At 64.9% G+C, this 41,656-nt stretch carries 35 protein-coding genes and 2 riboswitches (1 of these 37 cut by a window edge); of the genes, 17 read left to right on the top strand and 18 right to left on the bottom strand.

Annotation, left to right across the window (positions count from 1 at the left end; genetic code table 11):
* Nucleotides 1-110: 110 nt before the first annotated feature.
* The 7 genes from QMG52_RS00460 to QMG52_RS00430 form a co-directional block, all read right to left on the bottom strand.
* Nucleotides 111-3,134 carry an alpha-mannosidase gene (locus QMG52_RS00460; protein WP_283558473.1) on the bottom strand — a complete coding sequence of 1,008 codons (3,024 nt, stop codon included), beginning with the start codon at nucleotides 3,132-3,134 and terminating at the stop codon, nucleotides 111-113.
* Nucleotides 3,135-3,220: 86 nt separating this feature from the next.
* The gene (gene fdhD, locus QMG52_RS00455) at nucleotides 3,221-4,147 is read right to left on the bottom strand and encodes a formate dehydrogenase accessory sulfurtransferase FdhD (protein ID WP_283558472.1); all 927 of its coding nucleotides are present in this window, start codon (nucleotides 4,145-4,147) and stop codon (nucleotides 3,221-3,223) included.
* Between the two features lie 175 nt (nucleotides 4,148-4,322).
* Nucleotides 4,323-5,675, bottom strand: a complete 1,353-nt coding sequence (locus QMG52_RS00450; RefSeq protein ID WP_502920413.1) for a molybdopterin molybdotransferase MoeA — start codon at nucleotides 5,673-5,675, stop codon at nucleotides 4,323-4,325.
* On the bottom strand, nucleotides 5,675-5,953 hold the full coding sequence (locus QMG52_RS00445) for a DUF6457 domain-containing protein (RefSeq protein ID WP_283558471.1): 279 nt from the start codon (nucleotides 5,951-5,953) through the stop codon (nucleotides 5,675-5,677). The genes QMG52_RS00450 and QMG52_RS00445 overlap by 1 nt, the downstream gene beginning before the upstream one ends.
* 86 nt (nucleotides 5,954-6,039) lie before the next feature.
* A complete protein-coding gene (gene mobA / locus QMG52_RS00440; protein WP_283558470.1) occupies nucleotides 6,040-6,843 on the bottom strand; it encodes a molybdenum cofactor guanylyltransferase in 804 nt (267 codons plus the stop codon).
* Entirely contained in the window at nucleotides 6,836-7,246 is a 411-nt protein-coding gene (locus QMG52_RS00435; protein ID WP_283558469.1) for a VOC family protein, read from the bottom strand. The genes mobA and QMG52_RS00435 overlap by 8 nt, the downstream gene beginning before the upstream one ends.
* A gap of 30 nt (nucleotides 7,247-7,276) precedes the next feature.
* Complete coding sequence (locus tag QMG52_RS00430) at nucleotides 7,277-7,777, bottom strand: HNH endonuclease (RefSeq protein WP_283558468.1); 501 nt, start codon at nucleotides 7,775-7,777, stop codon at nucleotides 7,277-7,279.
* Nucleotides 7,778-7,876: 99 nt separating this feature from the next.
* On the opposite strand from QMG52_RS00430, the gene QMG52_RS00425 reads away from it, so the two are divergent.
* Nucleotides 7,877-8,014, top strand: a complete 138-nt coding sequence (locus tag QMG52_RS00425; protein ID WP_283558467.1) for a hypothetical protein — start codon at nucleotides 7,877-7,879, stop codon at nucleotides 8,012-8,014.
* An 89-nt stretch (nucleotides 8,015-8,103) separates the two neighbouring features.
* On the opposite strand, the gene QMG52_RS00420 is transcribed toward QMG52_RS00425, so the two are convergent.
* The 4 genes from QMG52_RS00420 to QMG52_RS00405 all read right to left on the bottom strand — a co-directional run bounded on the left by QMG52_RS00420 (nucleotide 8,104) and on the right by QMG52_RS00405 (nucleotide 12,116).
* The gene (locus QMG52_RS00420; RefSeq protein WP_283558466.1) at nucleotides 8,104-8,961 is read right to left on the bottom strand and encodes an NlpC/P60 family protein; all 858 of its coding nucleotides are present in this window, start codon (nucleotides 8,959-8,961) and stop codon (nucleotides 8,104-8,106) included.
* Between the two features lie 105 nt (nucleotides 8,962-9,066).
* Entirely contained in the window at nucleotides 9,067-9,864 is a 798-nt protein-coding gene (locus QMG52_RS00415; RefSeq protein WP_283558465.1) for a C40 family peptidase, read from the bottom strand.
* Between the two features lie 4 nt (nucleotides 9,865-9,868).
* Nucleotides 9,869-10,053, bottom strand: a riboswitch (cyclic di-AMP (ydaO/yuaA leader).
* Nucleotides 10,054-10,189: 136 nt separating this feature from the next.
* Nucleotides 10,190-10,813 carry a M23 family metallopeptidase gene (locus tag QMG52_RS00410; RefSeq protein ID WP_283558464.1) on the bottom strand — a complete coding sequence of 208 codons (624 nt, stop codon included), beginning with the start codon at nucleotides 10,811-10,813 and terminating at the stop codon, nucleotides 10,190-10,192.
* A 183-nt stretch (nucleotides 10,814-10,996) separates the two neighbouring features.
* A riboswitch (cyclic di-AMP (ydaO/yuaA leader) is annotated at nucleotides 10,997-11,241 on the bottom strand.
* 179 nt (nucleotides 11,242-11,420) lie between these two features.
* The gene (locus QMG52_RS00405; protein WP_283558463.1) at nucleotides 11,421-12,116 is read right to left on the bottom strand and encodes an iron-dependent transcriptional repressor DtxR; all 696 of its coding nucleotides are present in this window, start codon (nucleotides 12,114-12,116) and stop codon (nucleotides 11,421-11,423) included.
* Nucleotides 12,117-12,399: 283 nt separating this feature from the next.
* Between QMG52_RS00405 and serC the strand changes: the two genes are divergently transcribed.
* Nucleotides 12,400-13,527: a phosphoserine transaminase gene (gene serC, locus QMG52_RS00400; RefSeq protein WP_283558462.1), complete on the top strand. Its 1,128-nt coding sequence runs from the start codon at nucleotides 12,400-12,402 to the stop codon at nucleotides 13,525-13,527.
* A 101-nt stretch (nucleotides 13,528-13,628) separates the two neighbouring features.
* Here serC and QMG52_RS00395 read toward each other — a convergent pair whose 3' ends face one another.
* Nucleotides 13,629-14,285 carry a DUF3027 domain-containing protein gene (locus tag QMG52_RS00395; RefSeq protein ID WP_502920420.1) on the bottom strand — a complete coding sequence of 219 codons (657 nt, stop codon included), beginning with the start codon at nucleotides 14,283-14,285 and terminating at the stop codon, nucleotides 13,629-13,631.
* Entirely contained in the window at nucleotides 14,285-14,665 is a 381-nt protein-coding gene (locus QMG52_RS00390) for a cold-shock protein (RefSeq protein ID WP_283558460.1), read from the bottom strand. Before QMG52_RS00390 ends, QMG52_RS00395 begins: the two co-directional genes overlap by 1 nt.
* A 178-nt stretch (nucleotides 14,666-14,843) precedes the next feature.
* Here QMG52_RS00390 and QMG52_RS00385 point away from each other — a divergent pair, with 178 nt between their 5' ends.
* The 4 genes from QMG52_RS00385 to QMG52_RS00370 all read left to right on the top strand — a co-directional run bounded on the left by QMG52_RS00385 (nucleotide 14,844) and on the right by QMG52_RS00370 (nucleotide 20,409).
* On the top strand, nucleotides 14,844-15,083 hold the full coding sequence (locus QMG52_RS00385) for a hypothetical protein (RefSeq protein ID WP_283558459.1): 240 nt from the start codon (nucleotides 14,844-14,846) through the stop codon (nucleotides 15,081-15,083).
* Nucleotides 15,084-15,275: 192 nt separating this feature from the next.
* The gene (locus QMG52_RS00380; RefSeq protein ID WP_349361634.1) at nucleotides 15,276-17,804 is read left to right on the top strand and encodes a helicase-associated domain-containing protein; all 2,529 of its coding nucleotides are present in this window, start codon (nucleotides 15,276-15,278) and stop codon (nucleotides 17,802-17,804) included.
* On the top strand, nucleotides 17,801-19,447 hold the full coding sequence (locus QMG52_RS00375) for a DNA repair helicase XPB (protein WP_283558457.1): 1,647 nt from the start codon (nucleotides 17,801-17,803) through the stop codon (nucleotides 19,445-19,447). The genes QMG52_RS00380 and QMG52_RS00375 overlap by 4 nt, the downstream gene beginning before the upstream one ends.
* A 134-nt stretch (nucleotides 19,448-19,581) precedes the next feature.
* Nucleotides 19,582-20,409 (top strand): class I SAM-dependent methyltransferase, encoded by an 828-nt coding sequence (locus QMG52_RS00370; RefSeq protein ID WP_283558456.1) that lies wholly within the window; start codon nucleotides 19,582-19,584, stop codon nucleotides 20,407-20,409.
* A 49-nt stretch (nucleotides 20,410-20,458) separates the two neighbouring features.
* Here the strand turns inward: QMG52_RS00370 and QMG52_RS00365 are convergent, their stop codons facing one another.
* The gene (locus tag QMG52_RS00365) at nucleotides 20,459-21,328 is read right to left on the bottom strand and encodes a sugar phosphate isomerase/epimerase family protein (RefSeq protein WP_283558455.1); all 870 of its coding nucleotides are present in this window, start codon (nucleotides 21,326-21,328) and stop codon (nucleotides 20,459-20,461) included.
* Between the two features lie 181 nt (nucleotides 21,329-21,509).
* On the opposite strand from QMG52_RS00365, the gene QMG52_RS00360 reads away from it, so the two are divergent.
* Both QMG52_RS00360 and QMG52_RS00355 read left to right on the top strand, forming a co-directional pair.
* Entirely contained in the window at nucleotides 21,510-23,003 is a 1,494-nt protein-coding gene (locus QMG52_RS00360) for a sulfatase-like hydrolase/transferase (protein ID WP_283558454.1), read from the top strand.
* A 130-nt stretch (nucleotides 23,004-23,133) separates the two neighbouring features.
* Nucleotides 23,134-24,189 (top strand): formylglycine-generating enzyme family protein, encoded by a 1,056-nt coding sequence (locus QMG52_RS00355; RefSeq protein WP_502920412.1) that lies wholly within the window; start codon nucleotides 23,134-23,136, stop codon nucleotides 24,187-24,189.
* A gap of 35 nt (nucleotides 24,190-24,224) precedes the next feature.
* On the opposite strand, the gene QMG52_RS00350 is transcribed toward QMG52_RS00355, so the two are convergent.
* Nucleotides 24,225-25,424: an ROK family protein gene (locus QMG52_RS00350; protein WP_283558453.1), complete on the bottom strand. Its 1,200-nt coding sequence runs from the start codon at nucleotides 25,422-25,424 to the stop codon at nucleotides 24,225-24,227.
* Between the two features lie 173 nt (nucleotides 25,425-25,597).
* On the opposite strand from QMG52_RS00350, the gene QMG52_RS00345 reads away from it, so the two are divergent.
* The 5 genes from QMG52_RS00345 (at nucleotide 25,598) to QMG52_RS00325 (ending at nucleotide 32,407) form a co-directional block, all read left to right on the top strand.
* Nucleotides 25,598-26,332, top strand: coding sequence for an ABC transporter permease (locus QMG52_RS00345; RefSeq protein ID WP_283558452.1), 735 nt, complete (start codon nucleotides 25,598-25,600; stop codon nucleotides 26,330-26,332).
* 19 nt (nucleotides 26,333-26,351) lie between these two features.
* Nucleotides 26,352-27,176, top strand: a complete 825-nt coding sequence (locus QMG52_RS00340; protein WP_283558451.1) for an ABC transporter ATP-binding protein — start codon at nucleotides 26,352-26,354, stop codon at nucleotides 27,174-27,176.
* A gap of 74 nt (nucleotides 27,177-27,250) precedes the next feature.
* Nucleotides 27,251-28,270 carry an aliphatic sulfonate ABC transporter substrate-binding protein gene (locus QMG52_RS00335; protein WP_283558450.1) on the top strand — a complete coding sequence of 340 codons (1,020 nt, stop codon included), beginning with the start codon at nucleotides 27,251-27,253 and terminating at the stop codon, nucleotides 28,268-28,270.
* Between the two features lie 8 nt (nucleotides 28,271-28,278).
* Entirely contained in the window at nucleotides 28,279-29,880 is a 1,602-nt protein-coding gene (locus QMG52_RS00330; RefSeq protein WP_283558449.1) for a sulfatase family protein, read from the top strand.
* A 151-nt stretch (nucleotides 29,881-30,031) separates the two neighbouring features.
* Nucleotides 30,032-32,407, top strand: coding sequence for a polysaccharide lyase 8 family protein (locus QMG52_RS00325; RefSeq protein ID WP_283558448.1), 2,376 nt, complete (start codon nucleotides 30,032-30,034; stop codon nucleotides 32,405-32,407).
* 82 nt (nucleotides 32,408-32,489) lie between these two features.
* On the opposite strand, the gene QMG52_RS00320 is transcribed toward QMG52_RS00325, so the two are convergent.
* The 3 genes from QMG52_RS00320 to QMG52_RS00310 are packed head-to-tail and all read right to left on the bottom strand — an operon-like array spanning nucleotide 32,490 to nucleotide 36,836.
* Nucleotides 32,490-34,628 (bottom strand): DUF2264 domain-containing protein, encoded by a 2,139-nt coding sequence (locus QMG52_RS00320; RefSeq protein ID WP_283558447.1) that lies wholly within the window; start codon nucleotides 34,626-34,628, stop codon nucleotides 32,490-32,492.
* A 31-nt stretch (nucleotides 34,629-34,659) separates the two neighbouring features.
* Entirely contained in the window at nucleotides 34,660-35,679 is a 1,020-nt protein-coding gene (locus tag QMG52_RS00315; protein ID WP_283558446.1) for a Gfo/Idh/MocA family protein, read from the bottom strand.
* On the bottom strand, nucleotides 35,670-36,836 hold the full coding sequence (locus tag QMG52_RS00310; RefSeq protein ID WP_283558445.1) for a GntR family transcriptional regulator: 1,167 nt from the start codon (nucleotides 36,834-36,836) through the stop codon (nucleotides 35,670-35,672). The genes QMG52_RS00315 and QMG52_RS00310 overlap by 10 nt, the downstream gene beginning before the upstream one ends.
* 277 nt (nucleotides 36,837-37,113) lie before the next feature.
* Here QMG52_RS00310 and QMG52_RS00305 point away from each other — a divergent pair, with 277 nt between their 5' ends.
* The 4 genes in view from QMG52_RS00305 to QMG52_RS00290 are tightly spaced (at most 8 nt apart) and all read left to right on the top strand, a layout consistent with a single transcriptional unit that may run on beyond the window.
* On the top strand, nucleotides 37,114-38,430 hold the full coding sequence (locus tag QMG52_RS00305) for an ABC transporter substrate-binding protein (protein WP_283558444.1): 1,317 nt from the start codon (nucleotides 37,114-37,116) through the stop codon (nucleotides 38,428-38,430).
* Nucleotides 38,430-39,410, top strand: coding sequence for a carbohydrate ABC transporter permease (locus tag QMG52_RS00300; RefSeq protein WP_283558443.1), 981 nt, complete (start codon nucleotides 38,430-38,432; stop codon nucleotides 39,408-39,410). The genes QMG52_RS00305 and QMG52_RS00300 overlap by 1 nt, the downstream gene beginning before the upstream one ends.
* An 8-nt stretch (nucleotides 39,411-39,418) precedes the next feature.
* Nucleotides 39,419-40,384, top strand: a complete 966-nt coding sequence (locus QMG52_RS00295; protein WP_283558442.1) for a carbohydrate ABC transporter permease — start codon at nucleotides 39,419-39,421, stop codon at nucleotides 40,382-40,384.
* Nucleotides 40,381-41,656, top strand: partial view of a sulfatase family protein gene (locus QMG52_RS00290; protein ID WP_283558441.1) — the 5' portion only. 143 nt of this gene lie beyond the right edge of the window; the window shows 1,276 of its 1,419 coding nt (coding positions 1-1,276); it begins with the start codon at nucleotides 40,381-40,383; its stop codon lies beyond the right edge, outside the window. Before QMG52_RS00295 ends, QMG52_RS00290 begins: the two co-directional genes overlap by 4 nt.

Raw genomic sequence — 41,656 nt, 5'->3', positions numbered from 1 at the left:
AATTCTAGCCTTCCAAACTGAGTCCAACTTATGGCACCCAAACCGGGTTTTGAGGGCCATAAGTGCGACTCAGTTGGGACGGGTGCGGAGAGTTGGCGGCGGAGGATTGGTCAGCGGCGGAAGCGGAGGGTGACCAGCTGGAACGGGCGCAGCGTCAGCTCGGCACCGCCCGGGCCCGGCACGACGCCCGCCGGAGCCGCCACCGCTTCCTCGAGCAGGTCCGTCACCTCCACGCTCCGGACCGGGAAGTGAGCGGTGACCAGCCCGGTGCTGCGTTGCCCGAGGGACTCGTAAAGCCGGACGACGACGTCCCCGGACCCGTCCTCGGCCAATTTCACCGCCTCGATCACCAGGGCCCGGTTGTACACCGTGAACAGCGGCTGCACCGGCGCGGCCCCACGGACGTGCAACGCTTCCAAATTTGTCCGGTAGCCCTCCTCCACCGCGTCCGCAATAGCGGCACCGGGCCGGACGGTGACCCAGAACCCGTGCGGTCCCTGATCGGTAAAGGGATCCGGGCTCCTGGGGGCGCGCAGCAGCGAAAGCCGCACCGTCGTCGTCGTGCCCTGGTCGGAAGAGCGGACCGCGCGGGTCACGTCATGGCCGTAGCTGTTGCTGTTGCTCACCGCCACCCCGTAGCCCGGCTCCGCCACATGGATCCAGCGGTGCGCGCAGATCTCGAACTTCGCCGCTTCCCACGACGTGTTGGTGTGAGTGGGCCGGTAAACGTGGCCGAACTGCGTCTCCGCCGCGGAACGGTCGGCGCGTACGTCGAAGGGAAACCCGAGCTTGAGCAGCTTCTCACTTTCCTGCCAGTCCACCAGCGTCTGGATCGAGAGCGACGGCGAGCCGGCGGCCAGCCGGATGCGCTGGGTCACCGGGGAACTGCCCACGAGCCTTTCGATCACGACGACGGGCTCCCGCCCCATCCGCTCCAGCGTCACCGACCTCGCCGCGGCGCAGCTGGTGACGTTGTGCCGGTAGAACTCGTCGATGTCCCAGGCGTCCCAGGCATTGGGCGTATCCCGATGCAGCTCCAGGTGGTTGCCGAAGCTTCCGGGCGCAATCGCCTCCCGGCCGGTGGCATAATCCAGCAGCGACGTCAGCAGGCCATTGGCGTCGACGGCCGCGCGGATGATGCCATTAGCCAGCACATAGCCGCCGTCCGCTTCGGTGATCCGCACCGGTTCATCCGGCAGTACCATTGGTCCAATGCCCAGGGCAGGGACGCCGGCGCGCTCATGCGGGGCGGCGTTGACCAGAAGCGGTTCGTCGCCGGCTCCGGCCAGGGCCTGCACCGTTTCCCGGATCAGCGGGTACAGTTCACCGGCGATCGCGTCGTAATTGCGCTCCGCATCCCGGTGCACCCAGGCGATGGAGCTGCCGGGCAGGATGTCGTGAAACTGCTGCAACAGCACCAGCTGCCAGAGGCGCTTGAGCTGTCCGGCCGGGTACTCCATTCCAAGTCGGACGGCGGCAGTCGCCGCCCACAGCTCCGCCTCGCGGAGCAGGTGTTCGCTGCGGCGGTTACCCAGCTTGGTGTTGGCCTGGCTGGTGTACGTTCCGCGGTGCAGTTCCAGGTACATTTCCCCCAGCCAGACCGGCGGATCCGGATACTCCGCTGCGGCCTGCGCGAAGAACTGGGCCGGCGATCCGATGGATACCGTGGGGGATCCTTCCAAGTCGGCGGCGCGGTAGGCAGCGGCGATCATTTCCCGGGTCGGCCCACCGCCGCCGTCGCCGTAGCCGAAGGGCACCAAGGAGAGCGTGCCACGGCCATGTTCCCGGTAGTTGCGCTGGGCGTGGGCCAATTCGGCCGCGCTGAGCTCCGAGCTGTAGGTGTCAACCGGCGGGAAGTGCGTGAAGATCCGGCTACCGTCGATCCCCTCCCAGAGAAACGTATGGTGCGGCATCCTGTTGACCTGATTCCACGAAATCTTCTGCGTGAGGAACCATTCCATGCCGGCGGCCCGGGCAATCTGCGGCAATGCGCCGGAGTAGCCAAAGGAATCCGGCAGCCAGGTTTCCCTGCACTCGACGCCGAATTCACGCCGAAAAAAACTCTTCCCCTCCACGAATTGCCGGGCCATCGCCTCGCCACCGGGCATGTTGGTATCGGCTTCGACCCACATACCTCCGACCGGCACAAATTGGCCGGTGGCGACCTTGGCCTTGATCCGCACGAACAGATCCGGATAAAACTCCTTTATCCAGGCCAGCTGCTGCGCCGAGGAACAGGAGAAGACAAAGTCCGGGTGGTCGTTCATGAGGGCCAGTACATTGGCGAAGGTGCGGGCGCATTTGCGGATGGTCTCCCGCACCGGCCACAACCAGGCCGAATCGATGTGCGCATGCCCGGTGGCGACGACGTTATGCGCGGATGCGTATGCGGGGCGGCTTAGCACCTCGGCCAGCGCGGCCCGGCCGGCCACTGCGGTGCCGGACACGTCGGTCGGATCCATCACGTCCATCATCGTTTCCAACGCCCGGAGAATCTCGGACCGGCGGGGCAGATCCACCGGCAAAACGTGCATCAGCCCGTTCAGCGAGCCGACGTCCTGGCACAGTTCCCAGACCTGCAGGTCCCGCTCGGCCAGCACAATCGGGCCCAGCCGGTACTGCGGCAGCGCGCCCGCTGTGGCCTTGTCACCCAGCGGCGTAGGAGCAAAGACGAAGCCCCGGGCCACATCCGGGTTGGCAGCGGCCTCCACCAGAAACTCGATACCATCCCCGGAGCCAAGCAGATCCACCGAGACGTGCTGATTACGCGGCGAGATGGCCTTGGCGATGGTCCCGTCCAGGCGCCAGGCAATTCCTTCGCATTGGAAGCCCGGAATTTCGATGGTGAAACCCAGATCGACGACGGCTTCCAGGGTCCGGCCTTCCCCGCCCCAGCCCGCTGGCACGGTTCCGCTGATGCGGAGCCATTTGGTGGACCATGGAGCACCCCACGGCTCCCCGCCGACGACGGGAACATAGTCCTGATCCACCGCTTCGGCAAAGGACACGGGCTCATCGGGTACATTCCAGCCGGTGACGGTCAGCGGCAGGGCACGGGCGTAAACCGCCGGTAGCAGGCGATCGGCGACAAAGCGGTTCAGCCGGGCCTCGGTCAGCAGACGGTCATCATGCACTGGGCACTCCTCATAGATGTGAAGACTCGGACCGTTCGCCGTGCTGTCCACCCTAGTAAGGGAGCCACCGATGGACAACGCAGCAATCAGGAAACGAGGACCCGCTCCGGATGGGCGTACACATTCAGGCTGCCGCCGCGGCTGAAGCCGACAAGAGTCAGTCCCGAGCTTTCGGCCAGTTCAACGGCCAACGACGACGGCGCGCTCACCGCCGCGAGGACAGGGACGCCGGCGAGGGCAGCCTTCTGTACAAGCTCGAAGGACGCCCTCCCGGATACCTGGAGCACCGTCGAGCGCAACGGCAGCCGGCCCTCCCGCAGCGCCCAGCCCACCACTTTGTCCACGGCATTGTGCCGCCCCACATCTTCGCGCAGGCACAGCAGTTCGCCGGTGCTGTCGAACAGGCCGGCGGCATGCACGCCCCCGGTCCGCTCGAACAGCTTCTGCTGCCGCCGCAGCCTGTCCGGGAGCGACGCCAGCACCTCCATGGTCAGCAGAGGAAATCCCTGCACCGCCGCAGCCGACGCAAAGTGGGAGGACTTCCGGACGGCCTCGATGGAGGCGGTCCCGCAGATTCCGCAGGAGCTGGTGGTGTAGACATGGCGCTGCAGTCCGGTATCCGGCAGCGCGACATCGGGACGAAGCTGCGCCTGCACCACGTTGAAGGTCTGCCGGCCGTTTTCATCTTCGCCTGCGCAAAAGCGCAGCGACACCAGTTGCCCGGGCTCCCAGATGACACCCTCGGAGACCAGGAAGCCGGCAACCAGGTCAAAGTCATCACCGGGCGTCCGCATGGTCACGCTGAAAGGATCGTCCCCCAGTCGGATTTCCAGCGGCTCTTCGACGGCCAACGTGTCCTCGATCTGGTGCACCGTCGCCGCCGGCGCAGCAACACCATCGCGGCCCGCGGCAGCACTGTGGCTGGCGGAAACACTGTCGCCCGCGGCAACACTGTGGCTGGCGGCAGTCAGCCTGACCTTGGCCATCCTGACCCGTTGTGTAAGCCGTCCCATGCGTCCTCCTGCGGTGCTCAAAGTTTTTGTATTGTGTCGGATTTGTGGCCGTGGCTGCTTTGTGAACTGAGGCTGCTTTATGCTCAGTCAGGCCTACGCTCGGAGTCGGGCTTCAGCCAATCAGCCCGACAACAGGCAACCGTGCCGGTCCTGAACGGCGCCGGGGCCCTTGGCTTCACCAGGGCAGCGGAATCGTACTCAGGGCTTCACCCATTTTGGCCCCGTGCGGCGGCACAAGCATCACTCCGTCCGCGGCGGCCAGGCCGCGCAACATGCCGGAATCGGCAAATTTTGCCGGCGATGCGAGTCCGTAAACCAGCCGATAGGGCAACAACCGGGTGCGGCCCGGGCTCTCAGGAATCGGGGTACCGCAGAAGACTTCCCCGGTTCCCGGCCGGTCGCAGCTGCCCAGTCCCGCGAGCAGCGGCGCGGCGACGGTCAACAGTCCCATCATGGCCGCCAGCGGATTTCCGGGCAGGCCCACCAACAGGCGTCCGTCCGGGAACTCTGCGAGTAAAGTCGGATGTCCAGGGCGCATGGCGATGCCATCAACGATCATCGTCCCACCCAAGTGCGCGATGGCCGCCCGCAGGAAATCAGCGCTGGACCGGCCGGTCGCACCGGTTGTGATCACAACATCGGCCGGGTTGCCCGCGGGGTCGTCGAGTGCGTCTAGCATGGCTGCCAGACTGTCGGCAGCGCGCTGCTGGGCCACCACCGACGCGCCCAACATGCGGACCACCGCCGCCAGCTGGGGCGAAAAGGTATCCCGGACCTGTCCAGGCTCCGGCAAGCCGGCGGGAATCACCTCATCGCCGGTAAAAACGAGTTTCACCGCGGGCCGGCCGAGCACGTGGACCTCATCGAGTCCGGCCAATGCTGCAAGCGCGATATGAGCCGGGTTGAGGGTCTGGCCGGCCAGCACGAGCCTGTCGCCGACGGCAGCTTCCTCGGCCTGCCTACGGATGTGCTGGCCGCCCTTGGGCTCCCCCGGCCTGGCCCTTTCGCTGAGCACCAGCACCGGCAGCCCGTCGTCGTCTGTGCTCAGTTCGCCTGATTCACTGCGCAACACGGCCTTGGCGCCGACAGGGATGAGGCCACCCGTGACCACCGGGCTGGCCTGACCCGGGGACAGCCGTCGGCCGGGCTCGGCCAGGATCCACGGCGGACTGCCGGTGACGGCCCAACCGTCCATGGCCGACGACGCATAGTGCGGCATGTCCTGCAGCGCGAGGATGTCCCGGGCCAGGATCCGTCCGATTCCCTGCTGGAGCGGGACCGGGTGCGCGGGCAACGGTGCGGCGCAGTCGTAGGCCCGCGCCCTTGCCTCCTCCCAGCTGTGCGGCAAACGCAACGCGGGTGCCGGCTCGGTGGCCGGGCCTACGGCAGACTCAACGCCCGCGCGACCGTCTGGGGCACCGGCGGTGGGATCTTGTGCGACGGGTCCGTCACCGAAGTTCCCGGCTGCTGCCGCAGCACCCGACGGTTCCGCCGCCATGAGGGCCGGCGCCGGGTTGGCGCGGCCCACTAATCCTCCCCGCCGGCTTCGGCAACCGCTAAATTCCCGGCCAGTTCCAGCGCCGCCCGCATGGCTGCAGCTTCGGCTGCCTGACCTGAACCGGCAGCCAGCCCGGCTGCGAGTCCGGCGATAAACGTCGTCAGTGGAGCGGCCGGGCGCACCACAGCGTGCGCGGCCTCGCCGGCAACCTTGAGAACGGCATTGGTATCAATCGTCAGGTCGGCAATCTCAAAGGCCTGCAGCAGCGTGTGGACCCAATCCTCCAGCACTTCTTCCTGGCTCTTCATGACTGTTCCTCCGTGCATATCGGTCTGGATCGCTGGCTGCGACAGGCTTTGGTTACGATTCTGGCTCATGCGTGTTAAAGCCGGCGTCACTCATCGTCGGCGGCATCGGGTGGGCTGAGCCCCGGAATGCCGTCAATTCCCAGAGCCGCCGCATCACCCCAACTGTCAACGTCCGCAGTGCTGCCGGCAGGAACGTCCACACGAACCAAGTCCAGACTAGCAATCAGGCGGAACACCGAGGCATTCTTTAGCGAGCCGGACGCTCGTGCCAGTTCAACGGCACGAAGGAGCGGCGCCATCCGGTAAACCGCGGCCAACGGCTGATCACGTCCTTGATCTGAAGCCAGCCAGCCCTCCACACCCTGTGGTAGGTGCTCCGCTGCTGCGGTTTCGAGCCGGCGAAGCAACGAGGAGACGACTGTGGAGACGTGGGGCATGTCGCAGGCGAGCACCAAAACGCATTCGCCACCGGCACCCGTATCGGGTGCGGCGCCGGCAGTGGCAGTGCCCGTGAGCAGGGCCAAGCCGGCTGCCATTGCGGCAGCGGGCCCCGAATATGGCGGGTCCTCACGGACCAGCAACACCTCCGGCGCCGGTATGGTCGATGGAACGGAGGCCTCCGGCGAGGATTCGCCGCCGGCTCCCGACGGTCCCAGCAGACTCAGCAGCTGCTGCACCGGACCGACCACGACGATGGAAGGTCGACGGACCTGGCTGCGTTCACCGGCGTGCAGTGCTCCTCGTGCGGCATCGACAGTACCGGAAAGCAGGCTCACTCCGCCGACCAGCAGCGCCGCTTTCGCGATTCCGCCCAGACGCGATGACCGCCCGCCGGCGAGGATTATCGCCCCGACAATGGCGAACCGGGCTGAACCGGCCAACTCAGGCAAAGCCCAGACGTTCCTCACTACCGCCGTCGTCCGCGCTTTCGGCGGCAGCCGGCTGCATCTCGTGCAGGCCGATCAGGACACCAGCGGGGTCCACAACGTAACAGGCGCCACCAGCCGCACCTTTGTTGAAGCGCGGATACACAATGGCGCCCCCGTTGCTGACAACAGCGGCCATTGCGGCCTCCAGATCGGGAACGGCGATGACAGGCGTGGCGTGCGGATCGCCGTCTTGGGAAGCCATCAGTCCGGTGTCAACGCCGGACGCGCTACCGTGCTCCGTCATCAGATACTCCGGCGTGCCGAAGGGCTGCGGGTCCCAGCCAAAGGTGGCCTGCATAAAGGTACGTGTCGCAGCCATATCGGGACTGTGAATCTCCACAAACGTGACCGGCTGCATCATCATGGCGTCCTAACCTCGGCGTATGGGTACAGCTTACGCCGCCGACTCCTGCCGAAGGAACGGTACCCACTCCGGCACCGGCTTATCCAGCTCCTTGATCTGCCAAAAACCGCTGCGCGGAGGCTGCGGGGTGGTATGCAGTTTCCACCCCATCTGCGCGGGTGTGTGGTCCCCCTTGAGTCCGTTGCAGCGCAGGCAGCACGCCACCAGGTTCTCCCAGCTGTCGATCCCGCCCCTGGACCGGGGTTCGACGTGGTCCACTGTGCTCGCGGTCTTGCCGCAATAGGCGCACCGGTGATCATCGCGGCGCAGCACGCCGCGCCGGGTAACGGGGGCCGGACGGTTATACGGAAGCCGCACATATCGCGTCAGCAGGATCACGGACGGCCTACCCAGAATCCCGCTCGGGCCCACCACGGGGTCGTCGGTTTCGGCGATGACGCTCGCCTTCCCGGTGAGGACAAGGACCAGCGCCCGGCGGAAAGTCACAACTGCCAGGGGCTCATATCCAGCATTCAGAATGAGAGTGCGCATGCACAAGCTTCTTCCGGCAAGTTCCGGGACCGTTGCCGGAGAGCCGGCTGCCCTCCGCGTGCCCGAACCGTGGATCGTCAGGATAAGACTAAACACTCGATGCCCGATTCGCCCAATCCGGTGATGGACTGCCTCAGTCACCAACCAGGCATTGCCGCAGTCACCAACCGGGCGCTGCCGCCGTCGTCCGTCCCGGCGCTGGCGGCGCTTAACTCTCGTTCCTGCGTCCTCGCCTAACCCGACGCTGCACGCGTTTAAGCAGCAAAAGGTCCCCGCAATCCGCGGGGACCTTTTGAAAGCTGCTTCAGCCGTTGACGCAGATTATGCTAGTGGCCGATCGCAATGAAGACCGGGCCGGAACCCAGGTACGCGGTGAACAGCTCAGTGTTACCACCGTTGAATCCGCCGTGGATTGCCTGGCCATTGCCGACATAGACGGCGATGTGGGGCACACCGGCGCCTGCGTTGTCGTAGTAGATCAGATCGCCAGGCTGGGCTTCAGCGGCGGAGACCGTACGTCCCAGGGACATGTAGCCGGCCGGCCAGCCGTGGTAGAAGATGCCCGCGGCGGCAAGGGCGTTGCTGGCGAGTGCGGTGCAGTCCTGGTGGACTCCGAGCTGCGAGTAGGCGGCTGCGGCGATAGTGGCGCCGACTCCGCTGGCGGCAGCAGGGGCTGCGGCGGGAGCAGGGGCTGCGGCGGGAGCAGGGGCTGCGGCGGGAGCAGGGGCTGCGGCGGGAGCAGGGGCTGCGGCCGGAGCAGCCGCTACAGGGGCAGCCGCTGCAGGGGCAGCGTTGTTCGTGTTCGCGACGGCTTCCTGGACGACCGGTGCGATCTGGTCGGCCTGCGCCTCAACGGGAGCTACCGGCGCAGGCGGCGGGGCCGGAATCGACGTCACAGTCGGCTTGACGAACGACACCGCGGCGGTCGCGTCGGCGGTAATGGCCTGCAGCGCTGCCGCTTTGACGTTAAGGGTCGAGGATGCGTCGGACACCCGCGTCATCGAGGGCTCAGCGGCGTTAGCGGCGATACCGCTAGTCAGGACCAGACCGGATGCGGCTGCAATGACTGCGGCCTGGCGGCCTACGCCGCCCGCATTCGAAGTTACGGCTTTTGCAATAACTGAAATCGATTTGGTCTTTGACACCACGGCGCGGTGCCGTGCAATAGGTGCACGAGAGGTCATGTGGTACTCACTTTCAATGTCTTCAAGCTGAAGGGGCAGCTTCCGGGCAAGGGCCTCGGCGGATTTTTTTCGCGGGCCATCGGCCCGCTTGGAATGTGCTGGCGGTTACGGAAGGGTGTAGAAGACGGAGGTTCCGGTAGCGGTGGCCGGCAGCAGTACTGTGCCGACGCTCGGGTTCAGCGCACTGATGACCATCCCGTTACCCACGTAGATGCCGACGTGGACTCCGCCGTTCTGTACAACCAGATCGCCGGGCTGCGGGTTGGATGTCTGAACCATTCCGCTCCACTGGTTGGTCCGCGGAACGGAAATTCCTGCTTGGGCGTACGCCCACTGCACAAATCCTGAACAGTCCCAGCCCGAGGTGCTGGTGCCGCCCCAGACATAGGGATGTCCGATTCCTGCATAGGCGGCCGCTGCGACGCCCGCATGCCCACTGCCCACGACAGGAGCGGCAACGGCCTCGGTCTTTGCGACGGTTTCGGCTGCGGTGTTCTGAGCAGCAGTCACCTGGTCGGTTGCTTCGGCGAGCGGTGCAACTGCAGCGATCGGTGCTGCTGCGGCGATCGGTGCTGCTGCGGCAATCGGTGCTGCTGCGGCGACTACAGGAGCCGGCGTGGAGCTGACAGCGGGACGGTCGAAGGACACCGCGGCGGTGGCCGGTGCCGTGATCGACAGCGGAGCAACCTGAACGGCTGCGGACGCATCGGTGGTGACGCGACCGGTTTCTGACGCCTGCGCCGGAAGTCCGATGCTTAGGATCAGGCCCGAAGCCGCGGCGATGACCGCTGCCTGCCGGCCCACGGTCCCCGCATTGGAGGATACGGCCTTCGAAATGGCCGAAAGCGGGTTTTTACTGACCGTGGCCACTCTATGGCGACCAAGGGTATTGACTGATGACACGGCTGAAGCCTCTCCCAATGCCTGCGAGGTAAGCTGTCGGATTCGGATGGGAGTCACCCGGCCGCTCCACATTCTGCGGAATTTCTTCCGATGAACGCTTCGCGGCTTCACCCCAAGGACTTCTGACGAAGTCCGTTATTGGTTCCCCCGCCCCTGCCAGACGATTGTTGCGAACGGACCGTGAGCGGTGGCAGAGCTAGGCAATCCACTCATGGGCGCCAACTTCTGTACAACTTGGCGCGAGTAAGACGCTACAACAGATTCAACGCAATGTCACATTCTGGTCACGGTGAGCTGTGGATGGCGCTGTGAAAAAGTGCTGGCGTCAGAGCCAGCCGAGGGGGTCAACAAGGGTGCCGTTGACCACTACCTCGAAGTGCAGATGGCAGCCCGTCGAGGAGCCAGTGGTGCCGCTGAGAGAGATCCGTGCCCCGCGCTCCAGCGTCTGGCCGACGGTCACGCCGATCTGTGAGAGGTGGTTGTACGTGGTCGACAGGCCGTTGCCGTGATCGATCACAATACGGTTTCCGCCGCCGTAGGGATGCCACCGGGCGAAGGTCACGGTGCCGCCGGCCGCACCATGAACGGCACTGCCGCAAGCCACACCGTAGTCTTGGCCGGTATGGACCTCCCCCATCTCTCCGGTCAACGGGTTGATGCGGCTACCGAAGCCCGAGGTCTGCTGTAGGGTATCCAGCGGCGCACTCAGGACACCTTTGGCTGCGGCAGCAGTGACCTCGGCGGCGGACACGGCGAGAGTCTGATGCAGCTTGCCGTCCGCGTCGGGCCGGCTGCTCACCTGGGGACGATCAAATGCCATCGGCACGCCCGGATCCGCCGTAATGACGGCATCTTCGGCCGCTGCACGCCCGGCTGCACCGACGGACAGAGTCGCCGCCGTCGTCGGCATGGTCACGGCCAGTGCCAGGCCGGTCGCCGCCAATGCCATGCCCGCTGTCTGGCTAATCCCGGCGGAAACGGCCCCACGGAACAGCCCCCGCACCGAGGGGTGCCGGCGATTGCTCCGCCGTTCGCGGTGGATGGTGTTGCGTCGGCAGATTGGGGCAGCGGGTGACGCGGGAGCCACAGGTAACCCGCGTCTGCGGCCATGCCGGTGAATCGTGGACAAGGTTGAGCCTCTCTCGTACGCCTGCGGAGTCAGCTGTCGGATTCGAGTCTGGGGAATGATCTGCAGCTCGGCCCGGAGGGCACGGCACGGCCCCGTCGTATCCGAATGGAATAGCCGCCTCAGCCGTCTCATGCCCGGACGGACTTCACCCCAAGGCAGCGTGTCTTCAGCTGCCGTTGAGTGGGTCCCCCGCCCTTGCCATGCGGTTTTTCCTATGTTCCGCTGGCAAGGTTCGGCGACGGAAAGGTAACGCTTTGGTATCAGCGCCAGGTAGCTACTATACGGTAGAAACTTTTCCCCGTAACGGATTCGTTATAATTCCTATGGACAACTCATCCGTCGTCCCACCTTCACTAGGTTTGGCGGTGGCTGCTAGGTGCTACAGTACAGGCGACAAACGCGAGACCGGGTTCCGCGCAGAGCGTAATCAGCTCACGGAGACAAACACATGGGCAGCAACCTCGGGCGGAAGCTCCAATGCGCCGTCGATATCGGGCACCCGCACGGAGATGTAGTCGCCCACCAGGGCCAGCGAAATCCGCGCGCCCGGGCGCAATCCGCCCTCGTCGAGCTGGGTCAGCAATTCCGGATCCACTTGAATCCGCTCGGACAGCCGGCAGATCTCCACCCTTGACGATGCGGTGTACAGCGGCATGGCGTCCAACAGATTGATGACCCCGTCGGTGAAAGCCTTCGACGAGCGTCCGCCCAAAGCCTCAAGGCCCGGAATGGGGTTACCGTAGGGCGACTCCTCCGGATGGCCCAGCAGCTCGTAGATCCGTTTCTCCACCCGCTCGCTCATGACGTGTTCCCAGCGGCAGGCCTCGTCGTGGACGTAAGCCCAATCCAATCCGATCACGTCGGAGAGCAGCCGCTCCGCCAAGCGGTGCTTGCGCATCACCAGGGTTGCCTTATGCCGGCCCGTCTCGGTCAGCTCCAGATGCCGGTCCCCGGAAACGACCACCAGGCCGTCGCGCTCCATCCGGCCGATGGTCTGCGAGACAGTAGGCCCCGAGTGGTGCAGGCGCTCGGCAATCCGAGCCCGCAGCGCCACGATGTTTTCCTCTTGCAGCTCCAGGATGGTTCTCAAATACATTTCTGTCGTGTCGATCAAGTCGGACAAGTCAACACCTTCCTGGCGCTTCGATAGGAAACCTGCGCGCACGATTTTCATGATGCGGGCCAGCAACGGAACCTGCGACTTTTTCGTGCCGGCCCTTGCACTCTCTGCTCTAGGTTAGCTTGCTTGTCAGATGGCGGAAAATTATTCCACTGAAGCCGCCGGACCACAGCGAGGCTGAACTTTACGTCGTGCGACACGGACCGGTTAACGCTGAGGTGCCACGCCACGGCAGAATTATGACCAACCAATAACGCCCCGCCGTTCAATCCTCTTGGAGCTACCCGTGAGCCAATCCACTGCCCTGACCATCCCGGCACCGCTGCTGCCCCTGGACGGACGCTTTGGCGCCGGACCTTCGAAGGTACGGCCGGAGCAAGTGGCGGCGCTGGCTGGCGCCGGGCACAACCTGCTGGGCACATCACACCGTCAGGCGCCGGTGAAAAACCTGGTTGGCGAAGTACGCGCCGGGCTGAGCCGGTTCTTCAGGGCACCGGACGGGTACGAGGTGATCCTCGGCGTCGGCGGGTCCACGGCGTTCTGGGACATTGCCGCCTTCGGCCTGGTGGAGCGGAAGGCCCAGCACCTGAGCTTCGGCGAGTTCGGTTCCAAATTCGCCGCGGCCACCAACAAGGCTCCTTTCCTGGACGCCTCTTCCATCATCACGTCCGGGCCCGGTACCCGGCCGGCGGCCCAAGCCGAGGCCGGCGTGGACGTTTATGCCTGGCCGCAGAATGAGACCTCCACCGGCGTGGCCGCGCCGGTGCAGCGCGTTTCCGGGGCCGACGAGGGCGCTCTGATGGTCATTGACGCCACGTCGGCGGCCGGCGGCCTCGACGTCGACATCGCCCAGGCCGATGTGTACTACTTTGCGCCGCAGAAGAATTTTGCGTCCGACGGCGGCCTGTGGCTTGGTCTGTTCTCTCCGGCCGCGCTGGAGCGCGCAGCAAAGATCCAAGCCGGCGACCGCTGGATTCCGGACTTCCTGAACCTGCAGACAGCGGTCGATAACTCCCGATTGAACCAGACGTACAACACCCCGGCGCTGTCCACGCTGGTGACACTCAATGAGCAGATCAAGTGGCTCAACGCCAGTGGCGGCCTGGACTTCGCGTCCGCCCGCACTGCCGACTCGGCCGGCCGCCTGTACGCCTGGGCCGAGCAGTCCCCGGTCGCCACCCCCTACGTGAGCGACCCGGCTGACCGTTCCAACGTCATCGTCACCATCGACTTTGATGATTCCGTGGACGCGGCGGCGGTGGCCAAAATCCTACGCTCCAACGGAATTGTCGACGTCGAGCCGTACCGCAAGCTCGGCCGCAATCAGCTCCGGGTGGCCACGTTCGTCGCGATCGAGCCCGACGACGTGACCGCGCTGACCAAGTGCATCGACTACGTCATCGGGAACCTCTAGCCCCAGTCACCGAATCGACAACGCAGTTGAGGCGCATGTTTTGGGGAACATGCGCCTCAACTGCGTCCCGGATGAAGGGGTCAATCGCTAAATGTAACGGGTCAGTTGTGGGTGTCTGCCTCGGCGTCGGCAGCATCCTGCCCCAGTGCCTCTTCCTGTTCCAGCAGCGCCGTGGCCAACGCGGCTGCGTTCTCGGGCAGACCGTTCTCGGGCGCACCGGACGTCTCCGGCAGGAGGAGGCCAGCCAGCTCTGCCGCCTCCTCGTCATCCCCCGGCCGGACCCGGTCCGCCCACGGCACCCAGTCCGGCGCGAGCACCGAGTTTTCTGATGGCAGCAGCCCCACCTCATTAACCGTCGCGGTTTTGGACCGGGACACCCGCGCCAGCACGGCAAACCACTGCCAGCCCACGTACCCGCTCATCCTGCACTCAAAAAGGTGCGTTGCGACGCGCTCGCCCTCGCTGCGGACTCCGAGGTGCGCGCCGATCTGCCGTTCGTCAGCGATCCCCAGCACGCCCTGTCTGGCAACGTCGACGGCGGCCGCCAGCACGGCGTCGGGCTTCCCGGTGCGCCACAGCGGCACGCCGGGCCGGCCCTTCGGCCGCTTTCCCGCACCGGGCTGGGCGGGCACGGCGGGCACCGTGGACCCGGCGGGTACGGCGGGCACCGTGGATCCGGCGGGCACCGTGGACCCGGCGGGCACCGTGGATCCGGTGGACCCGGCGGGCACCGCTGCGGGAGTTAAGGAATCGGCCATCACGCGTCGAAGTTTTCGGCGACCTTGCGCAGCGCAGCCGCAATCCTGCCGGCGTCGCCGTCCGGGTATTTGCCGTTGGTCAGACCCCCGACGGATTTCTCCAGCATGCTCACCAGATCCTGCACAATCGGCGCCAGTTCCATGGGCGGCATCCGCTTGGCCTTCGCGACCGACGGCGCCTTGTCGAGAATCCGCGCGGCCATCGCCTGGGCACCCTTGCGCCCGTCGGCGACCCCGAATTCCATCCGCATGCCCACCTTGACCTCGGAAACACCGTCCGGCAGCGCATTGGCGTGCAGGAACACTTCCTTGCCGTCATCGGTGGTCAGGAAGCCGAAGCCCTTTTCGTTGTCATACCACTTGACTTTCCCGGTTGGCACTTCGTTTACCTCGTTCATCGTCTTGCTCGGGTCCCCCGCGGCTGCACGTAAACCTCAAAGGAAAGCCTTCAATTGGGCGCGACGGCGTTGGGCGTGTTGGTCTGCTCCCTCTAGGTTAGCGTGTCGTCCCCGGCGCCGCGGCTTTGCCGCCAAGGTGTCCGCTGTTAGCGTTAACGGCATGACTGAGAACGGCCGTGCCATGCCTGACTCCGGCCGCAGCGGGCTGGTCTTCAATGTAGCTGCTGCGGTACTCGCCGTTGTCTGTGTGGCGTCGCTGGCGAGCGTACTGCTGGTCAAGGTCGCCGGCGGTAGGCCCTGGATCGCGTTGGACTGGATCGCCATGATTGGGTTGCCGCTGGCATTCGTCCTGATGGGGATCGGCGTGTTGCGCGCCATCGCCCGCCGCCGTCGGCTCTGACCGGCCTGCCCAAAGGGCGACTGCCACGGCCCGTTGGACTGCGGAAAATCGCCCCTTCGGGCGCGGCTGCGGCCCGCTATCAGGGACACCGTCACGTGTTCAGATTAGGCTGCCCACGGTACCGTTAGAGCGATGTCCTCTATTCGGATTTTGACGGCGGAACTGGCGGCGCGAAGTGACAATGCTTTGCGCATGCTCTTCGATGCACGCCCGGACCTGATCTCCCCGGCCGTTCCCGATTTTGCCGCCCTCGCGGCCCGAGCCTGCGCCAGAGTCAGTGTCGCCCGGGCCCTGGACAAGCTCAATCAGCCGCAGAGCCAGGTGCTCGAGGTGCTGCATCTGACCACCAACGAGGATTTGGGACTCAGCGCCACGGCATCGATGCTCAAGCCGTTGATGGCCGGCAGCACGGTGTCAACCCTCGACGCCATCCTCAGAGACCTGCACGCCCGGGCCTTGCTGTACCGTGATCCGGCCCAGTTCGGACAGCCAGTCAAATCGCGGGCATACCTGCCGGTCAGCAGTCTCAAGGACGTCATCGGCCTGCACCCGGCGGGACTGGGCCGGAGATACGTGGAGCTGGTCCGCACCCAACCGTCGGTCGGGGTGCGGCTGCTGCAGACCCTGAAGGCGCTGCAGCAGTCCGGAGCGGGGGTGAAGGATGCTTCAACGCCGATGGAAGCGGCACTGGCGATGCATGCCTGGGTTGACGCCCCCGGGACGCTGGAGCGACTGCTGTCCGGCGCCCCGGAGAATACGCAGGGCATGTTGGACCGGTTCAGCGCCGGTGCCATGGGCGCCATCCCCAACGCTCAGCGGATAGCCGGCCCCGGGATCAACGACGCCTCGCCGGTGGATTGGCTGCTGGCGCGCGGGCTGCTGGTTCCGCTGAACAACGAGCACGTGGAGTTGCCCTCCGACGTGGCGATGGTGCTTCGCGGCCGCGTCATTGTCCGCGATTTCAGCGTGGCACCCCCGGCACCGCAATTAAGAGCCACCAGCTCCTCGCTGGTGAGCAATGCCGCGCTGGGATCCATTGCCGAGGTGCTGCGGCTGGAGACCGAGCTGCTGGCGCAGGTCCAGAACACGCCACTGGCAACGCTGCGCGCCGGGGGCGTCGGCGTGCGTGAGGTCCGTCGGCTGGCCGACGCGTTGCGCATCGATACGGAAATGACGACACTGCTGCTGGAGCTGGCCGCGCTGGCCTCTTTGCTGGTACTGGACGTGGATACGTCCCGCTGGCGTGTGGCGCAGACGCATTGGCAGCAACTGCCCCGGGAGCAGCAATGGCTCTGGCTTGCCACGTCCTGGCTCAAGGCGGACCGGGCGCCCGCCCTGGTAGGTCAGCCATCCTCCCGGGACGGCTCGGGCGGCGGCAACGCTTCCGGTTCGGCAGGATCCGGCACCGGCTCCAAGACCGCGGGGACGGGGCTCATCAACGCACTGGGGGCGGAGGCATATCGGCCCGATGCACCCGTGTTGAGGAAGCAAACACTCGCCATCATGCTCGAGCTCAGCGACGAAGCGGCTGCGGCAAGCACGGATGCGGGTGACACGGGCACATCACCGTCAGCCGCGAGTGCGCCGGGCATGGTGCCCGTGCTCGACGGCGCCGCCATCCTGGCGCGCTTCCAGTGGCGGCAGCCGCGGCTGGCACGGCGGCTCCCGCGCCTGCTGCCGGGGTTTCTGCACGAAGCCGAGCTGCTCGGGCTGACAGGATCCGGCTCGCTCACCGTGATGGGCTCCGCCGTCGCCTCCGGTAAGCCCGAGGAGGCACTCGCCGCGCTGCACGCGGCGCTGCCACGACCGCTGGCCCATGTGCTGCTGCAGGCCGATCTGACCGCCGTCGCACCCGGTTACTTGTCCCCCGAACTGACTGCAGAACTGAACCTGCTCGCGGCGGCGGAGGGCCAGGGTCCGGCCACCATCTTCCGGTTCAGCGCCGCGTCCCTCCGGCGCGCCCTGGATGCCGGGCAGGACGCCGAGGGGATCCTCGATTTTCTGGCCCGGCACTCGGCGACGGATATTCCGCAGCCGCTGCGCTACCTTGTGGAGGATACCGCCGCGCGCCATGGCCGGCTCCGCGTCGGAACCGCCTTCAGCTATCTGCAGAGTGAGGATGAGATGATGCTCCAGGAGCTGCTGCAGATCCCGGTGCTCAAGCATTTGGGGCTGGTGGCGCTGGCCCCCACGGTGTTGACCACCAAGTCCGGTGCACGCGAGGTCGCCGCGGCGCTGCGTGAGCTGGGGATGGCGCCGGCCGTCCTGGAGTCCGACGGCGGCGGCCCGGTGAAGGTGCCTCAGTCCGGTCCAGCGGTGGTCCAGCCGGGCAGGGCCTCCGCGCGGGAGCCGGCCGAAGAAGATATTGCCGCTCAGCTCTCCGCGCTGCGGAGCAAACCGTCGTGGGTTCCGGCCGGCCCGGAGACGGGGCCGCAATTGGGTCTCGAGACCCTGCGCCAGGCCATCAGGCTGAAGAAGTCCGTCAATATCTCGATTGTGGACAGCAACGGCAATCATGATCAGCAGGTGCTGGTACCGCTGTCGGTCAGCGGCGGCCGGGTCCGCGTCTATGACCCAGGCCGCGAGATTGAGCGGGTGGTTTCCATCCACCGCGTGATGGACGTGGAGCTGGCCGAACCAGGGGCGCCGACCGGCGATCGGACCGACGCGCTGGCTGCCACCGAAGTCGCGCTCGCTGACACCGAAGCGAGGGATAGATGACCGACGGCCCGCTGATCGTCCAGAGTGACAAAACCATCCTGCTGGAGGTGGATCATCCCCAGGCCACCGAGGCCCGGCACGCGATTGCCGCGTTTGCCGAGCTGGAACGGGCCCCCGAGCATATGCACAGCTACCGGCTCACGCCGCTTGGGCTGTGGAACGCCCGCGCCGCCGGGCTGGACGCGGAGCAGGTCCTTGACACCTTGCTCAAGTACTCGCGGTTCCCGGTGCCGCACGCGCTGCTGATCGACGTCGCGGAAACCATGTCCCGGTACGGCCGGCTCCGGCTGGAAAAGGATCCCGTGCACGGACTGGTCCTGCGCACGGACGACTACCCGGTGCTGGAGGAAGTGATCCGGGCCAAGAAGATCGAGCCGCTGCTGGGCCCGCGCATTGACCCGATGACCGTCGTCGTGCACGCCTCCGCGCGCGGCGCGCTCAAGCAGCTGTTGCTGAAAATCGGCTGGCCCGCAGAGGACCTCGCCGGCTATGTCGACGGCACGCCGCATCCTGTGGCGCTGCTGGAAGAGGGCTGGAAACTGCGTCCGTACCAGCAGCTCGCGGTGGAGAATTTCTGGGCCGGCGGTTCCGGCGTCGTCGTGCTCCCCTGCGGCGCGGGCAAAACGCTCGTCGGCGCCGCCGCGATGGCCGTCAGCGGCACCACCACGTTGATCCTGGTCACCAACACCGTCTCCGCCAGGCAATGGAAGGACGAGCTGCTCAAGCGCACCACGTTGACGGAGTCCGAGATTGGTGAATACTCCGGTGCCGTCAAGGAGGTCCGGCCGGTCACCATTGCCACCTATCAGGTCCTGACCATGCGGCGCGGCGGGCTGTATCCGCATCTGGAGCTGTTGGATGCCAATAACTGGGGTCTGATCATCTACGACGAGGTGCACCTGCTGCCCGCGCCGATCTTCCGGATGACGGCGGATCTGCAGGCACGACGACGGCTCGGGCTAACAGCGACGCTGGTCCGGGAGGATGGCCGGGAAGGCGAGGTTTTCTCGTTGATTGGGCCTAAACGCTACGACGCCCCATGGAAGGACATCGAGGCGCAAGGCTACATCGCGCCGGCGGACTGCGTGGAGGTCCGGGTGGATCTGCCGCGTGACGAACGGATGGCCTACGCCATGGCCGACGATGCGGACAAATACCGGCTCTGCGCCACAAGCGAGACCAAGACCGCTGTGGTGGAGCGGCTGGTCAAGTCCCATCAGGGTGAGCAGCTGCTGGTGATCGGGCAGTACATCGATCAACTCGATGAAATTGCCCAACACCTTGATGCCCCCGTCATCAAGGGCGAGACAAGTGTTAAGGAACGGCAGCGGCTCTTCGGCGAGTTTCGGAAGGGGATCATCCATACCTTGGTGGTCTCCAAGGTGGCGAATTTTTCCATCGACCTGCCGGAGGCGTCCGTAGCAATTCAGGTCTCCGGCTCCTTCGGCTCCCGGCAAGAGGAGGCGCAGCGGCTTGGTCGGCTGCTTCGGCCCAAGGCGGACGGGCGGTCAGCGCGGTTCTACACCCTGGTGGCACGTGACACCCTGGATCAGGACTTTGCGGCCAAGCGCCAGCGCTTCCTGGCGGAGCAGGGCTATGCCTACCGGATTCTGGATGCGAAGGACATCGCCACGACCGGATAGGGCTGCGTGTTGACGTGGCACGCAGCCCGGCACAATCGAGCGTATGATCGGCTCAATATTTCAGTTGTTCAGCGTGCAGTTTTCGGCATGAAGTTGTTCAGCGTGAAGAACGGGCTCGGGGCAGGGAGATCATCGTGGATACGGAAGCCAATGTGGTCAGGCACTACTCGCGCGGGGATCTTCAGGAACGGCTACTCGAGGCCCTGCAGGCCGAGGGCCGCGACCCGGACCACCTGCACCAGGAGGACCTCGCCGGCGCGGATGAGTTCCACATCGGCGGCATCAAAGCCACCGAGGACCTTGCAAGCAGCGCCGGCATCCACAGCGGTTCCCGCGTGCTGGACGTGGGCAGCGGCATCGGCGGCCCGGCCCGGCATTTCGCCCATCGCTTCGGGGCAACGGTCCATGGCGTCGATCTGACCCCGGAATTCGTCCAGGTTGCCCGGTCGCTGACCGAGCTGACCGGGCTAGGCGGGCAGGTTACCTTCAGCCAGGGCAGCGCGCTGGCGCTGCCGTTTGGCGACGACGAGTTTGACGTCGCCACCATGCTGCATGTCGGGATGAACATCGACGATAAGGCTGCGCTGTTCGCCGAGGTATTCCGAGTCCTCAAGCCCGGTGGCGTCTTCGCCGTCTACGACGTGATGCGGATGAGCGACGACGAACCCACCTTCCCGCTGCCATGGTCCACGGTGCCGGCAGACTCCTTCGTCGGGACACCGTTGGAATACTCCGAGGGGATGGAAGCGGCCGGCTTTGCGGTCGACTCGGAGCGGAACCGCCGCGATTTTGGCATCGCTTTCATGGAGCGCGGACAGGCGCGGACTGCGGAAAAGGGTCCGTCGCCGCTCGGCCCGCTGCTGGTCCTGGGCCCCGATGGGCCGCCGCGGATGGCCAATCTGCTCGCAGCGTTCCGCGCCGGCGTCCTGGCCCCGGTGGAGATCTTTGCCCGCAAGCCATGATCGGTCGAGCATCCCAGCGCGTCGAGTGACGTGGCTCCGATACCGCGATCTAGTCCGCTGCCAGAACCTGCTGCAGGGCTGCCAGGGCAACCGGTAGCTCAGGCAATTCCGGGTGCCAGGCCTTCTCCCATTCCAGCGAGAACCACGGATCGGCGTTGCCCTGCGCTGCGCTCAGCGCCGTGGCCAGCTGTGCGATTTCGCGCAGCGGAACGCTGCCCTGCCCGGGCAGCCGGAGGGTGACGTCCGTCGGCGCGGAGCCTATTTGCCCGTCCTTGAACTGGCTGTAGGCATAGTATGGGGCCACATGCCGCGCCGTCTCCCGCGGGGTCTCGCCGTAACGCCAGGGGTGCAGCACGTCCCAGATGATGCCCACGCCGGACGGGCCCGGTTCCGCGTCGGCCGCAACTGCGGCCAAAACCGCGCCCGGGTCATCCACCAGCGCCAAAATGCGCGCGACATCCGCTCCCCGTGGATGCGAATCGTGCGTTTCCAGCAGCAGCCGGACTCCCAGATGCCCGGCCTCGCCCAGCACCGCCGACAGCCGCCGGGCACCTGCCGCGTCGAAGCCCGACATATCAGCCGTCGCCAAGGGATCTACGCCTGCCCCCGGGAAAACCCGCATCCCCCGCGCTCCTAAATCGGCAGCAAGCTGCAGGTTCGCACGCAGGCCGGCCAGCACCTCGTGGTCCGGTCCCGGCGCGCAGATCCTGACGTAGCTCGCCAGGGCCAGCACCTCCACCCCGGCATCCTCAAGTGCCTGCCGAAGCTCCACGCGCCCGGCTGCGGTCAACCCCAAAGGTGTGATGCCGCCGTCGTCCACCCGTAGTTCGAGCCCACGGGCCCCAAACCGCCGTGCCCACTGGATCAATTGCGTTACGGAAGCGTCAGGCGCACCCAAAGTGGAAAATGCCAACCGCATGTAACTCCTTCCGGTCTTTGCCTCAGGCGCAAACCGCCCCGCAGCCACGGTTCCAGTCTTACCGAGGGTGGACTCGTGCGCTACTTCTTAAATCCTCTCCCGACGGCGTGATATGCCTGTATCGTCGGAACGGATCATTCCGGGCGCCGGCTACCCATTTCGCCCACTTGATGAAGGACCCATGGTCAGCAATCAATCTGCCGCGTCAGAGCGCGTCCGTCCAAACATTCTCTTTGTCCTCAGCGACGATCAGGGCCCGTGGGCGTTGGGCTGTGCCGGTAGCGACGAGATCCAGACACCTGTCCTGGACGGGCTCGCCGCGCGCGGGACCCGGCTGGAAAACTTCTTCTGCGTATCCCCGGTCTGCTCGCCGGCACGTGCCAGCCTGATGACAGGCCAAATCCCCTCGCGGCACGGAGTCCACGACTATTTGACCGGCGTCGAGGTCGGTGCCAACGCGCCGGACTATCTGGCGGGGCAGCCGTTGTTCACCGATGTGCTGGCCGAGGGCGGCTATCAGTTGGGGCTCTCCGGCAAGTGGCATCTGGGCGCCAATGACGCATCCCGGCGAGGTTTTGTGCATTGGTACGGGTTAGAGGGCGGTGGAAGCCCGTACCGGCAAGCGACGATGTACCGTGACGGCAGCCGGGAGACGGTGACCGATTACCTCACTGACGTCATCACCGCTGACGCGCTGGCATTTCTTGACGGCGCGGCCCCCGGACCGGACCCGTTTTTCCTGGCCGTAAATTACACGGCGCCGCACAAGCCATGGAAGGGTCAGCATCCGCGCGAGTTCGAGGCCCTGTACGACGACTGCGCCTTCGAGAGCTGTCCGCAGGAACCGGCGCACCCCTGGCAGCCCACCGTTGACGGCATTCCGATCGGTGGCGAAGCGGACGTCCGCGCCGCCCTGGTGGGTTATTTTGCGGCCGTCAGCGCCATGGATGCGGGCATTGGCGCCCTGCTGGAGCGGTTGGAGACCTTGGGGCAGACGGAGAACACGCTGGTCATCTTTTCCTCCGACAACGGTTTCAATTGTGGCCACCATGGCATCTGGGGCAAGGGCAACGGAACGTTCCCGCAGAACATGTATGACTCCTCCGTCAAGGTCCCTGCCATCTTCACGTGGCCTGGCCATATTGCGGCCGGCAGTGTTCGCCCGGAGTTGCTCTCCGCCTACGACGTAGCGGCCACCATCCTGGAACTGGCGGGGCTGGATAAGTCGGGGTTCGAAGATGGGCCCGGACAGTCATTCGCCGGGTTGATTGCCCACGAGGCCGGGCCTGTCCGGGCCGAGGTGAGCCGCACAGCACCGGCCCGCGCCGTCGTCGTCTATGACGAATACGGCCCGGTCCGAATGATCCGCACGGCAACGTGGAAGTACGTACACAGGTATCCGCACGGCCCGCACGAGCTGTACCACCTGGGCGTGGACCCGCAGGAACGCAGCAACCTCATTCACGAGGCAAGCGCCGGGGACACTCTCGCCGACCTGCGCGCGGAACTGGCGCGCTGGTTCAGCAAGCATGCCAGTGCAGCCTTCGACGGCGCCGCCCTGCCCGTTGCCGGCGCCGGTCAATTCCAACCCCTGGGAGCCGATCCCCTCGCCGCATTCACCGCGCCTAACTGGGACGGGACGGCCGGTGACAAGCGCCCATCGAGTGCGAAATAGGTGTCGTTTAGCGGCCCCGATCGGCCCGTGTTCGGGCATTTACCACGCCGGGTGGAGCCCGGCGTGCAGGGCATGATTAACTTGGGGCACGCCCCTGTCCGCACCGCGGAATCACCGGAAGGAGAAAGCCGTGACCAGTTGCTGTAGCCCCGCGCGGGACGGTGCCGCAGCCGCCCGCTCCGCCGTCGAGCCCGGCAACACCTTGGACTCCGTCGAGTCCAGCGACACCGCATCTTTCACCTCGGCCGGCCGCGCCCCGACCCCGTGCGGCACGCCTGCCGAAACCGGAGCCCGGGACGATGTGCATCTGCCAGCTGGCGAGTTTGCGATGGGCGATCCGTTCGACGAGGGCTACGGCGGCGACGGTGAAACGCCGGTCCATCGGGTTCGCCTGACCGCCTTCAGTATCGCCGCCGCCACGGTGACCAATGCAGAGTTTGCCCGGTTCGTTTCCTCGACAGATTTCCGCACGGAATCTGAGCTCTTCGGCAGTTCAGCGGTTTTCCACCTGGCTGTCCAGGCGCCGCGGGTGGACATCCTCGGTCCGGCCGCGGGCACACCCTGGTGGCTCAACGTCCGCGGCGCAGACTGGGCGCATCCCGCGGGCCAAGGCTCCAGGTGGCAGGACATCCCGGACCATCCGGTGACCCAGGTGTCCCATAATGACGCGCTGGCCTACTGCGCCTGGGCCGGGCGCCGGCTGCCGACCGAGGCGCAGTGGGAATACGCTGCGCGCGGCGGCAGCCCCGGAAGCCGGTATCCGTGGGGCGACGACCTGGTCCCGACCGGACCTGGAGGACAGCCGGAGCACCACTGCAATATCTGGCAGGGCACATTCCCCACCGAGAACACGCTCGACGACGGATACCTCACCACCGCTCCGGTCTACAGCTACTCCCCGAACGGCTTCGGACTGTACCAAACCAGCGGCAATGTCTGGGAATGGTGCCACGACTGGTTCCTGCCCAAGTACTACAGGACCTGCGCTACGGCGGGAACCATCGCAAACCCACAGGGACCAACGATCGGACGCGGACGAGTGATGCGCGGCGGCTCGTACCTGTGCCACGAGTCCTACTGCAACCGATACCGGTTGGCCGCCCGCAGTTCCAATACGCCGGACTCCGCCAGCGGGAACTGCGGCTTCCGGACCGCGGCAGTGGAACCGGTCCAGGCCCTGCCCTGACACGGCCAAGCGAATGGCTGCACGGTGAATGCTGATCAGCTGGGGGCGGACCGATTTTGACGGGCGATGTGCTCTGTTCCCCAACGACGGATGGCCGCTTGCGCGGCGCCGAGACTGCCGGCGTGTTCGGAATATGAGGTGACGCGGATTTCGCACGCGGGCAATCCGACCGCTGCCCTACGCGAATGCAACTGCGCCGCGGCTGCGGCGAGGAATGGTTCTCCCAGCTGGACCAGGTCACCGGTCAGAACGATGCTCTGTGGATCCAGCAGCATGGCCGCGGCTGCCAGTGCTTGGCCCAGCACGCCGCCGAGTTGGGTCGCCAGCCGGACGGCCGTGGCGTCCGGCGCGCCGATGGCGCTACTGAGTGCGGCTATCGACGCCGTGCCGAGCCCGGCTTCGCACGCAACGCGCAAAACGGCACCGGTACCCAATACGCTTTCAAGGCACCCGATGGCCCCGCACCAGCACTGCGGCCCTGCCGGATCGACGCAGATGTGCCCTAGTTCGCCGGCAGCTCCGAAAGTTCCCCGATAGATCCGACCGTCCAGCAGAATCCCACTGCTGATCCCTGCCGAGAGCATGACATACAGCAAAGTTCCGGTTGTTGTCTGCTCCCCCTCAGCGGCCAGCTCGGTAACGGCTGCCATTCGGATATTGTTGTCCCAGATGACCGGTGACCGGAAGAGGGCCCGTAAGGGCTCCAGTGAAAGACCCTCGGGATCAGCTTGGACAGCGGCATCGGGACGTTCGGTCTGGGCACTGTCATGACGGGTCGCAATGCCGACGCCGACGCCCAGCACAGCCGCCCGGTTTAGCCTGCCCTGCTGCAGCAGGTCTGCCAAGAACTCCACGGCGGTGGAGAGCCGCACTCCCGGGGATGCGTCGCTGGATACTGTCACGGAAAATTGATCCACCGGCCTACCGTCAAGAGCGACCACTGTCACACTGGTCCGGGATCGCCCCAGTTCGATGCCCACAGCCGCTCCTAGATCAGCCTTAATGGACAACCGCTGGGTGGGGCGGCCGTTGCGCCCCGTCCCGTACTCCGCCTTCCCGCTGGTTTCCAGGACCCCGTTTCCCAATAGCTTCCCAACTATTTGGGACAGCGTGGTACGGGAAACACCCAGTTGCTGTTGGAGCTCGCTGCGGGTGGCAGGCCCGTGGGTGAAGAGGAACTCCAGCATGAGGCGCTCAGCGGGGCTGGTGCCGGGGTCTGGTGAAATCGAAGTCATCTCTTGATACTAACGTCAACCCCATTTATGTAAATCATGTTGACGTAAGTCACGTTTCCCCCTAAATTTGTTCCATGGTCAGTCAACGAACCCCAGCACGGACAATTGAGCGAGCAGGAACGCCAGCCGTTGGGAAACGGAAGAAACCAGCCATCAAGCTGACAAAGAAGAGCATGCTGGCGCTGAATGTGGTGTCCGTTGCGGCTGGAATCGGCCTATGGGCTCTGGTATCGGCGATTGGTATCCAAGGACTCCCCGGACCCGCCCAAGTGCTGGCTCAGGGGATCGAACTGGCTCGCAACGGAACCCTGGCTGATGACGTGGGTGCCAGCCTGGCCCGGGTCCTGACCGGCTTCCTGCTGGGCAGCCTGCTGGCGATCCCGGTGGGCTTCCTGATGGGCTGGTACAGCATTGCGCGCGGCATCGTCGAACCGTACATCCAGTTCTTCCGCACGGTTCCGCCGCTGGCCATCATTCCGCTGGCCATCGTGACGATGGGAATAGGCGAGGTCCCCAAGATCTTCGTTATCTTCCTGGCAGCCTTCCTCTCCTGCGTCATCTCCACGTTCCAAGGGGTCGTCGGAGTTGAGAAAACGCTGATCAACGCCGCGCGGGTCCTGGGTGCCGGCAGTCTCACGGTTTTCCTGCGCGTGGTGGTCCCGGCCTCCTCACCCTTCATTCTGGTCGGCATGCGCATTGGGCTGGGCGCTGCCTGGGCCACCCTCGTCGCCGCGGAATTGATAGCGGCGCCCAACGGCCTGGGCTACCGCATGCAGCAAGCGCAGTTGTTTTATGACCTGCCGACTATTTTCGTCAGCCTGATCAGCATTGGAGTGCTAGGGCTGATCATGGACCGCATACTGCTGCTGGCTGAAGCACGTCTCACCCGCTGGCAGGAACGCCGCTAGCCGGCAGGAAAGGATCCTCATGTCCGCAACAGCAGCACCCACCAGCCCACAGACCGGGGAAGATCTGTCCATGATCCGATTCGCTGACGTCAGGCACGATTTTGAACTCGGTAAGGAAACCTTCACTGCCCTTGGCGGGGTGAGCCTGGACATCGCCGACGGCGAGTTCGTCACCGTGGTTGGCCCTTCCGGCTGCGGTAAATCCACCCTGCTCAACGTCGCCGCCGGGCTCCTGGAGCCCACCGGCGGTGAGGTTCTCGTTGACCGGCGCCGGGTGGAGGGACCCAGCCCGCGCACCGGCGTGATTTTCCAGCAGTATGCCCTCTTCCCGTGGCTGACCGTGCGAAAGAATGTCGAGTTCGGGCTCGAGCTGAAGAAGGTACCGGCAGCGCAACGGCGAACCATTGTTGACCACTATCTAGGGCTGGTGGGGCTGAGCGACTTCGCGCAGGCGCTGCCCAAAGAGCTTTCCGGCGGCATGAAGCAGCGATGCGCCATCGCCCGCGCCTACGCTGTCAATCCGGAGATCCTGCTGATGGATGAACCCTTTGGCGCATTGGATGCGCTTACCAGGGTCCACATGCAGGAGCAGCTCATGGATACCTGGCTGAAGGAACGCCGAACGGTCATGTTCGTCACCCACGACGTCGACGAGGCAGTCTTCCTGGCCTCCCGCGTCATCATTATGGCGGCCAGGCCAGGACGGATCTATCAGACCGTTACCGTGGACCTGCCGTATCCCCGCACCGAGGAACTGCGGCTTTCCCCCGAATTCGCGCAGCTGCGCGCCAAAGTCTGGGAAGCCGTCTACCACCAGCCTGGCGCCAGAGGCGCCGACGAATAGTTTCGTTCCGCCAGCGGCGCCGACGAATAACCAGCACAGCAATTCACCCTGACCACCGCAACAAGGAGTACCTCATGAGAGCGAACCTTTCCCGCCGTTCATTCGCGCAGCTGGCGTTCGGCGCCGCCGCAACCGCAGCGCTGGCAGGCTGCTCCAAGGCCGATCCCACCCCTGATGCCGGCGGCAAGCGCTCCGTGAGTGAGATCAAGGTCGGCTACATCGCGGACTACAACGGAGCCGGCCTGATGGCCGTCGCTGATCAGGAAAAGCTCTGGGAGAAGAACGGCTTGAAGCCGGCGTACATTCCGTTTACGAATGGGCCGCTGTCCATCCAGGCGCTGGGCACAGGCAACGTCGATGTCGCCTACATCGGTTCCGGTGCGCTCTGGCTGCCGGCATCCGGCAAGGCGGAGATCTGGGCAGTTAACTCTGTCTCCAACGCGGACAGGGTAATTGCGCAGAGCGGTTTCAATTCTCTGCAGGATCTCAAAGGCAGGAAGGTCGGCGTTCCGGCCGGTACATCCGGAGACCAGCTGCTGGGATTGGCGCTGAAAAAGGCAGGACTGAGTAAGTCCGACTTCGACATTGTTTCGATGGATCCCAGCACCGTTGTTTCCGCTTTCGCCGCCGGCCAGATCGATGGCGCCGCCATCTGGTATCCGCTGATTGACACCCTTAAACAGCGCAAACCGGATCTGAAGGAACTCGTCAAAAACGAAGATTTCATCGACGAATTCACCTTCCCCAGCACGTTCGTTGCACAGAGCGGACGGGCAGCCAAGGATGCGGATCTGGCGCAGAGCTTTCTATCCGTGATTAAGGCCGCCAATGATTACCGGCATGAGAACCAGGACAAGACCATCACGGCGACGGCTGCCTTCCTCAAGCTCAAACCCGAAAATGTGAAGGCCCAAGCCGGCGTCGCCAAGCTCTTCACCTCAGCGGAGCTTGAGGACCTGACCAAAAATGGCACGGTCGACAAGTGGTTCAAGGCCCTCGAGGAACAGTTCAAGACCGACGGTAAGATCCCCGAAGTCAAGGATCCCAAGTCCTTCTACACCGCGGACGCCTACGTCGCAGCACCGAAGGGCTAAGCCGACCCATGCAGAACACACCTCTCACCGCCAGCCAGACGCCCGGGAAACCACGCAACATTCTTTTTTTGATGACGGATCAGCAACGGACCGATACCCTTGGCTGTTACGGAAATACCACCAGCCACACGCCCCACCTCGACGCTCTGGCTGCACGTGGAACAACGTTCGACCGCGCCTACACCCCCACTGCCATCTGCACTCCCGCCCGCGCCAGCCTGCTGACCGGTCTGCAGCCCTTCGAACATGGGTTGCTGGCCAATTACGAATGGAATTCCGGCCACCGCGAAGAACTGCCCGACGGCAGCCCCACGTTCTCCGCGGCCCTGGCCGAGCAGGGGTACCGGCTGGGGCATGTCGGGAAATGGCACGTGGGGCGGCACCGCGGCCCTGAGTTCTACGGCTTCGAGGGTGTGCACCTGCCCGGAGCGCTGAATGTCTTCGATGACCCGGGCTACACGCGCTGGCTTACCGTCAACGGTTTCCCTCAGTTCCATATCTCAGACCCGATCTACACCACTCGTGCTGATGGCAGCCAAGGCCACTTAATCGCGGGGGTAACGGACCAGCCGACGGAGGCAACGTTTGAGGCCTATCTGGCGGATCAGACCATCGCCAAGCTCCGGGAGTTCGCCGTCGGCCGTTCCGGCACGCAGACTGAAGGCACGCAGACTCCAGGCGTGGACCCTGCCGGCGGGGACCCTGCCGAGCCGTTTTTCCTGTCCTGCCATATCTTTGGACCGCACCTGCCATACCTCATTCCACGCCAGTGGTACGACTTAGTTGACCCGTCCGCCGTCGAGCTCCCCGGTTCTTTCGCGGAGACCTTCAACGGCAAACCTCTGGTTCAGCAGACTTACGCAGACTACTGGTCGACGGATTGTTTCAGTGTGGAGCAATGGAAAAAGATCACGGCGGTCTATTGGGGTTACGTGGCGATGATCGACCACCAGATCGGCAGAATTTTGGCGGTGCTCGATGAACTCGGGCTCACAGACTCCACCGCCGTCATGTTCACGGCCGATCACGGCGAGTTCACCGGCGCGCACCGGCTCAACGACAAAGGCCCCGCCATGTATGAGGACATTTACCGTATTCCTGCCATTGTGGCCGTGCCTGGTGAGGTTCCTGCCATTGTGGCCGTGCCTGGTGAGGCCGGAAGGCATAATGACGACTTCGTCTCGCTGATCGACTTCACCGCTACCTTCATCGACATCGCCGGCGGCGATGTCAGCGGTATCCGTGGTTCAAGCCTGCTCCCCCTCGCCGCGGGGACCACTCCGGCCGGTTGGCGGCAGGACATCCTGTGCGAATTCCATGGACACCACTTCCCGTACGCCCAGCGGATGCTCCGTGATCGCGATTTCAAGTACATCGCAAACCCGGAGGGGCTCGACGAGTTCTATGATCTGCACGCGGACCCGGATGAGCTGAACAACGTCATCAACGTCCCGGCCTACCGGGACAATGTCCGTTCGCTGCGCCGCAATATGTACCGGCAATTAATCGCTCGCGGGGACAAATTCGCCCAATGGCTCGCCTTCGCCGGAGACATTCCGGAAAGCGAGCGGATCCGGCCCGTTACCGCTGTGGAACGGTTCATTACCTGAGGCACGACGACGGCGGGCAGTCTGTTGACGGGCCAAATGCGGATTAGGTCTTTATTCCTCGCATCCGGACCACGTTAAGTTAGCTGCATCACAGGCGGGCGACCGACAGCTCCGAACCCCAAAAGACCCGGAAACGACGATGGGACTCTCCATGGACAGCCAACTTTCACGACGATCATTACTCAAGGGAGCCGGCGCGCTCTCCCTGGCAGCCGCGATCGGTGCGGTATTCACGCCGATGGCCAATGCTGCGGCCACGGCATCCCCCGCTGACTTGGAAGCCCTTCGGCAGCGGTGGGTTGACCAGCTGACCGGGCGCACGGAGATAGTCGCCGGCGACGCCGACTTCACCACGGCCATTGCCGGGTTGGACAAGACCGTGCAGGCCTCCGTTTCCCTGCTGGTGCCCGGCGCCGGTACGCGCACCCAGGTCTTCAGCGACACTAGCTTTACTGTGGACGCGCAAATAGTCACCGTCTACAAGCGGCTGGCACAGATGGCGACGGCCTGGGCCACCCCGGGTTCGGGGTTCAAGGATGATACTGCGTTGCTGCAGAACATCCTGGACGGGCTGCGGGACAGCCACCGTCTGGTCTACAACGCCGGCCAGGCCGAGTTCGGCAACTGGTGGTCCTGGGAGATCGGCACGCCCAAGTCCCTCACCGACGCCATGTCGATAGTCCGCGACCACCTGACCGACGCTGAGATCGCGGACTACTGCGCCGCCGTCGACCACTTCGTTCCGGACCCCACGATGCAGTTTCCGGACAGTCGGGGCAAGATTCTCTCCGAGGGCGCGAACCGGGTGGACATCTGCCAGGGCATCATTATCCGTTCCATCGTGGGCGGGGACACGGTCAGGCTCGCCGCAGCCATCGCCGCGCTGGTGCCGGTCTGGCAGTTCGTCACCAGCGGCAATGGCTTCTTCCGGGACGGCTCATTCATTCAACACTCCACCATCGCTTACACCGGCACCTACGGCGTGGTATTGCTGGGCGGGCTGGCGAAGCTGTTCTCCCTGCTGGGCGGGTCAACCTATGCGGTGACCGACCCGAGCCGGCAGATCCTCTTCGACCGGGTGGAAGCATCCTTCGCCCCGCTGGTCTATAACGGCCAGATGATGGACGCAGTACGCGGACGGGCCATTTCACGCCAGACCGAGGGCGGCCACGACGACGGCACCGTCACCATCGAGGCAATCCTCTGGCTGGCGCGCGCGGTGGATCCCGCCACGGCGGCTCGTTGGCAGTCCATCTGCCTGGGCTGGATCCAGCGCAACACCTACAGCTCCCCGCTCGCAGGACCCAGCATTGCGCGCACGGCTTTGGTCAAGCAACTGCTCGGGTCCAAAGTCACGGCGGCACCGGAACCGGTGGGGCACACATTTTTCCCGGCGATGGACCGGGCCGTGCACCGCGGCAATGGCTGGGCAGCCTCATTGGGCCTGTCCAGCCGCCGGATGACCTGGTATGAGTGCGGCAACGGCGAGAACAACACCGGCTACCACACCGGGGACGGCATGACCTATGTCTACGGACCGGAGGGAGGAGAGTTCGACGACGCGTTCTGGCCCACCGCCAACCTCAAGCGGCTGCCCGGTACCACCGTGGATGCCACCACTCTCCCACCGAAGGTGGAGGGAGAGTGGGGTGCCAAGACACCGCAGAACGAGTGGACCGGCGGCGTGACCGGAGCCGGGTACGGCGCCGTGGGACAGCACATGATCGCGCCCGGCGGCACCGGGTTGAGTGCGCGGAAATCCTGGTTCTTCAGCCATGAATTCATTGTGGCTCTAGGCTCTGACATTTCCACCGGCAGTTCCGCCAAGGTGGAATCCATCATGGAGCACCGCAACCTTGGCGCCACGGGCACCAACGCGCTGCTCATTGACGGCAAACCCGCCGGCACCGTGGCGGGTACTGCGGAAACCCACGCGGGAGCAAAGTGGGCCCATCTGGAAGGTGTTGGTGGCTACCTCTTCCTGGACGAGGCGCCGGTCCAGGCCCTGCGGGAGAGCCGCTCGGGCAGCTGGAAGGACATCAACGCAAATGGCACGGCGCAGCAGCTAACCCGCAACTACGTCACGCTGTACAAAGACCACGGAACCAATCCCCGCGGCGCCAGCTACGCCTATGTCCTGCTGCCCGGGGCCACTGCAGTCGAAACCGCAGCGGCATCGCGGCAGAGCGTGGGCAGCATATTGCGCAATGATGCCGCAGCGCAGGGCATCAAGTTCAGGAATACTACGGCAGCGAACTTCTGGTCGGCCGCCACGGTGGGGAACATAACGGCCGCCGGCCCGGCCTCCGTGCTGGCTTGGGAGACCCCGGGCGTGCTCAAGATGGCCGTTTCCGATCCCACCCAGACTGCGGAGAACGTCACGCTAACCATCAGCGGCACCAGGTTCCGGCAGGTCAAGTCGGCGACTGAGGTGACGCTGACCCGCAACTCCAACGGCACGCTTACGCTGGTCATTCCGACGGCGGGCCTGGCTGGTCAGTCCGTGGAGCTGCAGCTGTGTCCCTGAGGCTGTTCGACTGGACAATAGTTATTCGACAGACCCCCTGCACGGTGTCATTGCCCATTTGGCTCAGCCGGCATCGATGACATCAGTGCCAGCGGAAGACGTCCTGGTTCAGCGCATCAGCGGCCCACGGCGTCTCCCGTTGCCACGGCAGCACTCGCGAAGTTCCACGCCACTGCAGCTGCGCGCCATCGTCTGTCCAGCACAACGCGAGGTCCACCGCAGTCCGCGCCAGCGTATCGGCTTCCGCACCCAGGCAAACCAGCCAGGCAATGTGCACGGTATTGGCGGGCAGCGGGCCAAATTCCAGCTGTGGCAGCGCACTGTGCTCCCCTAACGCGGTGCCGGAGCCGGCCCTGCATTGCCCGTGCACTGCCACCGCACGGTGCACGGTGCGCTCGGGAGCGGCGTCGGTCAAGTCTGTGCGATAAAGGGCGACGGCGGAAGCCAGTCGGGCGGGGAGGCCGCCGGGCGCCGTTCGCCGCCAGCCGGTGACACGGGCCGCCGCCGGGCTTGCGGCGGCTTCGTTCATGGCAGGCCGTTCCGCCCAAACCGCCGTCTCCACTGGCATGTCCGAGGAAATGGCATAGCCGGAAAGCACGGGTTCGCACCCGATAACACCCGTGAGCCTGGCTATCCGCACTTCGATGCGGACGCCCTCGCTCCGGGAACCGGGCCGCTGCCGGTCGGCGTCCTCGTCCAGCACTGTGGTGGCATAGTTAGCTACCACGTCTCGCCCGCCAGCATCGAGGGCGAACGTGCTGGAGCCGCCGTCATACCGCGCCACGCCCCCACGCAGGCCGCGGTGCCTGCTGGTACCGTTGCCCGCCTTGAGGTAGATATCGTTATCCCGCAGCAGCCTGCCGTCAAGTCCGGGCTCAAGCACCGGCACGGTGGCTGTGGAATAGGCGAGCCGCCGGTACAAGCCGTCGTCACGCTGTGGATGCCCGTCGGAGCCAAAGTTCAGCGCCCGCACCACTCCGTCCGCCATGGAACCGCAGACATGCCACCGCGGGCCGGCCAGCACCACGGAGGTGTTGCCCATTTCCACCGGCAGCGGTTCCTCCGCCGCCGTCCATGCAGGATGGTCCGCAGGCAACAGCAAACCCAGGAACCCCTTGCTGGCCCAGTGCGGTGAGCCAGGGGCGTTGTACGACTGCAAAATGCTGGCGTGGCTGCCATGCCAGCCCAAGCTCAACACACCGTCGGCCGCCGCACCGCGGTCCAAGAAATGACGCAGCACGCCGCTGGCCAGCCTGCGGGTACGCCCCGGAGACACCGTGGTGATCCCCTCCAGTTGCGCCATCCAAAACGGCGCAACCACGCCCCATCGATAGGTCAGCGAGCGCCCCTGCAGCAGCGGGCTGCCATCGGCCCCGAAGAGGTGCTGATAGCCCTGGACAAAGTCAGCCAACCGGGACCGGTATAGCCGGCGCCTGCCTTCGCTCTCGCTTGCACTGTGCAGATTGCCCCGGAGCAGATCCAAAATGACGAACGGATAGAGCTGGAAGGTCCATGCGTTGTAGTGGTCAAACCGGCGCCCGGCTCCGTCCGAATACCAGCCGTCGCCCACGTACCAGTCCTCGATCCGGGCCAGCGCCGCCTCAATCTCGAAGGCATTGTGCGGGTATCCGGTGGCCGCCAGGAAAGCCTGGATGGTTGCCGAGAACATAACGTGGTTGTTATCAGCACCGTAGGATCCACGGCTGCCGCCAAGCCAGGTCGCGATGTTGTCCCGCACCCGCTGCGGCAGTGCGTCCCAGAGCCACGGCCGGCTGAAATGGAGCCCCAGAACGATGGCCGTCGCCTCGACGGTAGGCTGCCCGTGATCCATCAGTGCCGGCCAGCGCTCGTCGGAGTCGGGAGCGGTTCCGGCATCCAGCGCCAAAATGTACCATTCAACAATTCCGACGGCGCGGTCCCCGGCACTGCGGGGTTCCGCGGTGGGGGGTGCGGCAGTATTGCCGCCGGGCTGGTCACCCTGGTTACCCGCCAGGCGCAGCGCTGCCAGCAAGAACGTGCGCGCAAACCCTTCGAGCTGGTCCGTCGCTTCCTGCGCCGCGCTACCCGAAGGGCCGGCAGAGGGAAAACCCACCTTGGCGTGCCGAGGGGAGGAAAAGCGCCGGGCCGCGGTGAGCAGGGAATCCGCCACGGCTTCCCAGTGCGTCCTAGTCAAACCGGTGAAAGCGGATTGTCCGGTGTCCAGCGGGGAATATGAGTCCATGAGGTATGCTTCGCTTCCCGCCCGCGGCCAGTTAGTCAGTCAGCGCCGAGGCTCCGGCCGGCATGATTGCGGGCCAGCCGGCCAGTGCCACGGCACCGCCGTCCGCCGCCGATTCGTACGCAGCCAGCACCACCTCCACAATGTGCCGGGCATGGGCCAGGCTGACAGCCGACGTCCCCCCTGCCACCCCTTTGGCAAAGTCCTGCAGTTGCAGCGTAAATCCGGCCTGAATATCTCCCGGGCCGGATTCATGCAGTACCGTAGTCTCCCCATCCCGCCGCAGATACGTTCCCCTGCGCGGGTCCGCCGTGATCACGCCGCGTTCGCACACGACCGTCAACTCATCGACGTTCCGCGGCATGTCCGACACTATCGAAATGGACACCGCCACCTCGTTGGTCAGACTCAGCTCCATGGTTCCGTCCGTTTCCACCGGAGCGCCGAACCGGTTCACAGTCGTGGCCCGGACGGATGCCACAGGTGCTCCGCCGAACCAAAGGGAACGATCCAAGCAGTGACCGCCGATGTTAATGAATGCCCCGCCCCCGGACATCGCGCTGTCAAAAAACCATGCAGAGCGGCGTCCGGGCCGGTAGTCGGTGCTGCGGAAGTCATGAATCATCTGCACTGCACCCAGTTCCCCGGTGGCCAGCGCCCGTTCCACCGCAATTTTTTCGGGCAGGAAATGCTGGATTTGCCCCACCACCAGCTTCACTCCGGCAGCAATGCAGGCTGCCGCCATTTCGTCGCAGTCCGCCAATGTCGTGGCCATCGGCTTTTCCACGAGTACGTCCACACCAGCCTCCGCCGCGGCCAGCACCATGTCCTTATGCAGTCCATGCGGGGTATTCACTATCACCGCATCCACCCGGCCGCTGTCCAACAGGGCGCGGTAATTGGTGAAGACCGCCGCCCCGTACGGATCCGCCACGGCGGATGCGGTTCCGGGAAGCAGATCGCAGACGGCTGTCAGCTCCATTCCGGCTATCTGGGCCGCTGCCACCGCGTGAAATGAGGCCACGGCTCCGGCCCCAATAATTCCTATCCGCATGATATTCCTTCTGTTATCGCCAGCTCGGCACGGGTGCCCACGGCCGCTAGACGCGCCCCGCAGGATTCCCTGATGACAATTCGTGGGCGCAACCGGATCTGGTGCAGAGGGCATTCCGCACCCTCGCTCAGCCTGCGCAGCAGCACCTCGGCAGCCAGCCGGCCGACGCGGTGCTTCGGCGGGGCGATAGCCGTCAGCGGAACTTCGGCCAGGTCGGCCAGCTCGTCGTCGTAGGAAACCAGGGCCAGGTCTTCCGGCACGCGCAGTCCCGCACGGCGTGCCGCGGACTCCAGCAGCGTGGCCTCGCGGTCCCCAAAGACCAGTGCCGCGGTGGCGCCCGTGGCCTGCAGCTGCTCCAGCAGGCCTGCGGCCGCGCCGTTCTCCCATTCGGATTTGGTGGCACTGATATGCAGAGGCGCAAAGCCCAGATCCTGGGCCGCACGCAGATAACCGGCGACGACGGCGGCTTCCGTCGGGTTGGAACTGCGGGTCAGTAGGCCCACACTTGGGTGACCGAGCCGGTGAAGGTGCGCAACGCCGTCGTACGCTCCGCCCTGATGGTCCGAGCACACGTACTCGGTCCGGTCCGCCGGTCCAAGGTCCGTCAAGCTGCGTTCCAGCAGCACCACAGGCACGTCCAGACCCATCAGATGTGCCACCCGGGCATGCGGATCTTCAATACCAATCAGGGTGGGCACCAGGATCAGCCCGTCCACACCAGCGTCAATAAGGAACTCAATGCAGCCGTCCTCGCGCGCCGCTTCGTAGTTGTAGGTGGACAACTGCAGTCCCACCCCGGCGGCGGACAGTGCCGATTCGATGCCCTGCAGCACGCGCGGGTAGTACAGCCGTGTGTCCGGCAGCAACACTCCCACGGTGTACCGGGCGCGGCGGCGGGGCTCACGGCGCTCAGCCACAAAGCTCCCCGCGCCTTGACGCCGCACCACCAGCTCCTGCTGGACGAGTTCATCAAAGGCACGGCGCACAGTGGTCAAAGATAATCCGGTCTCCTCCGCCAGCTGCGCCTCTGTGGGCAACTTGGTGCCCACCGACCAGCTGCCGGCCAGGATCCCGCGCCGCAGCTCATCCGCGAGCTGCTGGAATTTCAGGTCCCGGGAATCGGTATTCCGGACGCGGTCGGATGCACGTGCTGCCATCAGGTCCTCCCTCGTCCACTAGTTCTGCCGCTCGGCCTGTCCGGATCATTGTGACCCGGAATTAAGAGAGTAATAAAGGAGTACCCGTGCAACATTTGGCAATTCCAATTCTGCTGCCCCACTCCAGGCGGCCAAGCTATGGGCAAAAGAGGAGCGGGACAGCTTCGCAACGAGTTCGATCTTTCTTCAGTACTCATTGAATCCTATCTTTCGCGGCTGTGATAGTCGTCTCACTGGGCCGTATGCCGCGGCTCTAAAAGATCAAGAGGTGATTTGTATGGGCGCAGCAGCCCGCTACATCCGGCCCATGGCCATACTCGCCGGCGCGGTGCTGGCGCTCTCCGCCTGCGGAGGCGGAGCAGGCACTGCAGGCGCAGGCGCAGATTCCACCACCGGCGGTTCGCTGACCTACTGGTCCATGTGGAAGGAAGGTGAACCACAGCAGAAGGTCATTGCCAAGGCCGTCGCGGACTTCACTGCCCAGACCGGCACCGAGGTCAAGGTGCAGTGGCAGGGCCGGTCCAACACTGAAAAACTGGTGCCCGCTCTGAACACCAACAACGTTCCGGACCTGGTGGACGGCCCCTACGCCAAGCTGGCGCCCGTACTGGGCAACACCGGCCAGGCCGCCCCGCTCACCAAGGCCTACGACACCACCGTGGACGGCAAAAAGGTTGCCGAGCTCATTCCAGCCAAATATCTGGCCACGTCCAACATTAAAGACAAGGACGGCAAGCCGTGGATGCTGCCGTACAGCCTGAGCTCCGACGGAATCTGGTTCGATGCAGCTACCCACCCGGAGCTGGCTGCCAGTCCGCCAAAAACCTGGGATGATTTCACCTCCGTACTGGACAAGCTCAAGGCCAACGGTGAGACTCCGCTGGCCGCCGACGGGGACATTGCCGGGTACAACTCGCTGTGGTTTACCACCGCACTGATCCGTGCGGAAGGCCCCGGCTCCTTCTACAAGCTGGCCTCGGACAAATCCGGTGCCGGCTGGGACAGCCCGGCCGTACTGGCCGCAGCCAAGCGGGTGGAGAAGATTGTCAATGGCGGCTACCTGATCAACGGCTATGCCGCCAGCAAGTGGCCGGCGCAGCAACAACTGTGGGCCAGCGGCAAAGCCGCGTTAATGCTAAACGGTTCCTGGACACCGACCGAAACCGCCACCTACGCCAGCCCCGGCTTCCAGTACGCCTCCTTCCCCTTCCCTACCATCGACGGCAAGTCCACGTCACAGCGGGCTGACTTCGTAGGGTTCGCAGTGCCGGCCAAAGCCAAGAACCAGAACAAGGCACAGCAGCTTGCCACGTTCCTCCTGGGCAAGAAGTACCAGGATGCGTATGGCACCGATGCCAAGGTGCTTCCCATTCGTGCGGATGCTGCCATCTCCCCCGAGATGGCGTCCGTCAAGAAGGCCTTGGACGCAGCTCCTTCCGTTTACCTGCAGAACGACGGCGTGACCTACCCCGGCTTTGTGGAGAAGGTGTTCTGGCCCAAGGATGACCAGCTCTTTCTGGGCAAGACCTCCGCGGACGACTTTGTCAAGCAGATGAAGGACGCCCAGATCCAGTACTGGAAGGACAACGGCTGATGTCCGAGGTGGATGCCAACGCGGCAGTGGATACAGTGCTGCTGGCGGACGGGGCGAAGCCGGCCAAGGCGGCCAGACGTGAAGCCGGCAGCAGCATTGACCGTCAGCGTAAGAAGCTGCTGATCCCGTTCGTCGGTCCGGCCTTCATCCTCTACACCATTCTGTTTGTGGTTCCGTCCCTCGCAGCAGTGTGGATCAGCTTTCACAGCTGGTCGGGTTCGGGCCCGATGGAATTTGTTGGCGGGGAGAACTACGTCAGGGTTTTCAAAGACCCGCTGTTCCTGAAGTCCTTCGGCAATACGTTGCTGCTGCTGTTTGTGGTGGGCATCGCCATCTTTGTGCTGGCCTTCGCCATGTCGCTGGTGCTGCGGGACATGGCGGGCCGCAAGATAGTCCGTTCGGTGATCTTCTTCCCGCACCTGATCAACGCCCTCGTCTTCGGCGTGCTGGCCGGGTTTATCTTCAACCCCGGCGGAATTGTCAACACGCTGCTGGGACCCCTGGGCGTCAAGGAACCGCCGGCATGGCTGGCGCAGGAGAACATCTTCCCGCTGATCATGGTGACGCTGGTGGCCACCACCACCGGTTACTACACCACCATCCTGATGGCAGGGGTGGACCGGATTCCGCCTTACTACTACGAGGATTGCGCCCTGGCCGGCGCAACCGCCTTCCAGCGTCTGCGCTACGTGATCCTGCCGTTGACCTGGGATGTGTTTGGTACGTGTGCGGTGCTGTGGACCATCTCCTCGGTGAAGATCTTTGAAATCATCTGGGTCTTTGGCGGCAGCAGCGGAGCGGGCATTCCGCCCACCCAAAGCTGGACCACGGCCGTGTACACGTACGTCACCGCATTTTCCGGCCAGTCGACGCCGTCCTACGGGGCTGCGACGGCATCGGCAGTGATTTCACTGGCCCTGGTTTCCGTCCTGGTAGTGGTGCTGCGCCGCGCAATGCGCCGCGACGCCGTCGAATTTTAGGAGCAGCCATGTCTACTCTGAACAAACCCGCCTCCCGTACAACAATGCGCCGCAGTGCCAAGACTGCGGCCACCGGAGAATCGGGACCACCGAAGCGCCCGCGGAAAAGTGCCAGCGGCACCGCCAGCAGCCCTGCCCTGCGCGCGGACCGCAGTCCGCTGCGAACCGTCGGCATAGTGGTGCTCTGGCTGATCGTGGCCCTGAGCATTGTGATGCTGTTGTGGATGCTGATGCAGGCCTTCCGGGACACCCGCTCCATTCTCAGCGATCCGTGGGGACTGCCAACGTCACTGGCACCGGATAACTTCGTCCGCGCCTGGACGGTGGGCGACTTCGCCACCGCCACCTTCAACAGCGTCATCACCACAGGGGTGTCGTCCCTGCTTACCGTGGCGCTGGCAGCTCCCGCAGCTTACTACCTCAGCCGGGTGGCGGGACGCTTCACGCAGGGGTTGACCATGTACTTCATTCTGGGTCTTGGCATCCCGGCGCAGGTGATCCTGATTCCGCTGTTCGTGATGCTGAACCAGGTGTACCTGACGGACAGCCTGATCGGATTGAACCTGGTGTACATAGGCGTCTCGATGCCGTTCACCGTGTTCCTGCTGACGGCCTTTTTCCGTTCGCTGCCGCTGGAAATGGAGGAGGCGGCCGCGCTGGATGGTGCTTCGGCACTGCGGACGTTTGTGCGGATCACGTTGCCGCTGGCCAAGGGCGGCATCCTCACCGCGTTTGTGCTGGAGGTGATTTCGCATTGGAACGAGACTTTGCTGGCCCTGACGCTGATCCAGTCCACCGAAAAGTACACCCTGCCGGTAGCGCTGATCTCTTTCGTGCAGCAGCAAACCTACTCCGGGGCAGACTGGGGTGGTCTCTTTGCGGGACTGTGCATTGTGGTCCTGCCGATGCTGATTATCTACATTTGGCTGGGCCGGCGCCTCACCGAGGGCCTGACCCTGGGGATGGGCAAGTGACGCTGGGCTGGCGGGGAACGGCATCTCCTGGTCTCCGTCGGCCCAGCGTGCTGTTTATTATCTCCGACCAGTTCCGGGCCATGTGCCTGGAACCGGACGGGGATCCCGTGCGGACACCAGCCCTGGATGCGCTCGCGGCCCAGTCCGCCGTGCTGACCAACGCGGTCAGCAACTACCCCGTCTGCAGCCCACACCGGGCCATGCTGGTGACCGGACAGCCGCCGCACGAAAACCACGTTCCGTACAACGTTAATTCCGGGACCGCCCCCGAGGTGGGGCTGCGCCCCGGGGCGCCCAGCTGGGCGCAGGTGCTGCGGGACGGCGGCTACCGCACGGGGTATATCGGCAAGTGGCACCTTGAGGCGCCGACGGCCGCGGACGCCATTCATGGCCGGGGTCCGCTGGAGGACGGCAGGTACTGGGACGCCTACTCGCCGCCCAGCCACCGCTTTGGCTTCGAGTTCTGGCATTCGTACGGCTGCAATGACCAGCACCTGACCCCGCATTACTGGGTGGGGAACGCGCCGCGGGAGCGGCGGACCAACATCAACCGGTGGTCCGCTGCGCACGAAACGGACGTGGCGCTGGAATTCCTGGCCGGGGCCAGGGCCGGGGCGGCCCCCTTCGCCCTGGCCGTTTCCTTCAATCCACCGCACCAGCCGTTCGATGAACTGCCGCCCAGCTACGCCACGGACTATGCGGACCTGCCGGCCGAACAGCTGCTGAACCGGCCCAACGTGGACCTCGCCTCCTCCATTGGCCGGGAGGCTGCCGCCATTGCCCCGCTGTATTACGCAGCAGTGACGGCCATCGACGAACAGGTGGGCAGGCTGCTGGATGCGTTGGCGGAACTGGATCTGGCCCGAGACACCATAGTGGTCTTCACCTCAGACCACGGCCAGCAGATGGGCAGCCACAACCTGCTGTACAAGAACGTCCCTTATGAGGAGTCCATGCGGTTGCCCTGCCTCATCCGCTGGCCGGGGCATATTGCTCCCGGCCAGCAGCCGGCACTGTTCTGTTCGCTGGACATCGCGCCCACGCTGCTGGGCCTGACCGGTTTTGCAGATTCCAAACCCGTGCAAATGCGCGGCACTAATCTGGCCCCGGTGCTGCTGGGTGCGGAGGAACCGGACGCGGAGGCCGCGGCAACCTATTACTGTTATCCGTTGCATCCCACCGACCAGGACATCCGCGGCCTGCGGACCAGCACCAATAAGTTCATCGCCCGGCTGTCCGCGGGCGATGGGCTGGTAACCGAGTGCTATGACC

The sequence above is a fragment of the Paenarthrobacter sp. PH39-S1 genome (genome assembly GCF_030063245.1).
Taxonomy (GTDB): Bacteria; Actinomycetota; Actinomycetes; order Actinomycetales; family Micrococcaceae; genus Arthrobacter_M.
Note: the sequence above shows the minus strand (reverse complement) of the source record. Positions and strands in the feature narration are given on the sequence as shown.

Excerpts from the sequence above, each read along its gene's own strand:
- fdhD (WP_283558472.1), bottom strand. The coding sequence starts at position 4,147 with ATGGGACGGCTTACACAACGGGTCAGGATGGCCAAGGTCAGGCTGACT.
- QMG52_RS00445 (WP_283558471.1), bottom strand. The coding sequence starts at position 5,953 with ATGAAGAGCCAGGAAGAAGTGCTGGAGGATTGGGTCCACACGCTGCTG.
- QMG52_RS00435 (WP_283558469.1), bottom strand. The coding sequence starts at position 7,246 with ATGATGATGCAGCCGGTCACGTTTGTGGAGATTCACAGTCCCGATATG.
- QMG52_RS00430 (WP_283558468.1), bottom strand. The coding sequence starts at position 7,777 with ATGCGCACTCTCATTCTGAATGCTGGATATGAGCCCCTGGCAGTTGTG.
- QMG52_RS00425 (WP_283558467.1), top strand. The coding sequence starts at position 7,877 with ATGCCCGATTCGCCCAATCCGGTGATGGACTGCCTCAGTCACCAACCA.
- QMG52_RS00420 (WP_283558466.1), bottom strand. The coding sequence starts at position 8,961 with ATGACCTCTCGTGCACCTATTGCACGGCACCGCGCCGTGGTGTCAAAG.
- QMG52_RS00410 (WP_283558464.1), bottom strand. The coding sequence starts at position 10,813 with ATGGCATTGGCGGCGACCGGCCTGGCACTGGCCGTGACCATGCCGACG.
- QMG52_RS00395 (WP_502920420.1), bottom strand. The coding sequence starts at position 14,285 with ATGGCCGATTCCTTAACTCCCGCAGCGGTGCCCGCCGGGTCCACCGGA.
- QMG52_RS00385 (WP_283558459.1), top strand. The coding sequence starts at position 14,844 with ATGACTGAGAACGGCCGTGCCATGCCTGACTCCGGCCGCAGCGGGCTG.
- QMG52_RS00380 (WP_349361634.1), top strand. The coding sequence starts at position 15,276 with ATGCTCTTCGATGCACGCCCGGACCTGATCTCCCCGGCCGTTCCCGAT.
- QMG52_RS00375 (WP_283558457.1), top strand. The coding sequence starts at position 17,801 with ATGACCGACGGCCCGCTGATCGTCCAGAGTGACAAAACCATCCTGCTG.
- QMG52_RS00365 (WP_283558455.1), bottom strand. The coding sequence starts at position 21,328 with ATGCGGTTGGCATTTTCCACTTTGGGTGCGCCTGACGCTTCCGTAACG.
- QMG52_RS00360 (WP_283558454.1), top strand. The coding sequence starts at position 21,510 with ATGGTCAGCAATCAATCTGCCGCGTCAGAGCGCGTCCGTCCAAACATT.
- QMG52_RS00350 (WP_283558453.1), bottom strand. The coding sequence starts at position 25,424 with ATGACTTCGATTTCACCAGACCCCGGCACCAGCCCCGCTGAGCGCCTC.
- QMG52_RS00345 (WP_283558452.1), top strand. The coding sequence starts at position 25,598 with ATGCTGGCGCTGAATGTGGTGTCCGTTGCGGCTGGAATCGGCCTATGG.
- QMG52_RS00340 (WP_283558451.1), top strand. The coding sequence starts at position 26,352 with ATGTCCGCAACAGCAGCACCCACCAGCCCACAGACCGGGGAAGATCTG.
- QMG52_RS00335 (WP_283558450.1), top strand. The coding sequence starts at position 27,251 with ATGAGAGCGAACCTTTCCCGCCGTTCATTCGCGCAGCTGGCGTTCGGC.
- QMG52_RS00330 (WP_283558449.1), top strand. The coding sequence starts at position 28,279 with ATGCAGAACACACCTCTCACCGCCAGCCAGACGCCCGGGAAACCACGC.
- QMG52_RS00325 (WP_283558448.1), top strand. The coding sequence starts at position 30,032 with ATGGACAGCCAACTTTCACGACGATCATTACTCAAGGGAGCCGGCGCG.
- QMG52_RS00320 (WP_283558447.1), bottom strand. The coding sequence starts at position 34,628 with ATGGACTCATATTCCCCGCTGGACACCGGACAATCCGCTTTCACCGGT.
- QMG52_RS00315 (WP_283558446.1), bottom strand. The coding sequence starts at position 35,679 with ATGCGGATAGGAATTATTGGGGCCGGAGCCGTGGCCTCATTTCACGCG.
- QMG52_RS00310 (WP_283558445.1), bottom strand. The coding sequence starts at position 36,836 with ATGGCAGCACGTGCATCCGACCGCGTCCGGAATACCGATTCCCGGGAC.
- QMG52_RS00305 (WP_283558444.1), top strand. The coding sequence starts at position 37,114 with ATGGGCGCAGCAGCCCGCTACATCCGGCCCATGGCCATACTCGCCGGC.
- QMG52_RS00300 (WP_283558443.1), top strand. The coding sequence starts at position 38,430 with ATGTCCGAGGTGGATGCCAACGCGGCAGTGGATACAGTGCTGCTGGCG.
- QMG52_RS00295 (WP_283558442.1), top strand. The coding sequence starts at position 39,419 with ATGTCTACTCTGAACAAACCCGCCTCCCGTACAACAATGCGCCGCAGT.